The organism is Collinsella sp. HCP28S3_G2 (assembly GCF_052065125.1).
GTDB lineage: Bacteria > Actinomycetota > Coriobacteriia > Coriobacteriales > Coriobacteriaceae > Collinsella.
In genome coordinates, this window is the sequence record NZ_JBQHUO010000001.1 from 286,147 (window position 1) to 343,817 (window position 57,671).

A 57,671-nucleotide genomic window follows, 5' to 3' on the forward strand; every position below is an offset into this window, starting at 1 on the left:
ATTAAAAGCTGTCTTGTTGTGTGCCGCTCTAGTATACGGGGAAATCAATTACAAGATACACCTTGCTGTTTCAAAAGTTGATGGTAAACTTTCATCGACCGTTTACGGTTGTGAAAGAACCTTTCACCGGATAAATAGGCTGGATTGCTTCTCATATAAGCGGTGGCTTGGTATCTTTCAGGAGTGGAAAAACGCGCACCGTAGCGCGTGTAGGGGAGCGCCCGCGGGCGCAGTACTCAAGAAGGAGGGACACATGGCTAAGTTTGACATCATCGCCGCCACCGGTTGCCCGACCGGCATCGCGCACACCTTCATGGCGAAGGAGGCGCTGGAGAAGGCAGCTGCCGAGCGAGGTCTGACCATTAAGGTCGAGACTCATGGCCAGGTCGGTGTCGAGAACGAACTCACGAAGGGTGAGATCGCCGGTGCCAAGGCCGTCGTCGTCGCAGCCGATAAGGATGTCCAGGCGGAGCGTTTCGCCGGTAAGCCCATGGTTTCCGTCGGTGTTTCCAAGGCCCTGTCCGTCGAGGCTGCCGGCAAGCTGATCGACCGTGCTCTCGCCGCCAAGGGCGATGACACGGTTGCGGCTGCTGCCGATGTCGAGGATGAGGTCGAGGAGAAGGAGTCCATCGGTCACATCATCTATAAGCACCTCATGAACGGCGTCAGCCACATGCTGGTCTTCGTCGTTGCCGGTGGTGTTCTGACCGCCGTTTCGTTCCTGTGGGGCATCACGTCCTTCGACTCGACGGCTGCCGACTACAACAGCTTTGCCGCTATGCTCAAGATCATCGGCGGCATCGCCATGAACCTCATGGTTCCCGTGCTTTCCGCCTATATCGCCGAGTCCATCGGCAAGCGCCCGGCGCTCGTTCCCGGCTTTGTCGCCGGTATGATCGCCATCCAGGGCCTGCCCGTTAATGCCGAGACCGGCATGATCGATGCCGGCGGTGCCGGCGTGGGCTTCGGCTTCCTGGGCGGCATCGTCGGCGGCTTCCTCTCTGGCTATGTCATCCTGCTGCTCGAGAAGGTTTTTGCCAAGCTGCCCAAGAACCTGGACGGCCTCAAGGCCATCTTCCTGTACCCGCTGTTCTCGACCGCCATCGTCGGTCTGGTCATGCTCGGCATCTCCGGCCCCATGGCTGCCATTAACACCGCCATGATGGACTTCCTCAAGGGTCTGTCTGCCTCTGGCGCTGTTGTCCTGGGTCTTGCCATTGGCTGCATGTGCGCCTTTGATATGGGCGGCCCGGTCAACAAGGCTGCTTACGTCACCGGTACCGCTATGCTCACCGAGGCCCTGGCTGCCGGTGTCGGCACCGACACCTATAACTTCGGCACCAACTTCATGGCTGCCGTCTCCGCCGCCTGCATCGTTCCGCCGCTGATCACCACCTTCGCCGTCATCGTCGGCAAGAAGTACTTCAGCCAGGAGGATCATGACGCCGGTATCGTCAACCTCATCCTTGGTTGCACCCACATCACCGAGGGCGCCATTCCGTTCATGACCAAGAACATCTGGCCCGTCATGCCCATCATGATGCTCGGTTCCTCCATCGCCTCGATCCTGACCATTATGTTCAACGTCCACGATCCGGCGCCTCACGGTGGTTTCCTGGTCCTGCCCGTTGTCGAGAACGGTCCGCTGTGGGTCCTCGCGATCCTCATCGGCGCCGTGGTCGGTGGCATCCTGTTCGTTGCTTTCAAGAAGTATGACTTCGAGAAGAAACAGAAGGCCGCTCCCGCCGCTGCCGCTAAGCCGGTCGAGGCTCCCAAGGCCGCTGCCGTCGAGACCCCCAAGGCTGAGGCTTCCGACTTCGTGAAGGTCGAGAACGTTTTTGTCGCCGAGGATTTTGCTTCTCGTGACGAGGCCCTGAGCTTTGTCTCCAACCAGGCTGTCATGGCCGGTATCGCTGACGACGCCGACGCCGTAATGAACGCCTTCTTGGCCCGCGAGGCCGAGGGCACCACGGGCATGATGGAGGGCTTCGCTATTCCGCATGCCAAGTCTGATGCCATTACCGAGGCCGCCGTCATCGTCGTCAAGGACGACTCTGGCGTGACCGGTTGGGACACCATGGACGGCGCTCCCGTCAACGTGGCTATTGCCCTGCTCATCCCCGGTGCCCAGGCCGGCACCACGCACCTCAAGATCCTGTCCAAGGTCGCCGAGGCGCTCATGGACGAGGGCTTCCGTGCCACCGTTAAGGGTTCTACCGACGCTGCCGAGATCGCTAAGACGATCAACGCCCGTCTGGTCTAATCCCGCAGCTTGCGAATAACATCGCCCCCTGTATATAAGGCGGAGACTCCATCAGGGGTCCCCGCCTTTTTCAAGTTACCCGGTACTGAGGGACGTTTCCTTCCTGCCGACAGTTCGGGATACTCCTCAGTTCACAGGAGGGTATAGACAACCGCATCAACCAGATCAACCAGACGAACAAATTATCAGCCAGAATTTCGTTCGCACGATATTGCTCTGGACCGACCGAGTTTCCGCAGCTCGCCTGCCGGGCGGGGCGGTTAAGTTTGTCGCGAGTTCCGCACGCAAAGGAAAGCACTTAATGTGCTTTCCGTCTTGCGCAGGACTGTAGAGCAGCAAACTTAACCGCCCCGCCCGGCAGGCGAGCGTGCAGGAACGACATCTGTCCAACAATTCGTGCGAAACATAATGAAAAACCGTTTGATGTGAGTTAATATAATCAACGTCGTGAATATGGCTCCTGTCGCATTGCTGATAGGGGTTAAACACAAAAAAGGAGTCAATTATGGTTTCTGAGAAGGCTACCCTCGTTAATCCTCAGGGTCTTCACATGCGTCCGGCTGGCCTCTTCGCCTCCACCATGGGCAAGTACGCCTGCGACGTGACGGTCGTCACCCCCGAGAAGGAGGTCAACGGCAAGTCCCCGATGGCCCTCATGGCTGCCGGCATCCCCTGCGGTACCGAGGTCGAGGTCAAGTGCGACGGTGCTGACGAGGCCGAGGCTCTGGCTGCTGCCATCGAGCTCATCAAGAGCGGTCTTGGCGAGTAGAACTCAAACGGGTCGCATGTTGAACAACTAAGTTCATATTTGGGGGCGCAGTGACCTGTTTAAAGGGAACTGCGCTCTTTTGTCATGGATATGGCAAAACGCTTTATCACATGACACGGAGAGAGGAATAGGAATGTATCAGGGAGTCAACGCTTCCGAGGGCATCGGTATCGGCACCGTCATGGTTGCCGTCGAACCCGACTTGACGTTTGAGCCGCACGAGGTTGCTGATTCGGCAGCAGAGAAGGAGCGCTATCAGACCGCCCTTTCGGTCTTCTGCGAGAAGACCCAGGCTCAGGCCGACCACATGAAGGAGACGGTGGGCGAGGCCGAGGCCGAAATCATGAGCGGACACATTGTCCTGGCTCAGGACCCGGGCATGACCGACGCCATCAACGCCGCCATTGACGGCGGCACCTGCGCCGAGCAGGCGCTCATGGACACCTCGACCATGTTTGAGAACATGTTCCTGTCCATGGACGATGAGATGTTCCGCCTGCGCGCGGCAGACATCGCCGACATCCGCACCGGTATTCTGGCCGAGCTTTTGGGCAAGGAGGTCGTCGATCTCTCCGTCCTGCCCGAAAACACTGTCGTTGTCGTGCACGACCTTACGCCATCCATGACCGCCACGATCGATAAGGCTCACGTTGCCGGTATCGTCACCGAGACCGGTGGCCGCACGTCGCACTCCGCGATCATCGCCCGCGCCCTCGAGATTCCGGCTGTCCTTTCGGTTGCCAACAGCTGCACCGCGCTGCGCAACGGCATGACCGTTGTCGTCGACGGTGGCAAGGGTATCGTCGAGGCCGATCCCGACGAGGAGACGCTCGCCGCCTATACCGCCAAGGCCGAGGCTTTCGCTGCCGAGAAGGCAGCCCTCGAGGCTTTCCGTGGCAAGCCGTCCGTGACTGCCGATGGCATCAAGAAGATCATTGCCTGCAATATCGGTAACCCCGATGACGTGCCCAACGCGCTCGATCACGACGCCGAGGCCATTGGCCTGTTCCGCTCCGAGTTCCTGTTCATGGACTCCGCCGAGCTTCCTTCCGAGGAGGAGCAGTTCAACGCCTATCGTAAGGTTGCCAGCGCGCTCAATGGCGCTCCGGTCATCATCCGCACGCTCGACGTGGGTGGCGACAAAGAGATCCCGTACCTGCACATGGTCAAGGAAGAGAACCCCTTCATGGGCTTCCGTGCCGTGCGTTACTGCCTGGCCAACCCCGACCAGTACAAGGTACAGCTCCGCGCTCTGCTGCGCGCCAGCGCCTTCGGTGATGTCAAGATCATGATCCCGCTCGTCACTTGCGTCGAGGAGGTCTTGGCCGTTAAGGAGCTCGTCGAGGAGTGCAAGTCCGAGCTGACCGAAGAGGGCCGCAAGTTCAACGAGAACATCGAGGTCGGCATTATGGTCGAGACGCCTGCCGCATCGCTGCTCGCTGACCGCCTGGCCGAGGTCGCCGACTTCTTCTCGATCGGCACCAACGACCTGATCGGTTACACCATGTGTGCCGACCGTGGTAACGACACCATTTCTAACCTGTACCAGGTGTACTATCCCGCCGTGCTTCGCTCGCTCAAGAACATCATCGAGAGCGGCGTCAAGGCTGGCATCATGGTCGGTATGTGCGGCGAGGCCGCTGCCGATCCGCTGCTTGAGCCGCTGCTGATCAGCTGGGGCCTCGAGGAGTTCTCGATGAGCGCTCCGTCTATCCTTCGCGCCCGCAAGACCATCAGCCAGTGGACCAAGGCCGAGTGCGACGATCTCGCCGAGAAGGCGCTCGCCTGCACCACTGCCGAAGAGGTCAAGGCGCTGCTTGAGGCTGCCGCTCGCTAATTTGGTATCAGAGGTAACCGCGTGGTTGGAATGGGCTGGCCGCGCGGCCCTCAAATATACAGGGGGTACTGTAAATGTTCTACACGCTAACCGCTAACCCGGCTGTCGACATGACGGTTTCGAGCTCTCCGCTCGAGCCCGACGAGAACGTCCGCACCGGCTCGGCCAGCTACACGGCTAACGGCAAGGGCCTCGACGTGTCCTTCGCCTTTAAGAAGATGGGCGTCGACACCGTCGCGCTTGGTTTCTTCGCCGGCTTCACGGGCAAGTTTATCGTCGAGGAGGTCATGAACCTGGGTTGCCTGTGCCGCCCGGTTTGGACCGACGGCATCACGCGTATCAACACCTATGTCAACGATGGCCAGCACGAGTACGGCATCCTTAACCCCGGCGCCCCGATTACGCCGGAGCACCAGAAGGAGCTCTACAACATCCTGGACACCGCGGGCGATCTTGAGTGCCTGATCGTCTCCGGCTCTGTGCCTCCCAAAGCTACGCCCGACTTCCTGGCTCAGGTCATGGATCACGCTCAGGCTCGTGGCGCCGACGTCGTCCTGGACCTGTCTTCCGACAAGCTCAAGGAGCTCGCTCACAAGAAGCCGCTGCTCATCAAGCCGAACCATCACGAGATGAAGGCCATCTTTGGCGTGCCGGTCGACACCGACGACGAGGTCCGCGTTGCCATGAAGATGGCTCACGATGCCGGCGTCCAGAACGTGCTGCTCACCCGTGGTAGCCGCGGCGACGCTTACTTCTCCAACGGCGAGGACATCTGGTACGCTAAGCGTGAGTTCAACATCAAGCTGGTCTCTTCCGTCTGCGCCGGCGACTGCACGCTCGCTGCGTTCCTGCACAAGTGGTACAGGGATCGCGACAACGTCGAGGAGGCCATGAAGCTCGCTATGGCCACCGGCGCCAATGTTGCCGAGTCCGTGGGCATCGGCGACTTCGGTCACGTCGATGAGTATAGTAAGCGCGTTGCTGTCCGCAAGCTCGATCGCAAGTAAGCGAAACGCTACATATTCGTGGCTATATGGCGCCCCGGTTTAAGCCGGGGCGCTTATTTGTAAATTGCAAATGAGCTTCAGGGCAAGCACTCCTGATTTTTTTGCCCCGCCTTGCTGCTTTTCTGGCCACCTGCACGCGTTCTACACCGTTCGCCGAGTTGCTATGGTCTTTTCACAAGGTGTGGAATATACTTTCATTATCACGTTGCTTTGTGAAAGGAACATTCATGATTTACACGCTCACTGCAAATCCCGCCATTGATTACAACATTTCCTGCGACGGACTTTCCGCCAACACCGTCACCCGCACGCGCAACGCGGTCTATACGCCCAATGGCAAGGGTCTCAACGTCTCGTTCACCCTCGATCACTACGGTGTCGACACCACGATCCTGGGCTTTTTTGCCGGCTTCTCAGGCGAGTATATCGTCAAGGGCGCCGAGGCCCTGGGTGTGCCCGTCAAGCCCGTGTGGACTGACGGCATCACGCGCGTCAACGTTTTCCTCAACGCCGGTCCCGATACCGAGTACAACATGGTCAATGCAGGCGCTGCCATCAATGCTGCCAACGAGCAGGAGATGTTTGAGCTCATCGACTCGCTCGACGACATGACCTGCCTGGTCATTAGCGGCTCGCTGCCCCCCAACACCTCCGAGGGTTTCCTGGCCGAGGTTCTTCGCCGTGTTAAGGCAAAGGGTGCCGAGTTCGTGCTCGATATTTCGAGCCATCAGCTGGCCGATCTCATTGCCATGGAGCCGTTGCTTATTAAGCCCAACGACGACGAGCTGCTCGACATCTTTGGCATTAAGGTGAGCGGTGGCGACGACGAGTCCGTTAAGTGCGCTATGGCTGAGCTGCACGCCAAGGGCGCTAAGAATGTGCTGCTGACCCTTGGTGGCGACGGCGCGTACTTCTCCAACGGCGAGCACATTTGGTTTGCCAAACGCACCTTTGAGGTCAAGCTGCTCTCGACGGTCTGCGCCGGCGATTCCTCGCTTGCCGCCTTCCTGTCCGTGTGGCATGATGCCCCCGAGTGCGTCGAGGACGCCCTGCGCCTCTCGATGGCAACCGGTGCCAACGTGGTCGAGTGCCCTGGTTTGGGCGATTTTGCCAAGGTGGACGAATATAAGAAGCACATCGACGTTCGCCAGGTCTGCTAACCGTTTAGACACATCGTTGCCGAACACCCGCTTTGGGTCTCCGAGGCGGGTGTTTTTATCTGTTGGCCGCATGGGCTCTACTGTCTCGTTCGCGCGAATCGACGATGTGATTTCATGTGCGCTCACGCTTGTTTCTTGCTAGACTGCTTGAGAACCATCGTTTAACGCTTGCAAGCGTAGGAGGCCATAGGTATGTGTAATGTTTCGCTCAACGGTACGCAGCCCACAGATGCCTCCCTGCGCGTGCTACGTGCGCTCGAGGACGCCGGTCTCGAGGCCTGGTTCGTAGGCGGTTGGGTGCGTGACGCCCTGATGGGACGTCCCAGCCACGATGTTGACATGTGCTGTAGCGGCCTGTGGCAAGAGTCCAAGGCGGCGCTCGAGGCAGCCGGCATTGCGGTGGTTGAGTCGGGCATAAAATTTGGCGGCATTACCGCCCTTTGTGACGATGAGCGTATTGAGGTCACGACGTATCGCCTGGACGGTTTTTACACCGATGGTCGCCATCCCCAGAGTGTGGAGCGTGCGGCGTCGCTTGAGGACGATCTGGCGCGTCGTGACTTTACCGTTAACGCCATGGCTTGGCATCCCCAGCGCGGTCTTGTCGACCGTTATGATGGCCAGGGCGACCTGGAGCGTAAGCTGATTCGTGCCGTTGGAGATCCCAAGCGTCGCTTTAACGAGGATGCGCTTCGCATGCTGCGCGCCGTGCGTTTTGCCTGCCGTCTGGATTTTATGATCGAGCCTAAGACCAAACAGGCGCTTGCCGAGTGCTCGCCGCTGCTCGATGCCGTGGCACGCGAACGCGTGGGCATCGAGCTCGAGGGGATTCTATCGACCGGTCACGGGGGAGACGCGATGCTACGCTATCCCGAGCTTGTTTGCGCCGCCGTGCCCGAGCTTGCGCCGGCTCGTGGGTTTGACCAGCGCAGCGTCTACCACGCCTTTAATGTTTACGAGCATATCGCTCGCGTTTTGACGGTAGCGGGGGAGCTGGCACTGTGTGACGGCGTGGCGCCTTCGTCGAGCTTAATGTGGGCAGCGTTTTTGCACGATGTCTCCAAGCCCGATTGCTTTACGGTCGATCATGCGGGCAGCGGCCACTTTTACGGTCATCCTGAGCTTGGTGCCAAGAAAGCGCGCGCTATTATGGATCGCTTGGCGCTTTCGCACGATTTGGTTCGCGACGTGTGTCTGCTTATCAGGTATCACGATAAGCCGTTGCGCCCCGAGCGCTCCTGTTTGCTCAATATGATGCGCTCGCTTTCGGGTGAGGGCGTCGACACGCCGCGTTTGATTGACGAGCTTATGGACCTTAAGCGTGCCGATACGCTGGGTAAGGCACCGTCGTGCTTCTATTACGTCGAGACGATCGAGGAGATGCGTTCGCTCGCCCACGAACTGTTGGAAGCTGGGGAGCCCTATACGCTTAAGATGCTTGGCATCAACGGAGGGGACCTGATTCGCGCCGGCGTCAAACCGGGGCCTGAGCTGGGACAGCTGCTCAACGTTGCCCTCGACGCCGTGATCGAAGACAACGTCCCCAATACCCGCGAAGCCCTTCTGGCCCACCTCAACCTGGGGTAGCTCTTTTGGGACGGGGCTTTTTTTAGCTACCCCCGCTGTCAATAGGACGAACAATCGTGATTCTGGCAGGGGTAGCTAAAAAAGCCCCGTCCCAAATTAGCTACCAGGTTGACCTGTGTGTTCCATAACCTCACGACAAAATTTGGCCAATTTGGAATTTCTTCTTGCGCTCGCGTTTTTTGTCCCGTAATATATGTCCTCGCAGCACGGCAGTGCAGATGTCATGTGGCCCGTTCGTCTAGCGGTTTAGGACGCCGCCCTCTCAAGGCGGAGATCACCAGTTCGAATCTGGTACGGGCTACCACTTCTTTTCTGCTGAGGCTTATGGCCCGTTCGTCTAGCGGTTTAGGACGCCGCCCTCTCAAGGCGGAGATCACCAGTTCGAATCTGGTACGGGCTACCAAGTTTTGGATACCCGACCTTCTTTTCGAAGGTCGGGTTTTTTATTACATGCGGGCTTGTCTGTTAATCCCATTTGCCCCACAGCTTTACGTTTTGCTTATCTCCCATACGGGTACAATAGGCCAGATACATTGACGGTCAGAAGGAGCCTCATGACGGAGTCCTCTCAGCATACCCCAAAGCCTCAAGTCGATGTTTCGGGCGGCGATGACAACAAGAGCGCACGTCGTGGTGCCATCTTTATTGGCATTGTGCTGGTGGGCTATATCGTCTATTTGGTCGTGACCGGTCAGATGGGTCAGTTTTGGGCCGCCATGGCTAGCGTTCAGGCGCCGTGGCTCGCTGCCGCGTGCTTCTGCATGTTCCTATACTTGTTTTTTGGCATCGTGGCGTACGCGATTGCCGTATGGCTCGATCCCAATTCGCCTGTCGGCATCCGCGACCTCATTTCGGTCGAGGCGAGCGGCATCTTCTTTGGCAACCTGACGCCCATGATGATGGGCTCCACGCCTGCCCAGATTTATCGCCTGACCAAAGCCGGCCAAAATGTGGGCGAAGCGGGTGCCACGCAGTTCACCCGCTTTATCGTGTACCAGTTTGGTTTGGTGGCATGGGGTGCCATTCTGCTGCTCGCCCGCATGCCGTTTTTCGCCGAGCGCTATGGCGACATGACGCTGCTTTGCGTCTTTAGTTTTGGCGGCCACTGCTGCATTCTTCTCGGCATCTTTGCCGTGGCGTTGATGCCCAAGACCGTCACGCGCGTCGCACATTGTATTATCAATTGGCTCGAGCGCATGGGCGTTTCCGCTACTAAGATCGAGGGCTGGCGTACCTTTGTCGATGGCGAGATCTACTCGTTTTCCGAGAAATTCAAACTCTCTGCCGGCCATTTTTCGTCCATGCTGCTCACGGTCGTCATCACCATGTTGCAGCTGGCGTTTTTCTACCTGGTTCCGTATTTTTTGATGCTTGCCTTTGGTCAGTACGACGTTGACTTTTTCTCGGTCATGGCGGCGAGTGCTTTTGTACAGCTGTTGAGTTCCGCCGTCCCGCTGCCTGGCGGCACCGGTGGTGCCGAGGGCGGCTTCGCGCTGTTCCTGGGTCACTTTTTTGGCACGGCAGCGACTGCCGGCTATCTGCTTTGGCGTCTGATCACCTTTATCGCGCCGACCATTTTGGCCGCCCCTCTTTTGGGCCTTAAGAGCGCTCATAACGAGAGTATCCATGCGCGCTGGGACCGTATGATGTGCAAGCTCGGGCGCACTCCTCAGAAGCCTTCTGCGTCCGTTAAGGCACATCCAGCCTCTCAGGTTACCGTGGACCCCAATCAGCATGCTCAAAAGACTGCTGTGGCCTCTAAACCGGCACGGAAGACCTATGTTCGTCAGACTGGCGACGGTATCCGCGTTTCCCCTGCGGCGCTCAATAAAAAGAAGCGGCCCTAGAGCCCAGTTGGTGAGTCGTGCGTTCTTAATGATGCTCGTCATTGCGATGCTAGATGTAGGATAATCCTCTTACGTTGATTATCTCCCACTTGTACAGGAGCTATAGGTGGGCAGTTGACATGAAGGGGACACGTCTATGGCCACCACTAAACCGCGCCTTGACCGCCGCATCGTTCGCAGTCGCAATGCGATTCTTTCGGCATTCGAGCGACTGCTGATGGAAAAGCCCCTCGCCGATATTACGGTGAGCGCCATCGCGCGCGAGGCAAATGTCGACCGTAAGACCTTCTACGTGCACTTTGGCACGGTGGACGGCTTGCTCGATGCCATTGCCGTGGATGTGGTCGAGATGATTGTCGACTCAGTCGAGAAGACGCTTTCCTCTATGGGCGGTAACACCAACGAGCGCGCACTCGGAGCGGCGGCGACCTTCTTCAAAACCGTTAACGAGGCGCTGTGTAACAATTTGGTGCTCAATCGCCAGTTGATTGAAAACATTCCGCTCGACGACTTTATGACGCGCTTGCGTGTGCCGCTCGAGCACGAGATTGCCGAGCGCGACCTGCTGCCCGATGGCTTAAAGGACGAGCTGTTCGACTATTATCTGGCGTTTTTGCTTTCGGGCATTATCGGCATTTACCGCACGTGGGCATTATCCGACGGCTCGGTGCCCATCGAGCGCATTTCGGAGGTCGCTAACAATCTGACGTTGAACGGGCTATCGAGTCTGGAATCTCGTTTCGAATAGCACTACCGCCTTATCCCCTCCGAGTTGCGGTGAAATAAGGACTGAATAGGCCTTTTAACGGCTAAAACACTCCCTATTTCACCGCAACTCAGGGGGGGATTGCATTACTGGTAGCGCAGGCACTCCACGGGGTCGAGTTTTGCGGCCCGGCGGGCGGGGTAGAAGCCAAAGATTACGCCGATGCCGACGGAGACCGCAAAGGCCAGCAGCACCGTGGCGATCGAAAAACTCGGCGTTATGGTACCGCTGGCACCGAGTTCGCCAAGCACGCCGGAACCCGCGGCGAACATCGCTAGGCCCCAGGCCAGAAGATAGCCAATCACGACACCCAAAATGCCGCCGGTGATGCACAGCGCCGAAGACTCGGCCAAAAACTGTGCGGTGATATCGCGACGGCTGGCACCCAAGGCTCGACGAATACCGATCTCGCGGATGCGTTCGGTCACATTGGTGAGCATCATGTTCATGATGCCGATACCGCCCACGAGCAGCGAAATGCTGGCAACGGCGCCCATGATGAGCGAAAACGCGCCCATAAAGGAGTTGAGGGCGTCGATGGCGCTTTTCATTGAGGTCGCCGACACGCTGTCATATTCGTCGTCATCCGCGATGTCCTTCATGCTGCGCACCTTGGATTCAATCATCTTGCACAGCTCATCCATGTCCGTACCCTCGGCGGCGAGCGCCGTTACGCTGGGAAAAGACGGGTTCTCGTCGCCAAAGAGGCCCGAGATGGTCTCGCGCGGCATGTAGAGCGTGAGTGAGCCCATGGAGTCGCTGCCGCCGTCGATAACGCCGATAATCTGCACCTCGCCGTTCGACACCTTGATGGTCTTGCCGAGCGCGTCCTGTTCGTTGCCGTACAGCTGGTCCGCGCTGCCGCGGCTGATGAGCGCCACGCGTGCGCCAGATTGGGACTCAGCCTGGGTATAGGTGCGCCCCGCGACGAGCTTGCTGGCGCCCACTGCGTCGAGCATGTCGCTATCGACGCCCTGCGCCATGACGTTATAGCTTTTGTCACCGGCCTTGTACTCGGTATAGGCACTGTCCACGATACCGATCTGCTCGATCTGCGGCACCATCTTGCGAAGATTCTCAACGTCCGACTCGGTGAGCTCTTGCGACGAATAAATCTGCACCATACGCGCGGCGTTGAGGCCCAGGCTGTTGACCAGGCTGTTTTGGATACCGCCGATAAGCGAGGTCATGGCAATGACGGAGGCGATGCCAATAACAATGCCCAGGATGGTGAGTAGGCTGCGTCCCTTGTTGGCCTCGAGGGAGTGAAGGGCTTCTTGGATAAGGTCGCGCGTGCTCATGCCTTCACTCCTTTCGTCGGATTGGCGTGTGCGGAAATCATGGGCAGGTTATCAATGGCGCCGTGCAGGGTCTGCGGTGCGTGCGCGATGTACGCGCCGTCGTGGATTCGGCCGTCGCGAATGGTTACGGCACGGTCGGCCTCGGCGGCGATACCGGGATCATGCGTGATGAGCACAATGGTCTTGCCACGTTCCTGGAGTTTGTGGAAGGTCTCCATCACGAGCGCTCCGGTGGCGGAGTCCAGGTTTCCCGTCGGCTCGTCCGCCAGGATGATGGGCGGGTCGTTGACGAGGGCGCGCGCGATGGCAACCCTCTGCATCTGTCCGCCTGAGAGCTCGGAGATGCGGTGGTCCCAGTGGTCGACCGGCAGCGTGACGGATTGCAGCGCATGAACGGCGCGCATCTCACGCTGAGCCCGCGGCACGTTGGTGTACGACAGCGGCAGCATGACGTTTTCGATGACCGATAGGCGCGGCAGCAGGTTAAAGCTCTGAAAGACAAAGCCGATGCTCAGGGCGCGGACTTCGGTGAGCTCGTCATCGTCGAGCTCCGCCACGTTGAGGCCCTGCAGGTAATAATCGCCTGCCGTTGGCTTGTCCAGGCAGCCCAGGATGTTCATGAGCGTTGACTTGCCCGAGCCAGAAGGGCCGGTAATGGCCACGAATTCGCCGGGATTCACTGCCAGGCTCACGTTATGCAGGATATGGGCGCAGCCGGCCTCGCTCTCAAAAATGCGATGCACGTTGCGGATGTTGATGACGGGACGCATTACAAGCCCTCGTCGGCAGACATGCTGCCAGAGTCGTCGCCGTCGGCCGTCATGCCTGCGCCGGTGTCCACGATGAGGGTGTCGCCGTCGCGCAGCTTGGTAACCGGTACGTCTGCGTTGATCTCATTGCCCTGGTCGTCGCGCTTGACCTGCGTCTTGCCGACCACGGCGTCGTTTTCGTTTTGCGTCACAATGGTCACCTTCACGCGGCGCATCTCCTTGCCTTCACCGTCGGTTGCCACGTTGACGTAATAGTGCTCGCCATCCTCGGTCATGAGCGCCATGGTCGGCACCATCACCACATCGTCGAGCTGCTCGGTTACCACCGAGACCTCGGCGGTCATGCCCGGCTTGAGGCGCGCGTCGGGCGCGTCAATCAAAATATCGACGTTATAGGTCACGCTGCCGCCGCCACCGTAGGTGGAGTCGGAGTTTGCCACCGAAGCGATTGTCGTGACCGTTCCCTGGCTCACGATATCGGGAAAGGCCGGATAGGTAACGTTGGCGCTCTGGCCCACTGCGATCTTGGCGATATCCTTTTCGCCCACCTGAACGGTGACCTTCATCTTGGAGAGGTCAGCGATCTGCATGCACTGCTTGCCGCCGGTCGTATCGCCTTCGCCCATAATCATGCCGCCCGTCACCGTGGCGCCGACCTTGGCGTTGAGCTCGACGATGCTGCCCGAGCTGGGCGCGGTCACAGTGCGCTCGGCGGCTTTGGCGTTGGCCTGGTCCAGGGTCGCCTGGGCCGAGGCCAGGTTACGTTGGGCGCTCGAGATGGCGCTCGTGTCGGCACTCGTGCCGGTGCTACCGCTGGCGCCACTTGCGCCTGCCGCATCTGTGTCAGTCGCCGGAGCGGCTTGGGCGGCAGCTACCGCTTTCTGCGCGTTGGCGAGGTCTTCCTGTGCCGCCGCCACCGCGCGCTGCGCCTCGGCAACGTTGCGATCGAGCTCGTCATTTTTAATGGTCATGAGCACATCGCCCTCGTTAACGGACTGGCCGGCTGATACGTTGATCGATGCCACCGTGCCGTCGACAGAAGGGGAGACCACCGAAGCCGAGATAGGCTTGAGCTGGCCTTTAGCCTCGACGGTGGTCGTAAATGTACCCTCGGTGACCATGTCGGTCACCGGCCCGTTGGTACCTGCGGGCCGTGCGTTAATGACGAAGGTTACGACAACGGCGATGAGCACAATGGCGGCCACGACGCCGGCCGCAATGCCGCGTCGGATGAGCTTTTTGCGCCGACGCTCGGCACGCTTCGCCTTGAGCTTGGCGTAGGCCTCTTCGTCAGAAATCTCGGTTGCATCGCTTGTGCTGCCGTTTTGCTGTGTTGCGTGCACGGTTGTTATGAGGGGAAGCGTTTCGGTGGCACCCTCGGGCGCTCGCTCGGTATCATTCGGTCCCGGGGTGATGGTGGGGACATTCGACATAGCGTATCCTTTATAGAAAGTTCTTCGATTAGTATATGCGCCCGTCGCGAGAAGCGGGCGCATATGGCGGATTCTTTCGGAACTGTTAGATTGGAGCGTCAGTTCCCCGTTGTGCGAAGGCGTGTTTCCCTACGAGTGCACGACCACGCACAGGCCGACGCTGATGCAGTCGTGGAGTGCCTTGGCGTCGGCCAGGCGCAGGTTGATGCAACCGTGGCTGCCGCACCACTTGTACGAATTTGGGTCGTCAAAGCTCTGATCGTTTTGCCATGTTGCATCATGGAAACCAACCATGTTGCCTTCAAACGGCATCCAATATGACACGGGGCTTTCGTATTTTGGTTTTCCGGTCTCTGGGTCTTTGGCACCGATGAGCTTGCTTGCGCCGTCATTGCTATTGATCTGCCAAACGCCCTCGGGGGTGGCATCCTCTCCCGGTTTGCCCGAGATAAAGTTGGCTTCCCAAACGATATTACCGTTCTCGTCATAGTAGCGCGCGTGCTGCTCGGACAGGTCGACGTCGATATACGCCTTCCAGTCGGGCTCTCCCTTTGCGGTATAGGTGTCGGCCTTCTGGGAGTACTTAATCTCGATTTCGCCGGTCTGCTTGTTGTTAATGGCGTCCTCGACCTGCTTGGCGAGCGAGCTGCTGTCGATGGACCAGCCAAAGTCACCGCCCTCGACGGCACATTCTTTGCCGTCGGCACGCGTCCACCAGCGGGTGGTGCCCACGGTATTAAAGCCGTTGGCGAGCTCGACTGCCCAGCTACTGATCTGCGACGTATCGAGTGTGGGGTTGGCCGGATCGGCAAAGCTGATCCACTGCAACACGGAGCCACCATCAACCTTGCCGGCATCCTCACCGTTGAGCTTGAGGGTCACGTTGACGCCCAAGAAGTTGTTGGCGGCATCGCATGCGGCCTGAATCTGATCATTGGTCAGCGTTCCATTGAGCGGCTCATAGGCATCGTTGCCGAGCTTGGAAAGATCTACAGTCTCGGCCAGCGAGGCAAGCTCGAGCTCGGCATACTTAATGACATGCTCACGGTTGAGTTTTTCGTTGGATCGCGCCTTCTCGACGGTAAACTTGCCGGCTTGCTCGTCATAGGAGCTATTGGCCTCGAATGTGCCCGAACGGCCCTCGTTAAACTCGTCAATGGCGGCGCCCAGATCCTCCTCAAACTTCTTTTGGTCAAAGGTGTCAGAGAGCATGGACAGGTCGACGTCTTGTTCAAGATCGACTTCGTTGGAGGTAGCGGTTGTTTTGGTCTTGCCGCTTAAGGATTCCACAAGGCGGACCGGCCATATAAAGGCTTCGTTGCGGCTGATGATTTCTTTTGCGGCAGCTTCGCCGTCGACGATGGGTTCATCGGACTCGGGCTGATAGGTCCAGTTAAAGTCGTCGCCTGTCACCGTGAGCTTATAGTGCTTCCATGCCGAGTTGACCTTAGTGGCAGCAGACGAAGCGTTGGAGAACGAGACGTCGACGCCGGCAATGGTGGTGTTGGGGTAGGCTACCTGCGAAAATGCGACAACGCCAACAATGTAAACGACAACAATGAGGCCCAGAGCAACGAAAAGCGTCATTTTGGCCCCGGATTTTTTCCCGTTGGCGTGGTTCTCTGACCCACGGGGGCCCTTGTGATGGTTTTGCGTGTGTGAAGGCGCGTGCTTAGTCGCTTTATTGCTCTGACGCTGCTGATACGCATGAGGGTTCTGGCGCTGTGAGGTGTTTCCCGAACCATGCTTTGTGCTATGCGTTGGCGTAATGGGGCGCGGCGACTGAACGCCGCCGGTAGGCCTAGAAGGCTGTTTAGGATCGGGAATCAGTTGGGTGCGGTCGTTTTGCGACATCGTATGCATATCCTTCGAATTTCGCCTTGCGGCTCATCGTGTTTTTACTGGGCTTGCATTATAGCGATTACCTAGTTGTTTGTGGTATTGAAACGGTGGCATTGGCAAGAGGTTGGACATTTGTCCCACCTCTTGTTTTGGACTGCTCTTTATCCGCACACACCGCATTTTGCACAGGCCGAAAGCGCGGCCGGAGCCTGCGCGATGCCGCCCTTTGCCGTCTCGCGCAGCGTGGCCGGCAACGCGTGGCCCACCGAGAGCATGACGTGTGCCATCTGGTCAAACGGCACCAGGCTCTTAATGCCGGCAAGGGCGAGCTGCGCCGAGCTAAATGCGGCCGCCACGCCGATCGCGTTGCGGTTTTGGCATGGCACTTCGACAAGGCCGCCCACGGGATCGCATACAAGACCAAGCAGATTGCTCAGTGCGATAGAGCTAGCGTCGAGTGCCTGCTCGGGCGTGCCGCCCAGCATCTGGACGAGCGCGGCAGCGGCCATGGCGGCGGCGCTGCCCACCTCAGCCTGACATCCGCCTTCGGCACCGGCGACGCAGGCACTTGTGGTGAGGTTGAGACCAATCGCGGCAGAGCAGTAGAGTGCGTCCATGACCTGTTCGTCATCGAGCTGTAGATGGTCGGCGAGCGCCAACACGCAGCCGGGCACCACGCCCGCAGAGCCGGCCGTGGGGGCGGCGACGATGACGCCCATGGTGGCAGAGCGCTCAAGCACAGCCATGGCGCGGGCTACGGCTTCGGTTTGGACGGCGCCCATCAGGTTTGTGCTCAGATCGTTGCGGCGTGTGGCGTCGACGAGTTTTGCCTCGCCGCCGATAAGCCCGCCGAGCGAGCGCTGCGGTGCGGCGATGGGCGCCGTTGTCTCCTCGCGCATGACCTCGAGTACGCGGCGCATGGCGGCGACGGCGTGCTGCTCGCCGGTCAGGCGGGCTTCGCGTACGGCCATGACGGCGCCAATGTTGAGGCCCAGTTCGGCGCAGGCGTCGAGGAGCTGTTCGCCATCGTCGAAGATTTCCTTGGCGGAAACGCCGGGGGAGAGCGATGAGGCCGAGCCGGGAAGCTCAATGAAGGTGGCGTAATCGACATGGTCGAGCATGCGTAGCATGGGAACGACGATGTCATCGGGGGTGCCGTCAGTCTCAAAGACGGAATAAGCTTGGCCGCCCACCTCGGTGCGATAGGTGCGGCAGAAGGCAATGTTTACGTGTGCGTAGGCGAGCTGGTTCGTGAGCGCGGCGAGAACGCCGGGGACGTCCTGGTGCGCCACAAACAGGGTGGAATACATGCCCGAGATATCGACGCCGACGCCGTTGATGCGGCTGATGCGCATCTTGCCGCCGCCAAGGCTCTCGCCGCGGACCTGCGCCGTGGCGCCTGTGTCATCGACCATGTCGATGTCGACGGTGTTGGGGTGGATGGAGGCGTCGTCGCCCTTAATGTCAAAGTGATAGCTGAGGCCCCGCTCGCGCGCGAGGTCAAAGGCCTGCTTGATGTTCTCATCGTCGGTATCGAGGCCCAAGATGCCCGCGACGAGTGCGCGGTCGGTGCCATGGCCGCGGTAGGTGTGGGCAAAGGAGTTCCACAGGCCAAAGGTGACCTTGGTGATGCGGCCTTCCAGCAGACTGGCGGCAACTTGGGCGCAACGCAGGGCGCCGGCGGTGTGCGATGAGCTGGGGCCGACCATGATGGGGCCCAAGATCTCGAATGCCGAGGTCGTAGCTAGTGTTTGCGGCTTGCCTGCCATGGCTGCTCCTTCTCTATCTCGTCGTCCCGAGGGGCGGGGCATACGCTGTCCCGCCGTTCCGAGGGCTTTAGTATTTGGTCGCCTGCTCGGACAGTCCTGCTCGCACGGAGAGCACATTAAGTGCTCTCCGGCTCGTGCGGAACTCGCGATCGACCAAATACTAAAGTCCTCGGAACTTAGGATACATGGTAGAGGCGCGCGTGCTTCAAAATTCATCGGTTGGTGACCTATTCGGTGTCCGATGTCGATACATCTTCACCACCGTTCAAATAAAAAAAGAGGTACCGGTTGTTCCGGTACCTCTTTTTGGTGCGTTTTTATTTGGCTGTGGCTTTTCTCGTTAGCTTACAGGCCGCAGGCTGCTTTGAGTTCGTCGATGCGGTCCGTTTTCTCCCAGGTAAAGTCGGCGTCTTCGCGGCCAAAGTGACCGTAGGCTGCCGTCTTTTCATAGATGGGGCGACGCAGGTCCAGGTCGCGGATGATTGCGCCCGGGCGCAGGTCAAAGGTCTTCTCCACGGCCTCGACGATCTTGTCCTCGGCAATATGCGCGGTGCCAAAGGTGTCGACCATGATCGACAGCGGCTTGGACACGCCGATGGCGTAGGCCAGCTCGACCTCGCAGCGATCGGCCAGGCCGGCGGCGACTACGTTCTTGGCGACCCAGCGAGCGGCGTACGCGGCAGAGCGGTCGACCTTGGTGCAGTCCTTGCCGCTAAAGGCGCCGCCGCCGTGACGGCCGTAGCCGCCGTAGGTGTCGACGATGATCTTGCGGCCGGTCAGGCCCGTGTCGCCCATGGGGCCGCCCACGACAAAGCGTCCGGTGGGGTTCACATAGATATCGGCGCCATCCCACGGCATGTTCTCGGCATCCATGACGGGTGCGATGACATGCTCGATGAGGTCGGCCTTGATCTTACCCATGTCCTCAACTTCGGCAGCGTGCTGCGTGGAGATGACGATGGTTGTGACCTCCACGGGCTTTCCGTCCTCGTAGCGCACGGTGACCTGGGTCTTGCCGTCGGGGCGCAGATAGGGCAGGGTGCCGTCGTGGCGCACGGCGGACAGGCGTTCCGCCAGGCGGCTTGCCAGGTAGTGCGGCATGGGCATGAGGGTCTTGGTCTCGTTGGAGGCGTAGCCAAACATCATGCCCTGGTCGCCGGCACCGATCAGGTCGATCGGGTCGGTGGTGGCGCCGGTCTGGGTCTCAAATGACTCGTCGACGCCCTGGGCGATATCGGGGGACTGCTCGTGGATGAGGCTCATGACGCCGCAGGTATCGCAGTCAAAGCCAAACTTGGCGCGGTTGTAGCCGATGCGGCGGATGACGCCACGGGCGATTTCCTGCACGTCGACGTATGCCTGGGTGCGAATCTCTCCGGCGACGATGACGGTGCCGGTGGTCACGAGGGTCTCGCAGGCGCAGCGGACGTTTTCCACATTGGCGGGCACGCCGTTGGGCGCAATATAGCCCTGCTCCTGCAGCTCTATTTCTTTGGCGAGGATTGCGTCGAGGACGGCATCACTGATCTGGTCGGCGATTTTATCGGGATGGCCTTCGGTCACCGACTCCGACGTAAACACAAAAGACCCCTGCTGGGGCGGGATGGAACGAAGCTCTTCTGACATGATTGTCCTTTCGAATAACGTGTCCCAGCGACCGTTACCATTCCGCTGGGCTCTGTATGCAGGGGCACATCATAGCGCGTAAATCCAACATTCACACCCTTTCCGCACCTACTCATGAGGTAGCTAATTTGGGACGGGGCTTTTTTAGCTACCCCGGCTGATTGTTTGCTGGTTTAGCCGATAGCCTGCGGGGGCAGCTAAAAAAGCCCCGTCCCAAATTAGCTACCCGGCTTCGATGACTGGGTCGGTGCCCTTTGTGCGGAGGTGGGCATTGTTGCTTTATACTGGTGCGGTTAGACATCCATCCTGCAATCGAGGAGATTTCCATGGCATCAGACGTTCGCGTCCGCTTTGCACCCTCACCGACGGGCAAGCTGCACATCGGCGGCGCCCGCACCGCTATCTATAACTGGGCTTTTGCCCGCGCAAACGGCGGCACGTTCATCCTGCGCATCGACGACACCGACCCCACCCGCTCTACCGACGAGAACACGCAGATCATTCTGCGCGCTATGCGTTGGCTGGGCCTGGACTGGGACGAGGGCCCCGAGGTTGGCGGCGACTATGGCCCCTATGCCCAGACCGAGCGCCTGGACCTGTACAAGCAGGCCGCCCAGAAGCTCTGGGACGAGGGCAAGGCCTATCCCTGCTTCTGCACCAAGGAGCAGCTCGAGGCCGACCGTAAGGCCGCCCAGGAGCGTAAAGACCCCTTCCAGGGCTATCAGCGCCGCTGTCGCGATCTCGATCCCGAGGAGGCACGCCGCCGCATCGAGGCAGGCGAGCCCTACGTCCTTCGCATCAAGGTGCCCGAGGACCGCGGCGATGTCGTCATCCACGACGCCGTCCACGGCGAGGTGACCTTCGACGCCAAGGAGCTCGACGACTTCGTCATCTTCCGCTCCGATGGCACGCCCACGTATAACTTCGCGACCGTCGTCGACGACGCCATGATGAAGATCACCCATGTCATCCGCGGCGATGACCATCTGTCCAACACCCCGCGCCAGGTCATGGTTTACGAGGCCCTCGGCGCGCCCGTTCCCACGTTCGCCCACATCTCCATGATCTTGGGTGCCGACGGCAAGAAGCTCTCCAAACGCCACGGCGCCACCTCGGTGGAGGAGTACCGCGACGCCGGCTACCTGTCCGACGCGTTCGTTAACTACCTGGCGCTGCTCGGCTGGTCGCTCGACGGCGAGACCACGATCATCCCGCGCGATGTCCTGGCCAGCAAGTTCTCGCTCGACCGCATCTCTAAGAACCCGGCGACCTTCGACCCCAAAAAGCTCGACTGGGTCAATGCCGAGTACATCAACAACATGTCCGACGCCCAGTTTGCCGACGAGATCATGGTCCCTGAGCTGCACGAGGCCGGCATGATCGAGGGTAACATCGAGTACGGCGAGGACTGGATCGACGCGCTTGCCGCCATCGTCAAGCCGCGCACCAAGATGCCGGCCGACGCCGTGACCGTCGCCGCTCCCATCTTTGCCACGGCCGAGACGCTCGAGTATGACGAGAAGTCTGTCAACAAGGGTCTGGCCAAGGAAGGCATGGGCGCCATTCTGGATGCCGCCAAGGCCGCGCTCGAGGGCGTGGATGAGTGGACGGCTGCCAACATCGACGCCGCGCTTGAGCCGCTGCCCGAGCAGATGGACCTCAAGAAGCGCGTGGTGTTCCAAGCTGTGCGCGTCGCCGTCTGCGGTAACATGGTGAGCCCCCCGCTGGGCGAGACTATGGCGCTCGTCGGCCGCGACGATTGCTTGGCGCGTATCGACCGCGCCCGTACGATGGCGCTGTAGCAGCTGCGCAAACGCATGTTTCCGAGCCCCGTTCACCCGAGCGGGGCTCTTGTTTCTAAAGACGTATGGGATGGGAGGTACAGAGACCATGGCCGAGCAACTGTCGCTGTTTGGTTCGCCGGAACCTAAGGAAGCTCCGAAGTCCGCGGCCCCCGCCGCCGCCCCGGCGCAGCCTGAGCTCGCACCCGAACCCGTCTCCGCCTACGCGAGCGTGGTCCTCGACATCCCGACCCGTGCGCTCTCCGAGCCATTCGACTACGGCATCCCGCAGTCCCTTGCCAACGATGCCCTGATCGGGTCCACGGTCCTGGTCCACTTTGGCAACCGTGCGGCCGCGGGCTATATCGTCGATATCGCGCCCGAGCTGGGCGACCTGCAAGGCAACGACACCCCCGACCCCTTGCGCATCAAGCCCATCGAGGCCATCCTCAGCAAGCCGCTCTTTACCGCCGAGGCTGCACGCATTGCGCGCTGGATGAGCCACGAGTACGTCGCGACGCTTTCCGAGTGCCTGCGTCTGTTCTTGCCTCCGGGCGGCAGCCCGCGTGTCGTGAAGGGCGTTGACGGCGTGTGGACCGTTGAGCGCCCCGCCGTAAAACCCATCCAAAACCGTTGGGTCATGCTCACGCCCGAGGGTTTCGACTACACGCCGCCCAAGACAGCGGTCCGTCAGCGTCAGCTCATCGACGCGCTCCAATGCGGCCCGGTCACGACGCGCGACCTCAACCTGCTCTACAACAGCATGTCGGCGACCATTAAAGCGCTCGAAAAACGCGGCGTCGTGGTGGTGGAGGAGCGCCGCGCCTGGCGTGGGTGTAGCGAGCAGACCACGTTGTCCTCGGCAAGCGGCAAGGCGCCGGTCTCTCTTACCAACGGCCAACAGCAGGCGCTCGCGCAGATTGAACGCGCCCGCCTTGATGCCCATGGCGACGTGGTCCTTGTCGATGGCGTCACCGGTTCCGGTAAAACCGAGGTTTACCTCTCGGCGATTGAGCGCGTGCTGGCGGCCGGCCTTTCGGCCTGCGTTCTCGTGCCCGAGATCTCGCTGACGGCCCAGACCGTCGGCCGCTTCCGCTCGCGCTTTGGCGAGACGGTCGCGGTCTTCCACTCGCGTCTTTCGGCCGGCGAGCGTCTGGACCAGTGGGATATGGTTGCTAGCGGTGCCGCGCGCGTGGTCGTGGGCGCCCGCTCGGCGCTCTTTTGCCCGCTCAGCGATCTTGGCCTCATCATCATCGACGAGGAGCACGAGACCAGCTACAAGCAGGGCTCCAGCCCGCGCTACCATGCGCGCGAGGTGGCTGCCGAGATGGCGCGCCGCTATCGGTGCCCGCTCGTGTTGGGCTCCGCCACGCCCTCGGCCGAGGCCCTCGACCGCTGTCGCCGCGGTATGTACAACGGTGCCACCTGGACGCGCGTCGAGATGCCCGAGCGCCCGGGACACGCCGTGCTGCCCACGGTCCGCATTGCCGATCTGCGCCGCGAGTTCGCGCACGGCAGCCGCTCCATGTTCTCAAAACCGCTGATGGAGGGCTTGGAACGCGTGGTCGAGCGCCGCGAGAAGGCCGTACTGCTGCACAACCGCCGCGGTTTTGCGCCGTTTTTGATGTGCCGTGAGTGCGGCTGCGTCCCCACCTGCAACCACTGTTCTACCGCGCTCACGTACCACGAGCGCACGCACACACTGCAGTGCCACACCTGCGGATCGTCCTGGCGCGTGCAGCCCTATCCGGCGCCCACGAGTCGTTGTCCCAAGTGCGGCAGCCGCTACCTGGCAAAAATGGGGCTGGGTACGCAGCAGATCGAGGACGCCCTACACCAGATGCTGCCCGAGGATGTCGCCATCATTCGTATGGACGCCGATTCCACACGCGGCAAGGATGCGCACAAAAAACTACTCGAGCAGTTCGATGCCGCCGATTGCGCGGTGCTGCTGGGTACCCAGATGATTGCCAAGGGCCTCGATTTTCCCGAGGTCACGCTCGTTGGCGTGGTCAATGCCGACTTTGCGTTAAAGCTGCCCGATTTTAGGGCGGGGGAGCGCGCCTACGATTTGCTGGAACAGGTCGCCGGCCGCGCCGGTCGCGGCGATCGTCCCGGCGAGGTTATCATCCAGACGTATCTGCCCGAGGACCCGGTCATTCGCGCCGTCGCCGAGCACGATCGTTCGATCTTTACCGACTACGACCTGGACCAGCGCCGAGACGCGCTGTACCCGCCGTTCGTGCGTCTTGTCAACATCTTGGTGTGGTCGGCGAATCGTGATAATGCGCAGGACTACATTGGGCGCATCGCAAAGCTTCTCAAGCGCCGCTGGCATGCCGCCGCGCCTGACTTTTTGCGGGCCGGTAGCGCCGTGCCGCAGGTGCTGGGCCCGGCTTCGTGTGTAATCGAGAGAGCCAAAGACCGTTACCGCTTCCATCTGCTTGTAAAGTCGCCGGTAGGGTACCATGTCTCTGATGATATCGACGCCTGCCTCAAAGAGGTGGGCTCCGTGCGCGGCGTGAGCGTGAGCGTTGACGTCGACGCTTATGATTTGATGTAACAACCCGAAAGGATGGCCATGGAAGCCAACGGAATCGTATTGTCGCCCGACCCTCGTCTGCGCCAGGAGTGCGCCGTCATCGAGGAGATCACCCCGGCGATCGAGGCGCTTGCCGAGAAGATGAAGAAGATGATGTTCGACAACGGCGGTTGCGGCCTGGCTGCCCCGCAGATCGGCGAGCTCATCCAGCTCGTCACCATCGACTGCGACTACACCGACAAGAACGACTATGATCCCTACGTGCTCATCAACCCTGTCATTGTTGAGCAGAGTGACCATCTGGTGCCGTTTAGCGAGGGCTGCCTTTCTATCCCTGGCATTAGCTGCGAGATCGATCGTCCCGACCATGTCGTTGTCGAGGCATACGATCTGGACGCCAATCTGATTCGCTATGAGGCCTCAGGCGACCTGTTCTGCGTGTGCCTGCAGCACGAGATCGATCACCTGCACGGCAACACCATGTTCGAGCGACTCAAGCCGATGCAGCGCATCAAGGCCGTCAAGGAGTACCAGGACGCCCTGGCCCGCGGCGCTCGACCGGGCGAGACGGAGTAGGTCCCACCGTCCCCTTCCGCCGCAGGGCTTAGATTTTGCTCCATGCTCAAACAGTCCTGCTCGCACGAAGAGCACATTAAGTGCTCTTCGGCTCGTGCGGAACTGCGCGTGGAGCAACAACCTAAGCCCTGCGGCGGAAGGGGACTGCGTTTTCGTGCTCCTTTTCGCCCGGGTGCCATTGGGCCAGGGAGGGGCGTCTTCGCTGATAATTGCTTTGTTGGAAGAGCTGCTTTTATTGCAGCTCTTTCTTTGGTTTTGGGTATATTTGTTCTTGTTGAATTGTTATTGCGGATGGGCTGGCGACTTGGCTTTCCGCTGCTCTTTGTAGCCGTCTCGGTTTTGTTTGAGGGGAGACGTTCTTTATGCGTATTGTGTTTATGGGTACGCCCGATTTCGCGGTGCCGTCGCTTACTTCGCTTGTTAAGGCTGGGAATGAGATTACGCTGGTAATTACGCGTCCCGATGCTGTTCGCGGGCGTGGTAAAAAGCTGGAGCCGTCTCCTGTTAAGGCCAAGGCGCTTGAGCTTGGTCTGCCCGTTGTTGAGGCAAATCGTATGACGCCGGATGTTATTGATCGGCTTAAGGCTGCTGATGTCGATATTTTCTGTGTGGCTGCCTATGGCTGCATTTTGCCCGATGAGGTGCTGCATATGGCGCCGCTCGGTATTGTGAATGTTCATGCTTCGCTGCTGCCCCGTTGGCGTGGCGCTGCTCCCATTCAGCGTGCCATTCTTGCTGGTGACGAGGTTGCCGGCGTTTCCATTATGCGCATTGGGCATGGCGTGGATACGGGCGCTTATTGCGCGCAGGTGTCGACCTCGGTTGCCGGTAAACATGCCGAGGCACTGACCATGGAGCTTGGTGAGCTGGGCGGTAAGTTGCTTGCCGATACGCTTCCCTCGCTTGCCGAAGGCTCGGCTGTTTGGACTGAGCAGGATGAGTTCCTTGTCACGCATGCTGCCAAGATTTCCAAGCAGGAGATGCGTCTGGATCCGCAGATGGGGGCGCTTGATTGCGTGCGTCATGTGCTTGCCTCTTCCGACACCGCTCCCGCTCGCTGCGTGATTGCCGGCAAGAGCGTGCGCGTACTCGATGCCGCGCCGGCAGATGTATCGCTTGGCGAGGGGCTCGTCGCCGTTCGGGCCAAGCGCGTCTACCTGGGCCTGTCCGATGGCGCGGTCGAACTGCTCGAGGTTAAGCCCGATGGTAAGCGTGCTATGGCTGCTTCTGCCTGGGCTGCCGGCCTGCAGGGTGCGGATCTTTCGTGGGGTGTTTTGTCATGAGTAAGCTTTCCCCCGCGCGCAAGCTCGCGCTTGATGTTTTGATGGAGGCCGATCGCCGCGGCATGTACGCGCGTGACGTGCTCTCGTCCCGTGCCTCGGCCAAGGCCATCGACCAGCGCGATTCTGCTTTTGCCGCTCGTTTGGCACTGGGCGTTGCAGCCACCCAGGGCATTTTGGATGAGCTGCTCGACCAGTTTCTCGATAAGCCCAAAAAGGTCGCGCCCCGTGTGCGCATGGCACTTCGTATCTCGGCCTTCGAGATGCTCTATCTGCATACCCCGGGTCGCGTTGCGGTGAGTCAGGGCGTTGAGCTCGTGCGCAGCGGTGCTAAGTCTGCCGCCGGTCTGGCGAACGCCGTGCTGCATAAGGTTGCGGACAACGTCGAGGACTTTGCCACTGCGGCGGATGCCGATGAGTCCGAGCGCCGTTTGGTTCGCCTATCTCGCCTGATGGGCATGCCGCGCTGGCTGTGCGCTCGCATTATGGCGTCGTTCGATACACCCGAGGGCGCGCTCGGCTTTGCCGGCAATCTGGCGCCCGCGCCGCTGGCTTTGCACGAGAATGCCTTTGCAACAAAACCCGATCCGTACATTTCGCAGCTTGTGGCACCCGTGTTCCCGGGTTGCCATGCGCCGGTCGACGCGCAGGCCACGGTTGCGTCGGGTGTGTTTGAGCGCGCAGCTGCCGTGGCCTCGGACCTTAACGCCCAGCTCATCGCTACCGCGGCGACCCGTCCCGGGCGTTGTCTAGAGATTGGCGCCGGTCGTGGCACCAAGACCTATGTGATGATGTGCCAGGCCAAACGTGCCGGTTACGACCGTCAGCACACCGCACTCGATTTGCACGACCGCAAGTGCGACCAGAATCTCGCACGTCTGCATAAGGCGGGTATTACGGGTGTTCGCACGGTGTCGGGCGATGCCTGCGAGCTCAATGAGGTGCTCACGTCCTTTGACGCGATGCTTGGCGAGCCCGCCCTGTTCGACACGGTGTTTATCGATGCTCCGTGCTCGGGCACCGGCACCATGCGCCGTCATCCCGAGATACCGTGGCGCCTTGCCGAGGGCGACGTTACGACGGAGTTGCCCCGCCTGCAGCTGACGATGCTCAAGGAAGCAGCCGCGCGCGTGGCTGCCGGCGGTGAGCTTATCTATGCCACCTGCTCGGTCTTCGACGAGGAGAACACGCAGGTCGTTGATGCCTTCCTAGCCTCTCCCGAGGGCGCCGGCTTTACCGTGGCACCGCTCTCCGAAGCCCAGATTTTGCAGCTGCCCGAGTACGATCATGCCAAGAGCCTCGTCACCCTGCGCCAAAACGCTCGAGGCCTCTTCCAAAGTGTGCCCGTTAATGCGGACTCCTACGACGGCCACTTCTGCGCCAGACTGGTCCGCAAGTAAAACGGATTCCAAGGGTAGCTAATTTGGGACGGGGCTTTTTTAGCTGCCCTGGCCGCCAGTCGGCCAAACATTTGCGTTATCAGCTGGGGCAGCTAAAAAAGCCCCGTCCCAAATTAGCTACCCTACGTTTCAAGATGACCTGCCCGCCACGAAATGGGCCTATCTACTACATTAAACCCATTACCCTCAACCATGCCAAATTTAGCGAAATCAAAACCGCAGGTAGACGGCTCGTCGATTTTGTAAAAACGCAGGTGTGCTCGGACCATACGGGTCAAACGTAGTAGATAGGCCGTTTTCGTGGCGCAACCTCAGACCAGTCGCCGGGGCGTGGGACATTCCTGAAAAATTCGACCCCGCGATCGGGCTTGAACGTGGGGTCGCTTGTCGCTAGTGGTTATGCGGGCAGTCGGCGCAGCAGCCACTGGTGGCGCTGGTGCTGGACCCGCCACTGCGCTGGTCGGTGTTGTAGAAACCGCTGCCGTCGAACTTAATGCCGCTGGCCGAGAACGTCTTGGATGCCGGGGCGCCGCAGCTGGGGCATACAACCTCGGGAGTCTCGGACATGGGGTGCTCAACCTCAAAAACATTGCCGCAGCTCGTGCACTTGTATTCGTAGCGCGCCATAATACTTCCTTTTCAGCACAAAGCGGGCAGATCGCTCTGCCCGCAAAAATTCAAACAGCAGTAACTGTACCCTATATCGAGGGTTTTATCACGCTTCGCCCCAGAATCTATGGGTGCTGCGCAGGAGCTTCGCAGTTTTCTCTTCGGCCTCCGCAACGTCTGCCTCTTGTGCCTGCCACGTCCAGTTGCCTGTGGCTACACCCGGCACGTTCATACGTGCGTCATCGCCCAGCCCCAGCACATCCTGCAGCGGCATCATCACCAGGGGGGCGTCGCTTGCGAGCGCATCGCCCATCAGCTTGGCCGCCACCTCAGCACCACTCGGTTCGTCGCCGCCTGCAAAGGAGCGCGTGCACCAGCCAGCGAGCGTCGAAGTGTCGTGCGTCGAGGTGTACAGGATTTTGCCCGGCGTGGGATGAATTCCGCAGCGAACGTCGTAGTCACTAAACTCCAGTACGTCCATGCCGGGAAAACCGCAGGTCGAAGCCATAGCGCGAACGCCAGGCGTCAGATAGCCCAGATCCTCGGCAATAAAATTGAGCGGACCCAGCTCGTCGTAGGCGGTCTGGAACAGGTCCTTGCCCGGACCAGCAAGCCAGCGGCCGTCGGCACAGGCTTTGCCAGCGGGAATGCTAAAGTAGTTGTGGAAGCCCAGGAAGTGGTCCAGGCGCACGCGGTCGTAGAGCGCGAACGCTCGGCGCAGGCGATCGAGCCACCAGCGATAGCCGCTTTCCCTCATGTGATCCCAGCGGAAGGTGGGGTTGCCCCACACCTGACCTTCGGGCGCAAAGTTGTCGGGCGGCGCACCGGATATCTCGATTGCCTTGCCGGTATCGGACAGCCAGAAGTTCTCGGGCTCGCTCCACGCATCTGCCGAATCGTCCGACACATACATGGGGATATCGCCGATGACCTCGATGCCCTTCTTGTGCGCATAGTTCATGAGCTCGCACCAAGCCAGGTCAAAGCGGTACTGCATGTACGCCTGAACCTCGGCCTCGTCGTGGAAGCGCTTGTCGTCGATCAGATGCTCGTTGTAGCGCGCGACATCTGCCGGCCAATTGTGGCGCGACTCGCCCTCAAAGTATTTCTTAACGGCCATGTAGACGCAGTACTTCTCGAGCCAATCGGCATTGCGATGTTTAAACGCGGTGTACAGCGGGTCGGCATCTTCGCCACCGTGGGCCTTCCAAGAAGCGAAGTCGGCGGCCAGCTCCTCGTGACTCTCGGGCAGCAGGTCGATGTTACCTGCAAAAGCCGAGGGTCCGGCATAGGGGGAGCGGAAGAAATCCGTCGGGTTGACGGGCAGGACCTGCCAGTAGCGCATGCCCATGGCGGCCAGGTGGTCGATAAAGCGACGCGTGGGTGCGCCGATCGTACCCGGCTTGCCATCGTCAGTCGGCACCGAGGTGATGTGGCACACGACGCCCGCGCCATGATCGAGCGGCTCTTGCAGGCGCCTCTCGTCATGGTGATAGATGATCGAAGAGCCCAGTGGGTACAGATCGAGCGTGACCGTACCGTTGTGGATCTCGCACTCGTGGCCGCTGATCACGTCGCTCGCGCATTCACCGAGCGCCGGAATCGTCACGCGGTGCGAATTGCGCAGGCTGCGATTGACGATAACAGTCGCAGCCTCGCCGTCTTTGCCCGTGCGGGTGTAGGCTAGGACGTCGTCGTTAAGCGCGAAGGCCTTGATCTCGCCGTCAACCATAAAAGGCAACGCGCGGCGCAGGGCGGATGCGTTCTTCACGATGGCCAACGTATCTAAATCGTGGAGCTGGTCCTTTGTCGGCAGGGTACGGCGGTTGCCCGGATCGGTGAGGCCCTCCAGGCCGTACTCATCGCCATAATAGATCGAGGGCACGCCGGGGAAGGTCATCTGCATGAGCGTCGCCAACCAAAAGCGCCTCTTGGCCAGGTCCATGGAGTTCTCGTCCAAGCGCCATTTGCTACGCTCGCTCTCGGGTAGCTGCGACTCGTCGGGACCACCGCCGAGCACCGAGATAATGCGCGGACGGTCGTGGCTCGAAAGCAGATTGAGCGCGCAGGCCAGTGCCTCGCGCGGGTAGTTCTCGCGCAGTGTCTCGATGTCCTCGGCAGCCTGATAGGCATCTCTGTAGCCCATCAAAAAGCCGATGACCATGTCGCGGAAGGGGTAGTCCATGGCGGAATCGAGTTCGGAGCCCTGCAGATAACGGCGCAGATGGCCATAGCTGATCTTGTTGGAGGCGTCCTCCCAGACTTCGCCGAGCAGCAGCGCATCGGGCTTCTCTTCGAGCACGGCGGCCTTGATATCGGCCAGGAAGTCATCGGAAAGCTCGTCGGCCACATCGAGTCGCCAGCCGTGGGCACCGGCGCGCAGCCACTTGCGAATGACGCCGTCCTTGCCCAGAAGCTTTTTACGCACGAGCTCGGAATTCTCGTTGAGGGCGGGCATGTTGCTCACGCCCCACCAGCAGTCATACGTGCCGTCCTCGTGGAAGGTAAACGCATCGCGCCACGGGGAGTCCTCGCTCTGCCACGCGCCGACGCCGGGATAGTTGCCGTAGCGGTTAAAGTAGATCGAGTCGTCGCCCGTATGGTTGAAGACGCCGTCCAGGATGATGGAAATGCCGAGCTTATCTGCCGCCTCGCATAGCTCCGTAAAGTCCTGCTCGGTTCCCAGAATCGGGTCGATCTTGGTGTAATCGGCCGTGTCGTAGCGGTGGTTGCTCGCGGCCTCAAAGATCGGGTTGAGGTAGATGGCCGTAAAGCCCAACTCGGCGATGCGGGGCAGGTCATTTTGGATACCCTTGAGCGAGCCGCCGTAAAAATCCCAGGTCTTGATGGATCCGTCCTCGGCACGCTCGTACACGGGCGGCTCGTTCCAGTCCTCGACCATGCGACGCTGGATTCCCTTACGCGGTTTTTCGACCTCGGCCAGCGTGCGTTCGCGCCAGTTTTCGTCGCGGGCGTAGCGGTCGGGGAAGATCTGGTAGACCATGCCGTGCTCGTACCAGGTGGGACGGTTCTCACGGTGCTTGTAGACGGTAATCTGGAAGGACGGAACCTCGGCGTAGTTGTATACAACGCCCTCGCCGCCGGTTTGACCCTGCGGCGCACCCAAGCGGACCTCGGACTGGCCTTCGATATTGCATATAAAGCTGTACCATACAAGACAGGGCTCGTCGCAGTTGAGCTCACCGGTAAAGATGCCATCGCCCTTGTGCTCCATGGGGATCAAGGTCTCTCCGATGCCGTCGACCCAGGTGCGCAGGGTGAGCGTTGCCTGGTTGGGGTCGGCATCCTCCAAAATCACCGAAAGCGAAACGGAAGTTCCAGTGGTCACAGCGCCAAAAGGAGTGCGAAACTGCGTCAGGCGGCTGTTGTGTATCAATCTCATAGTACGGTCCAGTTCTATACAATCATGGCCAGCGGGTCATGGGCTTAACGCACAGTGCATAAGTATATCCGTTGCACTTTAGTTGTATAAACTACAGTCGCTCACTATCGGCGAACGGTTGTCCTAGAAAATCGTTTTACCAACTATCTACAGAGAAGGGGCGCCCGGTTGGAGCGCCCCTTGTTTAGGGTATTTATTAGGTTTTAGATCGTCTGTGGGCTAGCGGTGCTTGCGGGTGGCCGTTGCCTTGCGGACGGAGGTCTTCTTGGTCGGAGCCTTTTCCTCGGCTGGAGCGGCGGGGGAGACCGGGGCCTTCTTGGCGGGTTCGGTCTTTACCGTAGCCTTTGGAGCGGTCTTGACCTCGGCGGCCTTCGCTTCCGGCTCGGCCTTTGCTGCGGGTTTGTCCTTGGCTTTAGCCTCTGCCTTGGGAGCGGCTGTCTTGGTCGTAGCCTTTTTGGCCGTTGTCGTGGCGCGCTTGCGTGTGGTGGTCTTGGCGGCCGGCTTTGCCTCGATCGTTGCCTCGGCCTTGGGCTCGGAGGGCGCCTCCTCGACCTTGACGGCGGGCTTTGCAGCAGCCTTCGGGGCCGTCTTCGCGGCGGCCTTCGTCGTAGCAGCCTTGGTCGCCGGCGACTTCGTAGCCGTGGCCTTCTTGGCGGTCGCGGTCTTGGTCGCGGTCGTCTTCTTGGCAGCGGTCTTGGCCGGAGCCTTTGCCGCGGTCTTAGCCTCGGCAGTGGTAGCCTCAGCGGTGGCCTCGGCCTTTACCTCGGGAGTGACCTCGGCTTCGACGGCCTTCTTGGCAGCGGCGGTCGTACGCTTACGCGTGGTGGTTGCCTTGGCAGCGGTGGTCTTGCTCGTAGCGGCCTTCGTGGTCGTGGCCTTCTTAGCCGTCGTCTTGCGGGTCGTCGTCTTCTTGGCGGCAGGCTTCGCCGTGGGCTTTACCTCGCCGTCGTCAGCCGGCTTCTCCTCGGCCTTGGGCTCCTCGGCAGCAGCGGGCTCCTTAACGGGTGCCGCAGGCTCGGCCTCGGCAGCAGCGGGCTCCTTAACGGGTGCCGCAGGCTCGGCCTCAGCGGCAGCCGGCTCCTCCACAGCCGCAGCAGCCTCCACTGCCACCGGCCTCTCAATCTCCGGATGCATAAAGAAGTACAGGTCCAGATACTTATCGGCCGAACGTGTCCAGCTAAAGTCCTGGCTCATGGCCTGCGTGACCAGCTGATTCCAGGCCTCGCGGTTATCCCAGAACAGGCGAGCCGCGCTGAACACCGCGTCGCCCATCTCGTCGCCGTTAAAGTGACTAAATGAGAAGCCCGTGCCCTCGCCGGTAAACTCGTTGTACGGTTGCACGGTGTCCTTCAGGCCACCGGTCTCGCGCACAATGGGCAGGGTGCCGTAGCGCATGGCGATGATCTGCGACAGGCCACAGGGCTCAAACTTCGAGGGCATCAGGAACATATCGGCGGCGGCGTACATGCGCTGCGAAAGTGCCGGGTCAAACTCGATACGCGCCGCCATGGTGCCGGGGTATTTGCCCTGGAAGTAGCGCAGGCCGTCCTCGTAGTCGCGGTCGCCGGTACCCAGCACGGCCACCTGAACGCCACCGGACAGGATGCGGTCGAGCGCGTACATGACCAGGTCCATGCCCTTCTGTCGCGTCAGGCGCGTGACCATTACCATAAGCGGGCGGTCGTCGCGAATCTCGAGCCCCAACTCCTCCTGCAGTTTGGCCTTGCATACGGCCTTCCCCGCGCGGTCATCAACCGTGTAGTTGGCGGCAATGCGCTTGTCGGTCGCCGGATCAAAACCCACAACGTCAATGCCGTTGAGGATACCCTGCAGAGCGTACGAACGCTCGCGCAGCACACCGTCCAGGCCCTCGCCAAACTCGGGCGTCTGGATCTCGCCCGCATAGGTGGGGCTCACCGTGGTGATGGCATCGGCATAGTGCAGCGCGCCCAGCATATAGTTAATGCTGCAGGCGTCACAGCGCAACTGCGTGGCGGCTGCCGGAATATGCGCCATACCCAGTATGTCTTCCATCACGGTGTCGCTAAACTGGCCCTGGAACGCCACATTGTGGATCGAGAACACGGTCTTGACGCGGTCGTAGAGCGGCAGGCCTTGGTAGAACTCTCGCAAGAACACGGGCGCCAGCGCCGTTTGCCAGTCGTTGCAGTGCAGGATGTCGCACTCAAAGCCTTCGGGCAGGTGCTGCAGGCTCTCGGTGATGGCTTTGGAGAAAAACGCGAAGCGCTCGCCGTCGTCAAAGAAGCCGTAGGGATAGTCGCGCGCAAAGTAGTGCTCGTTGTCCACGAACATATAGGTGACGCCGTCGTGCTCGAGCTTCTCCAACCCGCAGTACTCGTTGCGCCAGCTCAGGCTCACGTAAAAGTCGGCAAAGTGCTCCATCTGCGCCTTGTACTCGTCCTTGATGGTGGCGTACTTGGGCACCATCACAATGACTTCGGCGCCAGCGCGCACGAGTGCCGCAGGCAGCGATCCCGCCACGTCACCCAAGCCACCGGTCTTAACAAACGGCGCGCACTCGGCCGAGGCAAACACGATCTGCATCTTTTTGCTGGTTTGTGCCATTATGTCTCCCATGTTGCAATTCGAGAATAGTCGCCTGGCGCTAACCGGGCGACTATTCTACAAGTTACGTGCGATTATGTGGTGCCAACGTTAACGAGCGATGGTGGTATCGGACGTTAACGGAGCCTTGCCCAGCACCAGGATGTTCTCGGGCGTACCGCGAAGCTCGGTGTTGGTGGGAACCACGTTGTTCTTGTCCAGAATGGCGTTCTCAACACGGGCGCCGCTCTTGATGATGCAGCTCTGGTTGATGATCGAGTTGGTCACCGAGGCGCCTTCCTCGATCACAACACCGCGCGACAGGATCGAGTTGCGCACGGTGCCCTTGATGATGCAGCCGGCCGAGATGATCGAGTTGCAGGCGTGGCTGCCGGTCGCGTAACGCGAAGGCGGCACGTCGTGGGCCTTGGTCAGGATCGGGCGCTCGGGGTCAAAGAGCTGATCGGCCACGGTCTGGTCGAGCAGGTCCATGCTTCGACGATACAGCGACTTCTCGCTAAACACGCCCACGACCTCGCCCTTGTACTCATAGCTGCACACGTCGATGTTGCCAAAGTCGCCCTGGAGCGCCTCGAGCAGGTCCAGATAGTCGGCGGCCTGGTAGTGGTCGATGATCTGGAGCAGCGTCTCGCGGTTGACGATGCAGCAGTCCATAGAGGCGTTGTCGCCGTACGCGACGCCGGAGCTTACGCCCGTCAGGCGGCCGTTCTCGTTGATATCGAGCTTGGTCTCGTCTTCGACGTTGTGCGTGGCCTTGCAGTACACCACGGTCATCTGGGCACCGGATTTCTCGTGCGCCTCGATAATGGTGTTGAGGTCCATGTTAAAGATGACGTTGGTGCCCATCATCACAACATAGGGCTTGTCCGAGCGCTGGAACAGCGTCTTGTTGGAGATGATGTCGCGGAGCAAGAAGCGCATGCCGCCCTTGGTGGTGCCATACGCGTTGCCGGGCACCATGAACAGGCCGCCCTTCTTGCGGTCCAGGCCCCAGTCCTTGCCCGAGCCCACGTGGTCGATCAGCGAGCGGTAGTTGCCTGGCATGACAACACCGACGGTCTTAATGCCGGCATTCATCATGTTGGACAGCGGAAAGTCGATCAGGCGGTAGCGGCCCAAAAACGGAACGGACGCGATGGGGCGATCCTTGAGCAGCACGCTGCCGTAGGTCGAAGAGTAGTTAGCGGTGATATAGCCGATGGCCTTGCGATTGATCATCGGATCATTCCCCCTTCCCGACAACGACGTCATTTCCAACGACGGCCGTATCCTTGGTGGTATCGACAGAGCCGAGCTTCACGCCCTCTTCGACCGTGGAGTTCTCGCCCAAAATAGCGCGGCAAATGTGCGCGCCGCTCTTAACGTGCGCACCCGGCAGCAGCACGGAGTCCTCGACCACGGCGCGCTCCTCGATGATGACATCGGTCGAAAGGATCGAGTGGCGAGCGGTGCCGTAGATCTTGCAGCCATTGGAGACCAGGCAGTCGTCCAGGCGACCGTCCGGGCCAATGTAGTGCGGCGGACGCGTCGTGATGTTGGACATGATGGGGAAGCTCTTGTCAAACAGATCGAACTCGGGGTTGTTGCCCAGCAGGTCCATCGAGGTCTCGTGGAAGCTGGCGATGGTGCCAACATCCTTCCAAAAGCCGTGGAACTCGTAGCTGTACAGGCGCTTGTTCTCGCCGAGCAGCTTGGGGATGATGTCCTTGCCAAAGTCATGGCTCGAGCGCTGGTCCAGAGCGTCCTCCTCGAGCGCCTTGATCAGCACGTCGGCCGAGAAGATGTAGATGCCCATGGACGCGAGGTTCGAATCGGGCTTCTCGGGCTTCTCCGTAAACTTGGTGATGCGGCCGTCCTCGGGGTCGGTGGTCAGGATGCCAAAGCGGCTGGCCTCCTCCCACGGCACGGGCATAACGCTCACCGTGAGGTCGGCGTTGTTCTCAATGTGCGTCTTGAGCATCTTGCGGTAGTCCATGCGATACAGATGATCGCCCGAAAGAATCAGGACGTACTTGGGGTCGTTGGACTTGATGTAGTCGAGGTTCTGCGTGATGGCGTCGGCCGTGCCCGCATACCATGCGCCACCGGTTTGCGTCTCGTACGGCGGCAGGATCGACACGCCACCGTCGCGGCTGTCCAGATCCCACGCCTCGCCAGAGCCCACGTAGGCATGCAGCAGATAGGGACGATACTGCGTCAGAACGCCCACCGTGTCGATGCCCGAATTGGAGCAGTTGGACAGCGAAAAGTCGATAATGCGGAACTTGCCACCAAAGCTAACCGCCGGTTTAGCGATCTTTTGGGTGAGTGCCCCCAATCGGCTTCCCTGTCCTCCTGCGAGGAGCATCGCGATGCATTCTTTCTTACTCATCGGTTTCTCCTTCTGTCATCGATGTTCCTAAACCCATTAGCGACGGGCGCGGCGCTCGGTCGCGCCCGTCGAGTAATGCCGTGCGGCAAAGGGAACTCGCGGCCTTTAAGCGTGCCAGATCTCGTCGCGGTACTCGCGAATGGTGCGGTCGCTCGAGAACCAGCCGCTCGAGGCGGTGTTGAGCAGCGCCTTGCGGTTCCAGGTCTCCTGGTCGCCATAGCTGCCCGTGAGCTTCTCCCATGCATCCACGTAGCTGCGGAAGTCTGCCATGACCAGGTCGGGGTCGTTGTTGTTCATAAGCTCGTTGTAGATGCTCTCAAAGTTGCCCGAAAGGCCGGCAAACGTGTTGTCCTTGAGCTCATCCATCACGCGGCCCAGACGTTCGCGATCATTGTTGAGCGTATCCCACGCAAAGTAGCTGTTCGATGCCCAGAGCTGCTCGACCTCGGGAGCGGTCAGGCCAAAGATCGCCTCGTTCTCGCGGCCGGCCAAATCGGCGATTTCGATGTTGGCACCGTCGAGGGTGCCCAGCGTAATGGCGCCGTTCATCATGAGCTTCATGTTGGACGTGCCCGAGGCCTCCTTGCCAGCTGTGGAGATCTGCTCCGAGATCTCGGCGGCAGGGTAGATGAGCTGTGCGTTGCTCACGCGGAAGTTGGGGATAAAGCAGACCTTCATGACTTCGTTGACGCGCGGGTCGTTGTTGATGACCTCGGCCACCGAGTTGATCAGGCGGATGGTCTCCTTGGCAAAGGTGTAGCTCGAGGCGGCCTTGCCGCTAAAGATAAAGGTCGTCGGTGTCACGTGGAAGTTGGGATTGGCGATGCGACGGTTGTAGATGTCCATCACCTTCATGATGTTCATGAGCTGGCGCTTGTAGGCATGGAAACGCTTTACCTGAACATCGAAGACGGTGTTGGGGTCAATAACCAGACCGGTCTCTGCCTTAACGTAGGCGGCAAGACGCTCCTTATTGGTGCGCTTGGAGGCACCCACGGCCTTAAGGAACTCGGTGTCGTTCTGGAACTCCTTGAGTTTCTCCAGCTCAAAGGCGTCCTTCAGCCAGCCGTCGCCAATGGCCTCGGTCACGAGCTTGGCGTAGGTGGGGTTGGCCTCGGCAAAGAAGCGACGGTGCGAGATGCCGTTGGTCTTGTTGTTGAACTTCTCGGGCGTCAGGGCATAGAAGTCCTTGAGCACATTGTTCTTGATGATATCGGAGTGAATCTTGGCCACGCCGTTGACGCTGTGGCTGCAGATCACAGACAGGTTGGCCATGCGAACCTCGCCGTCCCATAGGATGGCGGTCTGGCGCAGACGCTCCTGCCAGCCCTCCTGCGTAGTATCGAACGACTCATGCCAACGACGGCTGATTTCGTCGATGATCTGGTACACACGGGGGAGGAGCTTGGAGAACGTGCCGATGGGCCACTTCTCCAAGGCCTCGGGCAGGATGGTGTGGTTGGTGTAGCTCACGACCTGCGTCACGATGTTCCAGGCGTCATCCCACTCGAGCTTCTTCTCGTCGATGAGGATGCGCATGAGCTCGGGGCCGCACATGGCGGGGTGCGTATCGTTGGTGTGGATGGCCACAAACTGCGGCAGCAGCTCCCAGTTCGCGCCGTGTTCCTTCTCAAAGGTGTCGAGCAGGCTATAGATACCGGCCGATACAAACAGGTATTCCTGCTTCAGACGAAGCAGACGGCCGTGCTCACCGGCGTCGTTGGGGTAGAGGATGGCACTGATGGCCTCGGCCTCGGCGCGCTCGGCGTCGGCCAGGGCGTAGTCGCCGCGGTTGAAGGCCTCAAGGTCAAAGTGCTCCTCGACCGGCTCAGCGGCCCAGACGCGCAGCTTGTTGACGGTCTCGCCGGCATAGCCCACCACGGGGATGTCGTAAGGAACGGCCAGGATGTCCTGCGTGTCCACGGTTCGATAGAACGTGCGGCCGTTCTCCTCAAAGCCCTCGACGCGGCCACCAAACTTAATGGTCACGGCCTTGTCCTGACGACGGACCTCCCAGGGATAGCCGTTGGTGAGCCACTCGTCGGTGGTTTCGACCTGGCTGCCGTTGACGATCTCCTGTTTAAACAGGCCGTAGCGGTAGCGCATGCCGTTGCCGTAGCCGGCAATGCCCTCGGCTGCCATGGAATCCAGGAAGCATGCGGCCAGACGACCCAGGCCACCGTTGCCCAGCGCCGGATCGGGCTCCTGGCTCTCGATGACGGACAGGTCAAGGCCCATATCGTCGAGCGCCTCGGCGACCATGTCGCGCACGCCAAAGTTGAGCAGGTAGTTGTCGAGCAGGCGGCCGATCAAAAACTCGATCGAGAAGTAGTACACGCGCTTCTTGCCCTCGGCGGTGGCGCGGGCGTCGCTCTTAGTGGCAACGGTGCGGGCCTTTTCGGCCACGAGCTTGGCCAGGGCGTTAAAGCGATCCAGATCGCTGGCTGCCTCGACGCTCTTGCCGCTAATGCTCATGACGGCATCGCGATAGAGCTCGGTAAACTCCTGCTTGTTGTCGAAGATCTTATTCATACGTTCCTTTCCCCCGGGGATGTTTCTCCCGGAACGGCTGTGACTTGTATCCTACGCCCCGCTGGGGCGGGTAATTACAGCTGTAACGGCTTTGTTACGCATCCTTAGGTGATGACTTAACAGAAGCAGATTTGGCTTTGGTAGCGGCCTTTTTGGCAGCCGGCTTCTTGGTCTCGGTAGCCTTGGCAGCGGGCTTTGCGGCGGCCTTAGCCTTGGCCTTGGCCGTCGTAGCCTTTGCCTTGGCCGGAGCCTTCTTGGCGGCCGCTGGCTTGGGCTTTACCGAGGACGCACGCTTGCGGGTCGCCTTCTTGGGCTCCTCGACCACGGGCGGCTTATAGCTACTGGGGCCGCGACGCTTAAGCACCACGCCTGCCAGGCTGGGCACCTTAATCTCGATGGAGTCCATCTGCCCGTTCCAGGGATAGGGCTCGCTCGAGCAGGTGTAGGGCTCCTCGCCAGCATAGCCGCTGCCGCCAAACTCGGGACGGTCGGAGTCAAAGATGACCTCCCAGTCGCCCTCACGCGGCACGCCCACACGGAAGCTCTCGTAGGCCGCCGGGTCAAAGTTGATCAGGATCACGAGGTCGTCATCGACGTTTTCGCCCTGACGCACAAAGCTCACGATGGACTGCTTGGAGTTGTCCGCGTCGATCCAGGTAAAGCCATCGTCATTGTAGCCGCGCTCGTACAGGGCGGGCTCGGCGGTATACAGGTGGTTGAGCGCCTTAATGAACGCCTGATGGTGTGCATGGGTCTCATACTGCTCGGTCAAGAACCACTGAATAGATTCGTAGTAGCGCCACTCGATAAACTGGCCGATCTCGTTGCCCATAAAGTTGAGCTTGGCACCGGGGTGCGTCATCTGGTAGAAGGCGAGCGTGCGCAGGCCGGCAAACTGGCGCCACCAGTCACCCGGCATGCGGCCGATGAGCGAGCACTTGCCGTGCACGACCTCGTCGTGGCTCAGCGGGCAGATAAAGTTCTCGGTAAAGGCGTACATGATGGAGAACGTGAGCAAGCCATGGTTGCCGGGGCGCCACGGAAAATCGGTCTGCATGTAGTGCAGGGTATCGTTCATCCAGCCCATGTCCCACTTGTAGTGGAAGCCCAGGCCGCCGTCCTGCGGCGGATAGGTCACAAGCGGCCACGCGGTGGACTCCTCGGCCATCATCATCACGTCGGGGTAGTGCGCCTCAACAGCGCAGTTGACCTGACGGATAAACGCGCTGGCGTCCAGGTCCTCCTCGGTACCGTACTTGTTGAACTTCTTTTGGCCAGGATCGTCAATGCCAAAGTTGAGGTATAGCATGCTGGACACGCCGTCCATGCGAATGCCGTCCACATGGAAGTTCTCGATCCAGTACAGCACGTTGGAGACCAAGAAGGAGCGGACCTCGCCGCGGGCGAAGTCAAACTTGTGCGTGCCCCAGTTGGGGTGAATCTCGTGCTCAAACAGCATGTGGCCGTTAAAGGTGGCAAGGCCGTGGGAGTCGGCGCAAAAACCGCCGGGCACCCAGTCCATGATCACGCCGATGCCCGCCTCGTGGCACGCATCGATAAAGTGCATGAGCTGCTGCGGGTTGCCGTAGCGCGACGTGGCGGCAAAGTAGCCGGTCGTCTGGTAGCCCCAGGAGCCATCGAAGGGGTGCTCCATAAGCGGCATGACCTCGATATGCGTGTAGCCCATATCGCGTACGTAGTCCACGAGCTCCACCGACAGGTCGTCGTAGGTGTAAAACTCGCCGCGCTGCGCAGGGAAGGGGTCCATGGGGCCGGGGTAGTTGCCGTACTCGTCCGGGTCGCCCTGTGGCTCGTCTCCGTGGCGCTTCCACGAGCCAATATGCACCTCGTAGATGTTGAGCGGCTGCGACATGTGGTTGTGGCCGGCGCGGCGCTTGAGCCACGCGGCGTCGTTCCACTGGTAGCCATCGAGGGTCCACAGCACGCTCGCCGTTCCCGGAGGGCACTCGGCCTTAAAGGCGTACGGATCGGCCTTGTAGAGCTTTTCGCCCTCGTTGGTCTCGATGAGGTATTTATAGAGCTGGCCCTGCTCGGCGCCAGGAATAAAGCCTTCCCAGATAGCGCTCGTGTGTACGGGCACCAGCGGGTTGGCTTGTTCGTCCCAATTGTTAAATTCACCGATAACGTGGACGCTCTTAACGTCGGGCGCCCAAACGCAAAAACGCCAGCCGCGCGTGCGCTGCTGCGTGTCGGGATGCGCGCCCATCTTTTCCCAGCTGCGCTCCCACATTCCAATGCCAAACAGATAGACATCGTCCTTGGTGAGCTCCGGTGCGTGCGGGGCGGCTTTACGGGTAGCGGGCTTTTTGGTTGCTGGCTTTAGCTTTGTATCGCTCACGTTTGATCCCATCATGACGCGGCAGCGTGTTGCCTTGGTGACTAGATGCGAAAGGTCCAAGGCTGCACGAATCGAAGGGACGGCGATAGCTCTATGAGTCGTCCCACCTCGCGTGCTCGGTGGAACTTTCGGCAAAAACCACAATAACACCTGTCCGTTAGTTTTATGGACGAAAGTGGATTTACGGTGGCGTTTAATCGGTGAGCGCCATGTTTATGCCACTGACAGAATTGCGATGGTAAAACTCTTGACAGTTTTACCAATTAGGGTTTCAAGATTTTTAGATTTACGTTTGGTAAAACGTTTTTAGCAGGTTGTTTACCATTTGACATTGAAAGGTTTGCGAATGAACCACACAGCCGCCTCTAATGTTGCTTTTATCTTTGATTGCGACGGCACACTGGTAAATAGCACTCCCGTTTGGGGCTATGCGCAGCCCGAACTATTGCGGCGTCACGGCATTGATGTAACGGTTGACGATTTTGCCCAGTTTGAGCATTTGTCGCTCGAGGACGAGTGCCAGGCCTACCACGACACCTGGGGCATTGGCGAAAATGGCGAGGAGCTGTATCGCGAGCTGAGCGACATCCTGATCGATGGCTACTCCAAGGTGCCGCCGCGCGAGGGGCTCCTGGCATTTTTGGAGCAGGCGAAATTGGCCGGCATTGCTATGTGCGTGGCCACGTCCACGCCGGCCGAGCTGGTGCAGTCCGCACTCGCGGGTGCGGGGCTCGACGCCTATATGGAGTTTATTACCACGACGGGCGAGGCGGGCCGCTCCAAGCAGTTCCCCGATGTGTACGAGCTGGCGCTGCGCCGCCTTGAGGAGCGCCACGGGCACCAGTTTGAGCGCGCGTGGGTGTTTGAGGACGCCGTCTTTGGCCTTAAGAGCTCTGGCACTGCAGGCTTTAAGCGCGTGGGCATTTATGACCCGCACGGCCGTATGGAGCGCGACGAGGTTCGCGATAACTGCGACATCTTTATCGATAGCTATGAGGACCTGGATCTGGCCCGTGTGCTTGCGTTTAAGGGCTAGGCGAGGGCCGTGGCTTGCAAAGTATTAGTTGTTTGCGGCTCACCGGTGGTGGCGAGCGTGGATCTGTTGCGTCGACTAGCGGGGGAGTGCGACCACGTTGTCGCCGTGGACCGCGGGCTCGATGCACTGCTGGGCGCTGGCCTGGGTTGCGACGTGTATGTAGGAGATGCCGACACGGTGAGCGACACCGGTCGCGCGTTGGTCGATGCCGCCGAGGCCTTTGAGGTTGAGCGTCACGACCCCTACAAGGACTATACCGATCTAGCGTTGGCGCTCGATTCGGTCCGCCGTCGCTGGCCGGGTGCCGAGGTGGTTGCGACCTGCGCCACCGGCGGTCGCCCGGACATGGCGCTTTCCGTAACTGGGCTGCTTGCAGGCTACAAGGATGCCCCCATTTGGATTGCCGAGGACAAGGTGGTCGCCCGCATCCTTCACGCAGGCGAGTCGTGGACCATCGAGGGGGCCGAGGGCAAGACGTTCTCCATCATCGCCATAGCCCCTAGGACAGTAGTAAGCGAACACGGCCTAGAGTGGGAACTGGACCACAGCCCTCTAGGCCTGTTAGCTGACACGGGCATCTCTAATGTCGTAAGGAAAACGGCCAAGATTCAAGTCCACCAAGGCATCGCAATCGGTTTTTTATACCGTGAGGGTTTTATCGGGACGGTGGGTTAATTGACTGATTTTGCCGAAGTCAAAATCAGTCAATTCAGCCCCGTCCCAGGAAAACCCGTAAGAAAAAGTTTCAACAAAAATCTCTTGCATCAAGCAAAACATTCCCCTATAGTATCTCCTCGTCACGGGGGCGTAGCTCAGCTGGGAGAGCGCTTGACTGGCAGTCAAGAGGTCAGGGGTTCGATCCCCCTCGTCTCCACCATCGTGAATGCAAAGGCCTTCGGAAAACCGGAGGCTTTTTTTCTTATAAAGAGGCTCAATTGGTTGACTGTGTTCGCGGCGGGCGTTTCGGCGCAAGTCTATAAAAAGGTTTAATCATTTCAATAAATGGCGGCGTGGTCCAGCGGGATTTACGAGTACGAGCATCCCAAGATCTTCGACACCTATTACGAGAAGGTCTTGCCGTATGAAAATTGGTTTAGCTGCTGGTTTTGACGACGAGTGTAGGAACAGGTCGTTGTGCTGCAAGTATGCCGTAAACACGGATTGTGTCGGAGTGGTCTGGCATACGATTTTAAAATCGAAGCCAAAAAGTTCTTGGTAATCCTCGCGTTGCTATGTTAGTATCTCTTTTGCCGAAAGGCGACGGGCGATTGGCTCAGGGGTAGAGCATATCCTTCACACGGATGGGGTCACAAGTTCGAATCTTGTATCGCCCACCATCAAAAGCACAGGTCAGAGGTGATAAGCCTCTGGCCTTTTTCTTTTTGACACAGAGAGTGTGATCAAAAAAGTTTCTTCAAAATTGTTCTTGCACCCTTAGAGGAGTTCCCGTATAGTACTTTTTCGCACGGGGGCGTAGCTCAGCTGGGAGAGCGCTTGACTGGCAGTCAAGAGGTCAGGGGTTCGATCCCCCTCGTCTCCACCCGAGCATTGAATGAGGCTCCAACGCAAGTTGGGGCCTTTTTTCATATAGGCACACAAGGTCAAAGGCAGGACCATGATCCTTCCGATCGAAAAGATCGTGCGTTGAATGACCATTGCGCGCATGGTAGTATTTCACGTCGTGGTGCAACTACACGCTAAATGGAACTTCTCCATGGCCTTTGCAACCACTAATATAAAGGGCTCTTGGCGCAACGGTTAGCGCAGGGGACTCATAATCCCTGGGTTCTGGGTTCGAATCCCGGAGGGCCCACCAGGTTTTTCAACAGGTCAGGCAATTTGTCTGGCCTGTTTCTTTTTCATGGCAACATTTTCTTGCAAGTAGCTTGTTTGCCCACTTCCAAACGCCTTGTGTCGCGTTCATGGCGGGAGGTCCCCGGGGGCGACCGGGCTGGAGCCGGAAAGGCGGGCTGCGGCAGCACCGCACGCCTTAGGGCGCGCCCCGCGGGCATGGCCAGGCATCGCGGACCCTCGATCCTGTGCGGGTCCGCGCCCCCGCGCCGCGACGGCGAAAGTTTTTCTAAAATTGTCCTTGCATCGCCGTCCGAGTTCCCGTATAGTACTTCTTCGCACGGGGGCGTAGCTCAGCTGGGAGAGCGCTTGACTGGCAGTCAAGAGGTCAGGGGTTCGATCCCCCTCGTCTCCACCCGAGCATTGAATGAGGCTCCAACGCAAGTTGGGGCCTTTTTTCATATAGGCACACAAGGTCAAAGGCGGCACCATGATCCTCCTGGTCGACAAGATCGAAAAAAGCTTCGGCGCGCGCGTCCTCTTTAGCGGCGCGTCCTTTCAGATCAACCCCGGCGAACGCTTTGCGCTCGTGGGACCCAACGGCGCCGGCAAAACCACCATGCTCAAAATCATCATGGGTATCGACAGCCCCGACGCCGGCCAGGTCCAGTACTCCAAGGACTGTCAGGTGGGCTACCTCGAGCAGGAAACCAACCTGGAGCACAAGGATACGACCATCCTCGCCGAGGTCATGGCCGCCGCCAAGGAAATCCGCCGCATGGGCGAGCGCGCCAACGAGCTGCAGGCCCAGATCACCGAGCTCTCTGAGCAGGGCAAGGACGTCGACGCGCTCCTTAACGAGTACGGCCAGGTCCAGGACCGCTTTGAACACTTGGGCGGCTACGAGCTCGAAAGCAATGCCCGCAAGATCCTGTCCGGTCTGGGCTTTAAGGTCACCGACTTTGAGCGCCCGTGTTCCGAGTTCTCGGGCGGCTGGCAGATGCGCATCGCGCTGGCCAAGCTCTTCCTGCGCCATCCCGACCTGCTGCTTCTGGACGAGCCCACCAACCACCTGGACCTCGAAAGCGTCCAGTGGTTGCGCGGCTTTATCGCCAACTACGACGGCGCCGTGCTCATCGTCAGCCACGACCGCGCCTTTATGGACGCCTGCGTCGACCACGTCGCCGCGCTCGAGAACCGCCGCGTGACCACCTACACCGGCAACTACAGCAGCTACCTCAAGCAGCGCGAGGACAACCTGGAGCAGATGCGCGCCAAGCGTGCCGCCCAGGAGCGCGACATCGCCCACATGCAGGTTTTCGTCGACAAGTTCCGCTACAAGCCCACCAAGGCCGCCCAGGCGCAGGAGCGCATCCGCAAGATCGAGCAGATCAAAAAGGAGCTCGTCATCCTGCCCGAAGGCCACAAGCACATCGACTTTAAGTTCCCCGACCCGCCGCGCTCCGGCGACATGGTCGTGGGCCTGGAGGGCGTGTCCAAGTCCTACGGCAACAAGCACATCTATAGCGATATCGACCTCAAACTTTATCGCGGCGAGCATGTGGCGCTCGTCGGCCCCAACGGCGCCGGCAAGTCCACCCTCATGAAGATCATCGCCGGCCTGGAGCCGCCCACTACCGGCGCGCGCGACCTGGGTACCAACGTGGGCGTGGCCTATTACGCCCAGCACGCGCTCGAGGGCATGACCGAGTCCAACACCGTCCTGCAAGAAATCGACACCGTTACGCCCAAGTGGACCGTGCCGCAGCAGCGCAGCCTGCTGGGCGCCTTCCTGTTTAGCGACAACGATTCTATCGAAAAGCAGGTTCGCGTTCTTTCCGGCGGCGAAAAGGCGCGTCTGGCCCTGGCTAAGATGCTCGTGGCCCCCGAGGCACTTCTGTGCCTGGACGAGCCCACTAACCACCTGGACATCGACTCGGTGGACATGCTCGAGAACGCCCTACAAAACTTCCCCGGCACCATCGTGCTGATTAGCCACGACGAGCACCTGGTGCGAGCCGTGGCCAACCGCGTGATCGACATCCGCGATGGCAAGGTCACGGTCTATGACGGCGACTACGACTACTACCTCTACAAGCGCGAGGACCTCGCGGCCCGCGCCGCCGCCGAGGCTGCAGGGGAGAGCACACCTTCCGCGGCCAAGCCCACCAAAGCCAGCGCCGCCCAGGCCGATACCTCCGCTGCGGCCCCCAAGCCGGCCGAGGGCAAAAAGACCAAGGAGCAAAAGCGCGCCGAGGCCCAGGCCCGCGCTGCGCTCAACAAAAAGCTCAAGGGCGTGCGCAACCAGCTCAAGAAGATCGAGGCCGAGCTCGACAAAAAGCGCGCCCGCTATGACGAGCTTATGGAATTGATGGCGAGCGAAGAGCTTTATGCCGATCAGGATAAGTTCAACGCCGCCCTGGGGGAATATAACGGGCTTAAGCAAGAGCTGCCCAAGCTCGAGGACGAATGGCTGGAGCTTTCCACCCAGATCGAAGAGGAGACCGCGCGTGAACTCTCGTAAGGCCGCTGCCGTGGCGATGAGCATCATAGCCATCGCGTGCCGCATCTGCGGCATCTTTATGAGCGCGATGACTGTGCTGCTGTGCTTTAGCGGCCTCACCGCCAAGCTGCAGATTGTGGGCTTTGTCGTTGAGCTTTCGCGCGCGCTGCCGAGCGCCATCGCCGGCTATGGCGTCATCACATCGCCCTTTGGCGGTGTGTTCCGCCTGGATTACGCCATCGTGGCCGTCATCCTGTTTGTGGCCGACTATCTGCTTACGCGCGCCTCGCGCCGCGTCCGCTAGGGGAGCGCCATGTCCAGCAGCTACCTCATGAACCTGCTCGCGAGCGCTGGCGCTGTCATCGTGGGCATCGTGATCCACGAGAGCGCACACGCCGCCGCGGCCTGGGCGCTTGGCGACAAGACGGCCCGTTCGCGCGGCCGCGTCTCGCTCAACCCGCTCAACCATATCGACCCGTTTGGCACCGTCCTCCTTCCGCTGCTCATGCTCGCCGCCGGTGGCCCGGTGTTCGCCTTCGCTAAGCCCGTGCCGGTCTACCTCAACAACCTCAAGCACCCCAAGCGCGACGAGGTCCTGGTGAGCGCGGCCGGTCCCGCATCGAACATCGCACTGGCGTGCCTTGCGGCCGCCATCATGCACGCAGCATATGGCAACCTCTACACCAGCATGTCCTTTGCCGTAGCGTCCCAAATCATGAACTTTGGCGCCACCTTTATCGTGGTCAACCTGTCGCTCGCGTTCTTTAACCTCATCCCGATTCCGCCGCTTGACGGCTCGTCTATCATCGTGCCGTTTCTCAAAGGCAAAGCACTCGCCAACTACTACCAACTTCAGCAATACGCCATGCCGATTCTTATCATCGTGCTGTATCTGCTGCCCATGTGGACCGGCATCGATGTGATCGGCCGGTATTTCGACGTTACCGTGTATCCGCTCGCTGGGCAGCTGCTTAACTTCGCAATCGCCGGCATCTAGGGTAAACTTACAGGTCGACCGTGCAAAACGGTCGCAACATGCACCCAAACCGCGCCGCGAAGGCGCCGTCAAAGGAGGTCGAAGATGTCGTATCGCGTGTCGACGCAGGTCTACAGCGGACCGTTCGACCTGCTGCTGCAGTTGGTAACCCGCCAAAAAGTTGATATCGGCGCCATCTCTATCAGCGAGGTGGCCGAGCAGTACCTGGCCGAGGTCGAGCGTATTGAGGCGCTGGACCTGGACGTGGCGAGCGACTTTTTACTGGTCGCGGCAACCCTTTTGGACATCAAGGCCGCCTCGCTGGTGCCGCAGGAGGCCCCGCGTAAAGCCGACGACGATGACGAGATTGACGAAGACCTCGAGGAACTCAGCGCACTCGACGGCGACGCCCTGCGCGAGGTCCTGATCCAGCGCCTGATCGCCTACAAGCAGTTTAAGGGTGCGGCGACGGCTCTTGGCGCGCGCATGCAGGCCGAAAGCCGCATGCATCCACGCGTGGCCGGCCCCGACCCCGAGTTTTTGGGCCTTATGCCCGACTACCTGGCCGGTATCACGCTGCGCGGCCTCGCCGTCATCTGCGCCGACCTGGACGGCAAGCGCCAGACCTTCTTGCTGGAGGCCGAGCACGTGGCGCCGCATCGCGTGCCGCTCGACCTGACGGTGGCCTCGGTCGACCGCTTTACCATGGCGCACCAAACTTGCACCTTCCGCGAGCTGCTGGACGGCGACGCCACCACCGAGCAGCTCGTCGTCACCTTCCTGGCCATGCTGGAGCTCGCCAAGCGAGGCTCGCTCACCCTGAGCCAGGACGAGATCTTTGGAACCATTCAGATCCACCGCGTCGAGGGCGCCGAGGCATACGTGCCCGGCGAGGGCCCCGAGCTCACCGAATAGGAGCGGCAACCATGTCAACCCTTTCCACGCTAGAGGCAAACAGCCTCAAAGGCGCCCTCGAGGCGCTCCTGCTGGTTTCGAGCGATCCGGTGAGCGCGCCCGCGCTGGCAGATGCGCTGGATATCGCCCCGGGCGAGTGTGCGTCGCTTTTGGCCGAGCTCAAAGTTGAGTACGAGGAGGCCAACCGCGGCTTTCAGCTGCGCGAGGTCGCCGGCGGCTGGCGCCTGTTTACGCATCCCGCCTACCATGACGTGGTCGAGGCCTATGTGCTGAGCTGGGATACGCAAAAACTGTCGCAGGCGGCGCTCGAGACTCTTGCTGTGATCGCCTACCACCAGCCCGTCACGCGCGAGGTGGTCAAGGGCATCCGCGGCGTCAACTCCGACGGCGTCATCGCGTCGCTCGTTGACAAGGGTCTGGTGCGCGAGCTCGGTCGCGACCCCCAGCGCGGTCAGGCCATCATTTACGGCACGACCAACGCCTTTTTGGAGAAGTTCGGTCTGCGCTCCACCCGCGACCTGCCCGATCTGGAGCAGTTTGCCCCCGACGAGCAGTCGCGCCAGTTTATCCGCGAGCGCCTGAGCGGCCGCAGCATTCAGTCTACGCTCGAGGAGCAGGTCGAGGACCTGGACGAAGAGCGCGAGCTGCTGGATACCGATGTTGAGGATGTCGAGGCAGTCGGTGGCGAGGAAACACTTGCCACCGACGACGCTGCGGAGGATACGCATGACGAGGACTAGCGAAGCAGGGGAGACGCGTACCGCTTGCGCCACGGGCGCACCCGCGACCGACGCCCAGCCCGTCTACCCGCACACCATGCGCCTGCAGCGCCTTTTGGCGCGCGCGGGTGTTGCGAGCCGCCGCGGCTCGGAGGACCTGATGACCGCCGGCCGCGTGACTGTCAACGGCCAGGTCGCGACCGAACTGGGTACCAAGGTCGATGTGGACCGCGACCATATCGAGGTTGACGGCATGCCCGTCAAGCTCAACCAGGGCGCCGTGTACCTGATGCTCTACAAGCCGACCGGCTACCTCACCACCATGAGCGATCCGCAGGAGCGCCCCTGCGTGGCCGACCTGGTCCCGCGCGACCGCTTTCCGGGGCTCTTCCCGGTGGGTCGCCTGGACCGCGACACCACAGGCCTTTTGCTCTTTACCACCGACGGCGACCTGTCACAGGACCTGCTGCACCCCAGCAAGCACGTCTACAAGACATACCAGGCGCTCGTGGACGGCCACCTGACCGATCGCGACTTGGAACCGCTGCGCCGCGGCATCGAGCTCGACGACGGCCTGTGCCAGCCGGCGATCTGCCGCGTCATTACCGCGCGCGAGGCCGAGGCGGTGGCTCCGCAGGGTGTGAAGCCCGGCACCACTGCCGTGGAGGTCATCATCCGCGAGGGGCGCAAGAACCAGGTCAAGCGCATGCTGAGCAAGATCCACCACCCGGTGATCCGCCTGCACCGCTGCAACTTTGCTGGCCTGGAGCTCAAGGACGTGGCCAAGGGCTCGTGGCGCGAGCTCACCGACCGCGAGGTGCAGATCCTCAAGGCCGGCGGCATCCCGCCCAAGCAGGCCGGCGCCAAGCGCGGCGCTGCGCCGGCGACCAACACCGCGACTCGCACGCGCCACCACGGCAGCCACGGCTCCGCGCCCAAGCGCAACACCTACCGCGAGCGCTACACGGGCTAGCCAGTCCGCCAAGCCGCAGCGCCCGCGTCCCACACCAGCACGTCAACCACCGAAAGGAAGCATTGCATGATCGTCGCCATCGACGGCCCCGCCGGTTCCGGCAAGTCCACCATCGCCAAGGAGATCGCCCGCCAGCTGGGCTTTAACAAGCTCGACACGGGCGCCATGTATCGCGCCGTCACCTTCGCCGCGCTCGACCGCGGCATCGACCTGGACGACGAGGCAGCCATCGACGCCCTCGCTGAGCAAATCGAGATCCGCTTTACCAACGGCACCGGCGAGGACACGCGCCTGACCATCGACGGCGCGGACGCTTCGGCTGCCATTCGCACCCCGCAGGTGGACGCTAACGTCTCCAAGGTCTCGGCCTACCCGGGCGTGCGCGCGGCCATGCTCATCCATCAGCGTCGCGCCGCCGAGGACCGCGATATCGTAGCCGAGGGCCGTGACATCGGAACCGTCGTGTTCCCCAACGCGCAGGTCAAGGTCTTTCTGACCGCCGATCCACGCGAGCGCGCCCGTCGCCGCGTGCTGCAGCGCCACCAAAACGACACCCAGCCGCTCACCGAAGAGCAGCTCGAGGCCGAGGTCGACGAGACGCTCGACGCCCTCAAGCAGCGCGACAAGCTCGACAGCAGCCGCGAGGTCGCGCCGCTCGTGCCCGCCGAGGACGCGGTGCACGTCGACTCCACCGCACATACCATCGACGAGGTCGTCTCGATAATCGAGAACCTCATCAACCAAAGGAGGTAGCTCATGCGCCTGTTTAAGCAGACGCCCGAGGATTACTACAACGCGCCTTATGCCGAGTTCCCCGTGCTCATCCGCGGCACCGTCTTCGTGGTCATGGCAATCCTTTGGGCTTTCTCCAAGCTCATGTGGCGCTGGAAGGTAGAGGACAGCGACCTGCTGTTTGAGCGCCAGGAAGGCCGCGGCAGCGTGGTCATCTGCAACCACACCTCGATGGCCGAGCTCCTGGCTGTAGAGACGGCGCTATTCTTTGGTGGCCGCCGCGTTCGCCCCATCTTTAAGTCCGAGTTTGCCAAGAGCAAGATCGTGCGCTGGGCCTTTAGCCGCGTGGGCGGCATTCCCGTCGAGCGCGGCACCGCCGACATGAAGTGCCTGCGTGCCGCCCAGCATGCGCTGCAGCGCGGCGAGGACGTCCTGATCTTCCCCGAGGGCACGCGCATCCGCTCGCGCGAGATCAAGCCCGAGGTCCACGGTGGCTTTGCGCTCATTGCCCAGATGGGCAAGGCACCCGTCAACCCGCTCGCCATCTGTGGCTGGTCCGATATCACGCCTGCGGGCAAAAAGCTCATGCGCCCCAAAAAGTGCTGGATCCGTGCCGGCAAGGCCATCTCGCTTTTCGATGCACCGGCCGAGCTCAAGCGCAAGGAGCGCCTGGCATGGTTTGAATCCGAGGCCATGAACCGCGTCTACGCCATGCGCGACGACCTGTGTGCCGAGCACCCCGGCAGGTTCTAGCCATGGGCGAGGAAGTCATGGATACCGCCGCGACCGCCGCTGAGGAGGTCCTCCCCACCATCGAAATCGCAGCGCATGCCGGTACCTGCTACGGCGTGCAGCGTGCGCTCGACATGGCTCTGGCCGCCGCGCCGCAGGCAGGGGAGAGCGCTCAGGTCCACACCCTGGGCCCGCTCATCCATAACCCCATCGTGGTGCGCGAGCTCGCCGAGGCAGGCGTCGGTCTGGCAGACACCTTGGACGACGCCGCATCGGGCACCGTGGTTATTCGCGCGCACGGCGTGGTGCCGCAGGTCATCGAGGCTGCTCGCGAGCGCGGCCTTACCATGGTCGATGCCACCTGCCCCTACGTCAAGAAGGTTCATGTGGCGGCCGAGCGCCTGGTGCGCGAGGGCTACCGCGTGATCGTCGTGGGCGAGCCGGGCCACCCCGAGGTCGAGGGCATCCTGGGCCACGCCGGCGATGACGCGCAGGTCGTGAGTTGCGCCGCCGATGCGGACGCGCTGCCGCTCAAGGGCAAGGTGGGCCTGGTTGTGCAGACCACCCAAACCGCGAAGAACCTGGCCGAGGTAGTGGCCTCCATCACTCCGCGTGTGCAGGAACTACGCGTGATCAACACGATCTGCGCTGCCACGAGCAAGCGACAGCAGGCGGCCGCTGCACTTGCCAACCGCTGCGACTGCATGGTCGTCGTGGGCGGCAAAAATTCGGGCAATACGCGCCGCCTGGCGCAGATTTGTGCCAATGTCTGCGAGCACACCCATCACATCGAGGAAGCATCCGAGATTGAGGCCGCATGGTTTGCCAACGCGCGCCGCATCGGCATCACCGCCGGAGCCTCAACTCCTCAAGAACACATCGAACGCGCCGTTGCGCGCATCAAGGAGCTTTGTCGCTAATCATGGACCAGACCGTACCCGCATACGCCGCCGAGGTGGCCGATTACGGGCGCAACCGCGACCCCGAGCCGGGTGAGGGCGCGCTCGTAAAGAACGTGCGTCCCGAATCGCCCGCATGGGATGTGGGTATCGAGCCGGGCATGCGCGTGCTCACGGTCAACGGCGAGCGACTCACCGACATGATCGTGTGGCTCTGGGAGGCCGACGAGGACACCGTCGAACTTGAGGTTCTCGACCCGCGCGACGGCACCGTCACCCCCGTCGAGCTCGATCGCTTTCCCGGCGAGGACTGGGGCCTTGAGTTCGACGGCCCCATCTTTGACGGCATGCGTACCTGTGTGAACGCCTGCGTGTTCTGCTTTATGACGATGTTGCCCAAGGGCGGCCGCTCAACGCTCTATATTCGTGACGACGACTACCGCCTGAGCTTTTTACAGGGCAACTTTGTCACGCTCACGAACCTTTCCGACGAGGACGTGCAAAACGTTATCGACCGCAACATGAGTCCGATGAACGTGTCGGTCCATGCCGTAAGCCCCGACGTCCGCCGCCGCATGATGGGCCGTAACGCCCAGCGCGGCATGGACGTGCTCGAGACCATCATGGCCGCCGGCATCGAGATTCACGCGCAGATCGTTTTGTGCCCCGGCATGAACGACGGCGAGGAGCTGCAAAAGACCCTACGCTTTTGCGAGGAGCACGAGCAGATCACCAGCCTGGGCATTGTGCCGCTCGGTTTTACCAAGCACCAGAGGCGCTTTACCTGGTCATACAGCGACAAACCTGAGCTCGCGCGCGAGACCATTGCCATGATCCGTCCCTTCCAGGATCGTGCCTACAAGCGCTTTGGCCGCCACACCTTCCAGATGAGCGACGAGTTCTATCTGGACGCCGGCATCGAGCCACCCCAGGCCGATTTTTACGACGGCTACCCGCAGTATTACGACGGCATCGGTATGATTCGCTCGTATCTAGACGAGACCGACGACGTGCTTGCCGCCGACGCCGAGCGTCTGGCCCGCGTCCGCGCTGGCATCGCCGGGCGCAACCAGCGCCTCCTGTGCCTCTCCGGCACCAGCGCGCGCGACACCGTGGCTCGCTTTGTGGAGTCGCCACGGGGCCTTGCCGGCACCGTCACCGCTATCAAAAACCGTTACTTTGGCGGCAACGTGGACGTGACCGGCCTCATCGTCGCCTGCGACATTCTGGAGCAGCTGCCGCAGGACCTCTCGGGGGTTATGCTCTTTGTGCCTAAGCTCATGTTCAACGCTGACGGCATGACGCTTGACGAGTATCATCGTGACGATTTACTCGCAAGCCTTGAAGCTCGCGGCGCCGAGGTTCATGTGGTGTCGACCATGCCGCATGAGCTGCTCGATACCCTGGAGCATATCCTTGGCATTGTGCCCGCAGGCTCTACTAATTCCGCTGACCCTACCCATTAAAGGAGTGCAGATGAAACCTATCGTCGCCGTCGTCGGACGCCCCAACGTGGGCAAGTCCACGCTCGTTAACCGCCTGGCCCAGACCTCGGACGCCATCGTCCATGAGTCCCGCGGCGTAACGCGCGACCGCTCCTACCACACGGCCGATTGGAACGGCCGCGAGTTCACCATCGTCGACACGGGTGGCATCGAGCCGCTCAAGAGCGATGACGTCTTTGCCACGTCCATCCGCGACCAGGCCCTTGCCGCCGCCGAGGAAGCCGCCGTCATCCTGTTTGTGGTCGACGGCCGCACCGGCGTCACCGAGGAGGATGAGTCGGTCGCCCGCATGCTCAAGCGCTGCGACAAGCCGGTCTTTCTGCTGGTGAACAAGCTCGACAACCCCGATCGCGAAAACGACAGCATCTGGGAGTTTTATTCGCTCGGCATCGGCGAGCCAACGCCGCTCTCGGCCCTGCACGGCCACGGCACGGGCGACCTGCTCGACGACATCGTTGCCCTGTTGCCCGAGGAGGAGGACGAGGTCGCCGACGAGTTCCCCGACGCGCTGAACGTCGCCATCATCGGCCGCCCCAACGCCGGTAAGTCCTCGCTGTTCAACCGCATCCTGGGTGCCGACCGCTCCATCGTGTCCAACATCGCCGGCACCACGCGCGACGCCATCGACACCGTCGTGGAGCGCAACGGCAAGCACTACCGCATGGTCGACACCGCGGGTATTCGCAAGAAGAGCACCGTATACGAGAACATCGAGTACTACTCCATGGTCCGCGGCCTGCGCGCCATCGACCGTGCTGACGTGGCACTGCTCGTCGTAGACGCCTCCGTGGGCGTTACCGAGCAGGACCAGAAGGTCATGGGCTTGGCCATCGAACGCGGCTGCGCCATCGTCGTTCTGCTCAACAAGTGGGATCTGCTCGACGACGACCGCAAGCGCGAGGCCTGCATGGAGACCGTCGACCGCCGTCTGGGCGTCATGGCTCCCTGGGCCCAGTACCTACGCATCTCGGCCCTGACAGGCCGCAGCGTCGAGAAGATCTGGGCAATGGTCGACGCCGCCGAGAAGGCGCGCTCGCAAAAGATCACCACCTCGCGCCTCAACACCTTCCTCACCGACCTGCGCGAGTTTGGCCACACCGTGGTGGACGGCAAGCGTCGCCTGCGCATGCACTACGTGACCCAGACGGGCGTTAACCCGCCGACGTTTACGTTTTTCGTCAACCACAGCGACCTGGTCAACGACACCTACCAGCGTTACGTGGAGAACCGTATGCGCTCGACCTTCGATTTTTCCGGCACGCCCATTCGACTCTTCTTTAGGAAGAAGGAGCAAAAGGATGCATAATCCGATTCTGCTGACCGCCATCTGCGCCGTGGTCTCGTTCTTTATCGGAGCGATTCCGTTTGGCCTGATCCTGGGCCGCGCGTTCAACCACACAGATATTCGCAAGGCGGGCTCCGGCAACATCGGCACCACCAACGCCCTGCGCGTAGCCGGTCCCAAGGTCGCCGCGCTCACGCTGCTGCTCGACTGCTTGAAGGGCGCCATCTGCGTCCTTATCGCGCGTCCGCTCATCGCGAGCGTGGGCTATGACTTCCCGGTGAGCATTATGGCTCCCGGTGCCGCCGGCGACTGGATACTCGGCGCCATTTGCCTGGCTGCCGTGTGGGGACACATCTTCTCGCCCTACCTCAACTTCCGTGGCGGCAAGGGCATCGCCGTGGGGCTGGGCGTCATACTGGCCTGGTACTGGCCCATCGGACTTTCGCTGCTGGGCATGTTTATCGTGGCCGTCGCCATCACCAAGTATGTGTCGGTGGGCTCGCTTGCCGCGGCCATCGGTCTTCCCATCGCCGCCTGCGCGGTCTTTCCGTACAGCAGCCTGGGACTCAAGTTTTGTATGGCGATGATCGGCATCACCGTGGTGTGGGCCCATCGTGCGAACATCAAAAAGCTCATGACGGGCAAGGAGTCCAAGCTCTCGTTTACCAAGCGCGTCACCGAGCCCGACGATAAGTAGGAGAGAGTCATGAATGTTGCGCTGATTGGCTCCGGCTCCTGGGGAACCGCCATCGCCGGCCTTGCCGCCGCGCGAGCCGAGCGCGTGACCATGTGGGCCCATAGTGAGCAGACGGCCGCCGGCATTAACGGCGAGCACCGCAACCCGCGCTATCTGGTGGACTACGTGCTGCCGGAAAACGTTGTCGCCACCACGGACCTGGCCCAGGTACTCGACGGCGCCGACGCCATCATCTTTGCCGTGCCCTCCATGCACCTGCGCGACGTGTGCCATCGGGCAGCGCCGTTTATCGATACCGAAACTCCGGTTCTGTGCCTTACCAAGGGCATTGAGCCCGAGTCCGGCATGCTCATGAGCGAGGTCATCGCCAGCGAGATCGGCAACGAGGCGCGTGTGGCGGCGCTCTCGGGCCCCAACCATGCCGAGGAGATATGCCGCGGCGGACTTTCCGCCGCCGTCATCGCCAGCAAAGAATCGCAGGTAGGGGAGACCTTTAAGGACCTGCTCCTATCCACGGCCTTCCGCATCTACCTGACGCAGGACATGACCGGCGTCGAGGTTTGCGGCGCCATGAAAAACGTCATCGCCATCGTGTGCGGTATTTCCGCCGGTTCCGGCGCAGGCGACAACACGCTCGCCCTTATCATGACGCGCGGCCTCGCAGAAATCAGCCGACTGGTGCACGCCCGCGGCGGCGAGGCCATGACCTGTATGGGTCTTGCCGGCATGGGCGACCTTATTGCCACCTGCACCTCCGAGCATTCGCGCAACCGCACCTTCGGCTACGAGTTTGCCCACGGCGTATCGCTCGACGAGTACCAGGCGCGCACGCATATGGTGGTCGAGGGCGCCGTCGCCGCCCGCAGCGTGAGCGAGCTCGCCCGTTCGCTGGGCGTAGACATTCCGCTCACCTTTGCCGTGGAGCAAACGCTCTACAACGGTGTTACTTTGGATAGGGCGCTCGAGATCCTTACCGACCGCGTCCCCTCTCAAGAGTTCTACGGACTCACCGACTAGCGCAGAAAGGCTACTACCATGGGTTCCATCAAAATCGCTCCGTCCGTCCTCTCAGCCGACATGGCCAACCTCAAGGGCGAGCTCGACAAGATCGCCGGCGCCGACTATGTGCACTTCGACGTCATGGACGGTCACTTTACCGGCAACCTCACCTTTGGCGTCGAAATCCTCAAGGCCGTCAAGCGCTCCACCAAGGTGCCGGTCGACGCGCACCTGATGGTGTCGAACCCCGACGAGACCGTCGATTGGTATGCCGACGCCGGCGCCGATATGATCACCGTGCACTATGAGGCCTCCACGCACCTGCACCGCACGCTCACGCATCTGCAGCAGCGCGGCGTCAAGGCCGGCGTGGTGCTCAACCCCGCCACGCCCGTCTGCGTGCTCGAGAGCATCATCGAGGTCGTCGACATGGTGCTGCTCATGAGCGTGAACCCCGGCTTTGGCGGCCAGAGCTTTATCCCGGGCACGCTGC

The 57,671-nt window shown here is 60.8% G+C and carries 42 protein-coding genes and 7 tRNA genes (1 of these 49 running past the window's edge); 36 read left to right on the plus strand and 13 right to left on the minus strand.

Features of this window, described 5'->3' with window-relative positions; translation table 11 throughout:
• The first annotated feature begins 253 nt into the window (after positions 1 to 253).
• The 10 genes from ACTNB2_RS01335 (at position 254) to ACTNB2_RS01380 (ending at position 11,218) form a co-directional block, all read left to right on the plus strand.
• Complete coding sequence (locus ACTNB2_RS01335) at positions 254 to 2,263, plus strand: fructose-specific PTS transporter subunit EIIC (RefSeq protein ID WP_441044776.1); 2,010 nt, start codon at positions 254 to 256, stop codon at positions 2,261 to 2,263.
• Positions 2,264 to 2,768: 505 nt separating this feature from the next.
• Complete coding sequence (locus tag ACTNB2_RS01340) at positions 2,769 to 3,032, plus strand: HPr family phosphocarrier protein (RefSeq protein ID WP_022094575.1); 264 nt, start codon at positions 2,769 to 2,771, stop codon at positions 3,030 to 3,032.
• Positions 3,033 to 3,165: 133 nt separating this feature from the next.
• A complete protein-coding gene (gene ptsP, locus ACTNB2_RS01345; RefSeq protein WP_441041104.1) occupies positions 3,166 to 4,869 on the plus strand; it encodes a phosphoenolpyruvate--protein phosphotransferase in 1,704 nt (567 codons plus the stop codon).
• Between the two features lie 74 nt (positions 4,870 to 4,943).
• Entirely contained in the window at positions 4,944 to 5,876 is a 933-nt protein-coding gene (locus ACTNB2_RS01350; protein WP_154515554.1) for a 1-phosphofructokinase family hexose kinase, read from the plus strand.
• Between the two features lie 227 nt (positions 5,877 to 6,103).
• Positions 6,104 to 7,036 (plus strand): 1-phosphofructokinase family hexose kinase, encoded by a 933-nt coding sequence (locus ACTNB2_RS01355; RefSeq protein ID WP_427717343.1) that lies wholly within the window; start codon positions 6,104 to 6,106, stop codon positions 7,034 to 7,036.
• A gap of 192 nt (positions 7,037 to 7,228) precedes the next feature.
• Positions 7,229 to 8,623, plus strand: a complete 1,395-nt coding sequence (locus ACTNB2_RS01360; RefSeq protein WP_427717346.1) for a CCA tRNA nucleotidyltransferase — start codon at positions 7,229 to 7,231, stop codon at positions 8,621 to 8,623.
• Positions 8,624 to 8,850: 227 nt separating this feature from the next.
• Positions 8,851 to 8,927: transfer RNA gene (locus tag ACTNB2_RS01365), tRNA-Glu, on the plus strand.
• Positions 8,928 to 8,949: 22 nt separating this feature from the next.
• Positions 8,950 to 9,026, plus strand: a tRNA-Glu gene (locus ACTNB2_RS01370).
• Between the two features lie 151 nt (positions 9,027 to 9,177).
• Complete coding sequence (locus tag ACTNB2_RS01375; protein WP_427793548.1) at positions 9,178 to 10,470, plus strand: lysylphosphatidylglycerol synthase transmembrane domain-containing protein; 1,293 nt, start codon at positions 9,178 to 9,180, stop codon at positions 10,468 to 10,470.
• Positions 10,471 to 10,606: 136 nt separating this feature from the next.
• Positions 10,607 to 11,218, plus strand: coding sequence for a TetR/AcrR family transcriptional regulator (locus ACTNB2_RS01380; protein ID WP_441041102.1), 612 nt, complete (start codon positions 10,607 to 10,609; stop codon positions 11,216 to 11,218).
• Positions 11,219 to 11,322: 104 nt separating this feature from the next.
• Here ACTNB2_RS01380 and ACTNB2_RS01385 read toward each other — a convergent pair whose 3' ends face one another.
• From ACTNB2_RS01385 to metK, 6 genes are all read right to left on the minus strand, one after another.
• Positions 11,323 to 12,537 carry an ABC transporter permease gene (locus ACTNB2_RS01385; protein WP_441041100.1) on the minus strand — a complete coding sequence of 405 codons (1,215 nt, stop codon included), beginning with the start codon at positions 12,535 to 12,537 and terminating at the stop codon, positions 11,323 to 11,325.
• Positions 12,534 to 13,307, minus strand: a complete 774-nt coding sequence (locus ACTNB2_RS01390; protein ID WP_441041098.1) for an ABC transporter ATP-binding protein — start codon at positions 13,305 to 13,307, stop codon at positions 12,534 to 12,536. Before ACTNB2_RS01390 ends, ACTNB2_RS01385 begins: the two co-directional genes overlap by 4 nt.
• The gene (locus ACTNB2_RS01395; protein ID WP_441041097.1) at positions 13,307 to 14,740 is read right to left on the minus strand and encodes an efflux RND transporter periplasmic adaptor subunit; all 1,434 of its coding nucleotides are present in this window, start codon (positions 14,738 to 14,740) and stop codon (positions 13,307 to 13,309) included. The genes ACTNB2_RS01390 and ACTNB2_RS01395 overlap by 1 nt, the downstream gene beginning before the upstream one ends.
• A gap of 129 nt (positions 14,741 to 14,869) precedes the next feature.
• The gene (locus ACTNB2_RS01400; protein WP_441041095.1) at positions 14,870 to 16,327 is read right to left on the minus strand and encodes a L,D-transpeptidase; all 1,458 of its coding nucleotides are present in this window, start codon (positions 16,325 to 16,327) and stop codon (positions 14,870 to 14,872) included.
• A gap of 416 nt (positions 16,328 to 16,743) precedes the next feature.
• Entirely contained in the window at positions 16,744 to 18,351 is a 1,608-nt protein-coding gene (gene sdaAA, locus ACTNB2_RS01405; protein ID WP_427717365.1) for an L-serine ammonia-lyase, iron-sulfur-dependent, subunit alpha, read from the minus strand.
• A gap of 345 nt (positions 18,352 to 18,696) precedes the next feature.
• The gene (metK, locus tag ACTNB2_RS01410) at positions 18,697 to 19,977 is read right to left on the minus strand and encodes a methionine adenosyltransferase (protein WP_427728191.1); all 1,281 of its coding nucleotides are present in this window, start codon (positions 19,975 to 19,977) and stop codon (positions 18,697 to 18,699) included.
• A 326-nt stretch (positions 19,978 to 20,303) separates the two neighbouring features.
• Between metK and gltX the strand changes: the two genes are divergently transcribed.
• The 5 genes from gltX (at position 20,304) to ACTNB2_RS01435 (ending at position 27,556) form a co-directional block, all read left to right on the plus strand.
• A complete protein-coding gene (gene gltX / locus ACTNB2_RS01415; protein ID WP_154518080.1) occupies positions 20,304 to 21,779 on the plus strand; it encodes a glutamate--tRNA ligase in 1,476 nt (491 codons plus the stop codon).
• A gap of 88 nt (positions 21,780 to 21,867) precedes the next feature.
• Positions 21,868 to 24,321, plus strand: coding sequence for a replication restart helicase PriA (priA, locus tag ACTNB2_RS01420; protein ID WP_441044775.1), 2,454 nt, complete (start codon positions 21,868 to 21,870; stop codon positions 24,319 to 24,321).
• Between the two features lie 18 nt (positions 24,322 to 24,339).
• Entirely contained in the window at positions 24,340 to 24,876 is a 537-nt protein-coding gene (gene def / locus ACTNB2_RS01425; protein ID WP_441041090.1) for a peptide deformylase, read from the plus strand.
• A 362-nt stretch (positions 24,877 to 25,238) separates the two neighbouring features.
• Positions 25,239 to 26,159: a methionyl-tRNA formyltransferase gene (fmt, locus tag ACTNB2_RS01430; RefSeq protein WP_441041088.1), complete on the plus strand. Its 921-nt coding sequence runs from the start codon at positions 25,239 to 25,241 to the stop codon at positions 26,157 to 26,159.
• Complete coding sequence (locus ACTNB2_RS01435; RefSeq protein WP_441041086.1) at positions 26,156 to 27,556, plus strand: RsmB/NOP family class I SAM-dependent RNA methyltransferase; 1,401 nt, start codon at positions 26,156 to 26,158, stop codon at positions 27,554 to 27,556. Before fmt ends, ACTNB2_RS01435 begins: the two co-directional genes overlap by 4 nt.
• A gap of 390 nt (positions 27,557 to 27,946) precedes the next feature.
• Here ACTNB2_RS01435 and ACTNB2_RS01440 read toward each other — a convergent pair whose 3' ends face one another.
• The 7 genes from ACTNB2_RS01440 to glgB form a co-directional block, all read right to left on the minus strand.
• The gene (locus ACTNB2_RS01440; RefSeq protein WP_154518065.1) at positions 27,947 to 28,183 is read right to left on the minus strand and encodes an FmdB family zinc ribbon protein; all 237 of its coding nucleotides are present in this window, start codon (positions 28,181 to 28,183) and stop codon (positions 27,947 to 27,949) included.
• A gap of 88 nt (positions 28,184 to 28,271) precedes the next feature.
• Complete coding sequence (locus ACTNB2_RS01445; RefSeq protein WP_441041084.1) at positions 28,272 to 31,568, minus strand: 4-alpha-glucanotransferase; 3,297 nt, start codon at positions 31,566 to 31,568, stop codon at positions 28,272 to 28,274.
• 219 nt (positions 31,569 to 31,787) lie between these two features.
• The gene (gene glgA / locus ACTNB2_RS01450; RefSeq protein ID WP_441041083.1) at positions 31,788 to 34,154 is read right to left on the minus strand and encodes a glycogen synthase GlgA; all 2,367 of its coding nucleotides are present in this window, start codon (positions 34,152 to 34,154) and stop codon (positions 31,788 to 31,790) included.
• A 90-nt stretch (positions 34,155 to 34,244) separates the two neighbouring features.
• Positions 34,245 to 35,372, minus strand: a complete 1,128-nt coding sequence (gene glgD / locus ACTNB2_RS01455) for a glucose-1-phosphate adenylyltransferase subunit GlgD (RefSeq protein WP_441041082.1) — start codon at positions 35,370 to 35,372, stop codon at positions 34,245 to 34,247.
• Between the two features lie 4 nt (positions 35,373 to 35,376).
• Positions 35,377 to 36,525, minus strand: coding sequence for a glucose-1-phosphate adenylyltransferase (locus ACTNB2_RS01460; RefSeq protein WP_441041080.1), 1,149 nt, complete (start codon positions 36,523 to 36,525; stop codon positions 35,377 to 35,379).
• Between the two features lie 105 nt (positions 36,526 to 36,630).
• Positions 36,631 to 39,057 carry a glycogen/starch/alpha-glucan phosphorylase gene (locus tag ACTNB2_RS01465; RefSeq protein ID WP_441041079.1) on the minus strand — a complete coding sequence of 809 codons (2,427 nt, stop codon included), beginning with the start codon at positions 39,055 to 39,057 and terminating at the stop codon, positions 36,631 to 36,633.
• 94 nt (positions 39,058 to 39,151) lie between these two features.
• Positions 39,152 to 41,431: a 1,4-alpha-glucan branching protein GlgB gene (gene glgB, locus ACTNB2_RS01470; RefSeq protein WP_441041077.1), complete on the minus strand. Its 2,280-nt coding sequence runs from the start codon at positions 41,429 to 41,431 to the stop codon at positions 39,152 to 39,154.
• Between the two features lie 331 nt (positions 41,432 to 41,762).
• Between glgB and ACTNB2_RS01475 the strand changes: the two genes are divergently transcribed.
• The 21 genes from ACTNB2_RS01475 to rpe all read left to right on the plus strand — a co-directional run.
• The gene (locus ACTNB2_RS01475; protein ID WP_441041076.1) at positions 41,763 to 42,452 is read left to right on the plus strand and encodes an HAD family hydrolase; all 690 of its coding nucleotides are present in this window, start codon (positions 41,763 to 41,765) and stop codon (positions 42,450 to 42,452) included.
• A gap of 9 nt (positions 42,453 to 42,461) precedes the next feature.
• Positions 42,462 to 43,127, plus strand: a complete 666-nt coding sequence (locus tag ACTNB2_RS01480) for a thiamine diphosphokinase (RefSeq protein ID WP_441041075.1) — start codon at positions 42,462 to 42,464, stop codon at positions 43,125 to 43,127.
• Positions 43,128 to 43,253: 126 nt separating this feature from the next.
• Positions 43,254 to 43,329 (plus strand) — tRNA-Ala (locus ACTNB2_RS01485).
• Between the two features lie 385 nt (positions 43,330 to 43,714).
• Positions 43,715 to 43,789: transfer RNA gene (locus tag ACTNB2_RS01490), tRNA-Val, on the plus strand.
• 130 nt (positions 43,790 to 43,919) lie between these two features.
• Positions 43,920 to 43,992, plus strand: a tRNA-Ala gene (locus tag ACTNB2_RS01495).
• Positions 43,993 to 44,192: 200 nt separating this feature from the next.
• Positions 44,193 to 44,268: transfer RNA gene (locus ACTNB2_RS01500), tRNA-Ile, on the plus strand.
• A 317-nt stretch (positions 44,269 to 44,585) separates the two neighbouring features.
• Positions 44,586 to 44,658: transfer RNA gene (locus ACTNB2_RS01505), tRNA-Ala, on the plus strand.
• Between the two features lie 75 nt (positions 44,659 to 44,733).
• Positions 44,734 to 46,767 carry an ABC-F family ATP-binding cassette domain-containing protein gene (locus tag ACTNB2_RS01510; protein ID WP_441041301.1) on the plus strand — a complete coding sequence of 678 codons (2,034 nt, stop codon included), beginning with the start codon at positions 44,734 to 44,736 and terminating at the stop codon, positions 46,765 to 46,767.
• Positions 46,754 to 47,050, plus strand: a complete 297-nt coding sequence (locus tag ACTNB2_RS01515; protein ID WP_164473297.1) for a hypothetical protein — start codon at positions 46,754 to 46,756, stop codon at positions 47,048 to 47,050. The genes ACTNB2_RS01510 and ACTNB2_RS01515 overlap by 14 nt, the downstream gene beginning before the upstream one ends.
• Positions 47,051 to 47,059: 9 nt before the next feature.
• A complete protein-coding gene (locus ACTNB2_RS01520; protein ID WP_441041303.1) occupies positions 47,060 to 47,743 on the plus strand; it encodes a site-2 protease family protein in 684 nt (227 codons plus the stop codon).
• An 84-nt stretch (positions 47,744 to 47,827) separates the two neighbouring features.
• Positions 47,828 to 48,637 (plus strand): segregation and condensation protein A, encoded by an 810-nt coding sequence (locus ACTNB2_RS01525; RefSeq protein WP_441041304.1) that lies wholly within the window; start codon positions 47,828 to 47,830, stop codon positions 48,635 to 48,637.
• Positions 48,638 to 48,648: 11 nt separating this feature from the next.
• Positions 48,649 to 49,377: an SMC-Scp complex subunit ScpB gene (scpB, locus tag ACTNB2_RS01530; RefSeq protein WP_427748055.1), complete on the plus strand. Its 729-nt coding sequence runs from the start codon at positions 48,649 to 48,651 to the stop codon at positions 49,375 to 49,377.
• Positions 49,364 to 50,329, plus strand: coding sequence for a pseudouridine synthase (locus ACTNB2_RS01535; RefSeq protein WP_441041307.1), 966 nt, complete (start codon positions 49,364 to 49,366; stop codon positions 50,327 to 50,329). Before scpB ends, ACTNB2_RS01535 begins: the two co-directional genes overlap by 14 nt.
• 66 nt (positions 50,330 to 50,395) lie before the next feature.
• The gene (gene cmk, locus ACTNB2_RS01540) at positions 50,396 to 51,082 is read left to right on the plus strand and encodes a (d)CMP kinase (protein WP_441041309.1); all 687 of its coding nucleotides are present in this window, start codon (positions 50,396 to 50,398) and stop codon (positions 51,080 to 51,082) included.
• Between the two features lie 3 nt (positions 51,083 to 51,085).
• The gene (locus tag ACTNB2_RS01545; RefSeq protein ID WP_441041311.1) at positions 51,086 to 51,814 is read left to right on the plus strand and encodes a lysophospholipid acyltransferase family protein; all 729 of its coding nucleotides are present in this window, start codon (positions 51,086 to 51,088) and stop codon (positions 51,812 to 51,814) included.
• Between the two features lie 2 nt (positions 51,815 to 51,816).
• Entirely contained in the window at positions 51,817 to 52,713 is an 897-nt protein-coding gene (locus ACTNB2_RS01550; RefSeq protein ID WP_441041312.1) for a 4-hydroxy-3-methylbut-2-enyl diphosphate reductase, read from the plus strand.
• A gap of 2 nt (positions 52,714 to 52,715) precedes the next feature.
• Entirely contained in the window at positions 52,716 to 54,158 is a 1,443-nt protein-coding gene (locus tag ACTNB2_RS01555; RefSeq protein ID WP_441041314.1) for a DUF512 domain-containing protein, read from the plus strand.
• A gap of 10 nt (positions 54,159 to 54,168) precedes the next feature.
• On the plus strand, positions 54,169 to 55,503 hold the full coding sequence (gene der, locus ACTNB2_RS01560; protein ID WP_441041316.1) for a ribosome biogenesis GTPase Der: 1,335 nt from the start codon (positions 54,169 to 54,171) through the stop codon (positions 55,501 to 55,503).
• On the plus strand, positions 55,496 to 56,179 hold the full coding sequence (gene plsY / locus ACTNB2_RS01565; protein ID WP_441041317.1) for a glycerol-3-phosphate 1-O-acyltransferase PlsY: 684 nt from the start codon (positions 55,496 to 55,498) through the stop codon (positions 56,177 to 56,179). The genes der and plsY overlap by 8 nt, the downstream gene beginning before the upstream one ends.
• Before the next feature lie 9 nt (positions 56,180 to 56,188).
• The gene (locus ACTNB2_RS01570; RefSeq protein WP_441041319.1) at positions 56,189 to 57,196 is read left to right on the plus strand and encodes an NAD(P)H-dependent glycerol-3-phosphate dehydrogenase; all 1,008 of its coding nucleotides are present in this window, start codon (positions 56,189 to 56,191) and stop codon (positions 57,194 to 57,196) included.
• Between the two features lie 18 nt (positions 57,197 to 57,214).
• A protein-coding gene (gene rpe / locus ACTNB2_RS01575; RefSeq protein WP_441030938.1) for a ribulose-phosphate 3-epimerase crosses the window boundary here: on the plus strand, positions 57,215 to 57,671 show its 5' portion. The gene runs 215 nt beyond the window's last position; 457 of the gene's 672 nt are visible here — the first part of the coding sequence; the start codon lies at positions 57,215 to 57,217; its stop codon lies off the right edge, out of view.

Coding starts and splice junctions, on each gene's coding strand:
- ACTNB2_RS01340 (WP_022094575.1), top strand. CDS start 2,769: ATGGTTTCTGAGAAGGCTACCCTCGTTAATCCTCAGGGTCTTCACATG.
- der (WP_441041316.1), top strand. CDS start 54,169: ATGAAACCTATCGTCGCCGTCGTCGGACGCCCCAACGTGGGCAAGTCC.
- def (WP_441041090.1), top strand. CDS start 24,340: ATGGAAGCCAACGGAATCGTATTGTCGCCCGACCCTCGTCTGCGCCAG.
- ACTNB2_RS01510 (WP_441041301.1), top strand. CDS start 44,734: ATGATCCTCCTGGTCGACAAGATCGAAAAAAGCTTCGGCGCGCGCGTC.
- ACTNB2_RS01395 (WP_441041097.1), bottom strand. CDS start 14,740: ATGTCGAATGTCCCCACCATCACCCCGGGACCGAATGATACCGAGCGA.
- priA (WP_441044775.1), top strand. CDS start 21,868: ATGGCCGAGCAACTGTCGCTGTTTGGTTCGCCGGAACCTAAGGAAGCT.
- fmt (WP_441041088.1), top strand. CDS start 25,239: ATGCGTATTGTGTTTATGGGTACGCCCGATTTCGCGGTGCCGTCGCTT.
- ACTNB2_RS01545 (WP_441041311.1), top strand. CDS start 51,086: ATGCGCCTGTTTAAGCAGACGCCCGAGGATTACTACAACGCGCCTTAT.
- cmk (WP_441041309.1), top strand. CDS start 50,396: ATGATCGTCGCCATCGACGGCCCCGCCGGTTCCGGCAAGTCCACCATC.
- ACTNB2_RS01525 (WP_441041304.1), top strand. CDS start 47,828: ATGTCGTATCGCGTGTCGACGCAGGTCTACAGCGGACCGTTCGACCTG.
- metK (WP_427728191.1), bottom strand. CDS start 19,977: ATGTCAGAAGAGCTTCGTTCCATCCCGCCCCAGCAGGGGTCTTTTGTG.
- glgA (WP_441041083.1), bottom strand. CDS start 34,154: ATGGCACAAACCAGCAAAAAGATGCAGATCGTGTTTGCCTCGGCCGAG.
- ACTNB2_RS01335 (WP_441044776.1), top strand. CDS start 254: ATGGCTAAGTTTGACATCATCGCCGCCACCGGTTGCCCGACCGGCATC.
- ACTNB2_RS01520 (WP_441041303.1), top strand. CDS start 47,060: ATGTCCAGCAGCTACCTCATGAACCTGCTCGCGAGCGCTGGCGCTGTC.
- ACTNB2_RS01435 (WP_441041086.1), top strand. CDS start 26,156: ATGAGTAAGCTTTCCCCCGCGCGCAAGCTCGCGCTTGATGTTTTGATG.
- ACTNB2_RS01570 (WP_441041319.1), top strand. CDS start 56,189: ATGAATGTTGCGCTGATTGGCTCCGGCTCCTGGGGAACCGCCATCGCC.
- ACTNB2_RS01475 (WP_441041076.1), top strand. CDS start 41,763: ATGAACCACACAGCCGCCTCTAATGTTGCTTTTATCTTTGATTGCGAC.
- ACTNB2_RS01350 (WP_154515554.1), top strand. CDS start 4,944: ATGTTCTACACGCTAACCGCTAACCCGGCTGTCGACATGACGGTTTCG.
- ACTNB2_RS01440 (WP_154518065.1), bottom strand. CDS start 28,183: ATGGCGCGCTACGAATACAAGTGCACGAGCTGCGGCAATGTTTTTGAG.
- ACTNB2_RS01460 (WP_441041080.1), bottom strand. CDS start 36,525: ATGAGTAAGAAAGAATGCATCGCGATGCTCCTCGCAGGAGGACAGGGA.
- ACTNB2_RS01385 (WP_441041100.1), bottom strand. CDS start 12,537: ATGAGCACGCGCGACCTTATCCAAGAAGCCCTTCACTCCCTCGAGGCC.
- ACTNB2_RS01380 (WP_441041102.1), top strand. CDS start 10,607: ATGGCCACCACTAAACCGCGCCTTGACCGCCGCATCGTTCGCAGTCGC.
- plsY (WP_441041317.1), top strand. CDS start 55,496: ATGCATAATCCGATTCTGCTGACCGCCATCTGCGCCGTGGTCTCGTTC.
- ACTNB2_RS01390 (WP_441041098.1), bottom strand. CDS start 13,307: ATGCGTCCCGTCATCAACATCCGCAACGTGCATCGCATTTTTGAGAGC.
- ACTNB2_RS01400 (WP_441041095.1), bottom strand. CDS start 16,327: ATGACGCTTTTCGTTGCTCTGGGCCTCATTGTTGTCGTTTACATTGTT.
- ACTNB2_RS01445 (WP_441041084.1), bottom strand. CDS start 31,568: ATGAGATTGATACACAACAGCCGCCTGACGCAGTTTCGCACTCCTTTT.
- glgD (WP_441041082.1), bottom strand. CDS start 35,372: ATGATCAATCGCAAGGCCATCGGCTATATCACCGCTAACTACTCTTCG.
- ACTNB2_RS01465 (WP_441041079.1), bottom strand. CDS start 39,057: ATGAATAAGATCTTCGACAACAAGCAGGAGTTTACCGAGCTCTATCGC.
- gltX (WP_154518080.1), top strand. CDS start 20,304: ATGGCATCAGACGTTCGCGTCCGCTTTGCACCCTCACCGACGGGCAAG.
- ACTNB2_RS01550 (WP_441041312.1), top strand. CDS start 51,817: ATGGGCGAGGAAGTCATGGATACCGCCGCGACCGCCGCTGAGGAGGTC.
- ACTNB2_RS01555 (WP_441041314.1), top strand. CDS start 52,716: ATGGACCAGACCGTACCCGCATACGCCGCCGAGGTGGCCGATTACGGG.
- ACTNB2_RS01375 (WP_427793548.1), top strand. CDS start 9,178: ATGACGGAGTCCTCTCAGCATACCCCAAAGCCTCAAGTCGATGTTTCG.
- glgB (WP_441041077.1), bottom strand. CDS start 41,431: ATGATGGGATCAAACGTGAGCGATACAAAGCTAAAGCCAGCAACCAAA.
- scpB (WP_427748055.1), top strand. CDS start 48,649: ATGTCAACCCTTTCCACGCTAGAGGCAAACAGCCTCAAAGGCGCCCTC.
- ACTNB2_RS01360 (WP_427717346.1), top strand. CDS start 7,229: ATGTGTAATGTTTCGCTCAACGGTACGCAGCCCACAGATGCCTCCCTG.
- ACTNB2_RS01535 (WP_441041307.1), top strand. CDS start 49,364: ATGACGAGGACTAGCGAAGCAGGGGAGACGCGTACCGCTTGCGCCACG.
- ACTNB2_RS01355 (WP_427717343.1), top strand. CDS start 6,104: ATGATTTACACGCTCACTGCAAATCCCGCCATTGATTACAACATTTCC.
- sdaAA (WP_427717365.1), bottom strand. CDS start 18,351: ATGGCAGGCAAGCCGCAAACACTAGCTACGACCTCGGCATTCGAGATC.
- ptsP (WP_441041104.1), top strand. CDS start 3,166: ATGTATCAGGGAGTCAACGCTTCCGAGGGCATCGGTATCGGCACCGTC.